The following is a 57,671-nucleotide window of genomic DNA, read 5'->3' as shown; positions in this document are numbered from 1 at the left end:
CCTGTCTGGCTACCGCCGCTGCCGCGTCGTCGGCCTGTCTCGCCGCCAGTGCGGCGGCCTCGTCGGCTTGGGCGAGCACCCGTTGCGCCCACTTCATCTCGTCGAACCAGGAAAGGACCGCTTTGCCAGTCCTTATCATGGCCTCGCCGACCTTCTTCGCCTTCAAGACCTTGCCCCACGGGATGGCGCTGACCACCGCCATCGCGCAGGCGCCGATGTCGCCCTTCATTACGCAGTCGCGGATGTCGTCGAGTCCAAAGAACGCCAGCAGGATCTCTCCACTGGCCTCGATCACGATGTCAAGGAGCTTCTTCTCCTTGATTGACTTCGCCCTGTTGACCTCGTCTTGGCTCGGGCCGCTCGGTGTCTTGTTGCCGCCCGCCGGGGGCTTGGTCTGCGTCGCGCCGGGCGGCGGGCCGGTGCCGGACACGCCGCCACCGTTGCCGCTGCAGGGGTCGTCGGCGCAGTACCGTAGGCCCGAGGCGTCTGAGAAGCTGACCGGTGAGTTGTTGGCGTAGGCGTACCCCTGCATCTGCTGGGGGTCGGTGAAGTCGATGATGGGGTCGACCGAGATGAACCGGCCGGTTGCTGGCTCGTATTCCCGGGCTCCGAGGTGGGTCAGTCCGGTGGATGAGTCGATGGTGCCGCCGACGAAGCCCTTTTGCCCCGGCCACACCGACGGCTGGCTGCCACGCGTCTGGCCGTATGGGGTGTACTTGCGCCGGGTCGAGGCGAGGGTGTTCGCGTCGATGGTCTCCTGGGCGGTGCCGTGGTGGTCGCCGATCAGGAAGTTCACCTTGTTGGAGGGGGTTCGGACCGCGCCGGCCCCTTGGTAGTACCGGGTGCCGCTGACCGAGGTGGTCGCCTTGGTCAGGGTCAGCTCGGTGCCGGCCAGGTAGAGGGTGACGGTGGTCGGGTCCCGTCGGATCATCCGGTTGCCGTCGGCGTCGTAGAGGAACTCGGTGACCTTGGTGCCCTCGGTCACCTTCGCCAGGTGCCCCTCGTTGTCCCAGTCCAGGGTCTGGGCGGTCCCGCCGATCTTCCGGCTGATCATGTTGCCGGCGTTGTCGTACAGGTACTCGTCCAGCCGCTGCCCACCGGGCAGTCCGGGGGTGGGTGAGCCGACGGTGTTCACCGTCCGCAGGGTGTGCGGTTGCGCCGTGCCCGCCGTTGGGTACCCGTAGGTGGCGGTGATGTCGTTGGCCGGGTTGCCCGAGGTGTCGTGCTGGACCTCGGTCTTCCGGTTGCTGGTCCCGTCGTGGAACGTGTACGAGTGCCAGTACGGGTCGGGTCCGCCGACCGTCGCCGCCGACGGGGTCTTCGCTGCGCAGTCGTCGTTGGCGGTCCACGCCTGTGTCATCCGGCGTAGGTGGTCGTAGCCGAAGCACTGGGTGTCGGTGGTCGTGCCCTGCTCGACGCCCTTGATCTTGGTGACGTTGCCGATGGCGTCGTGTTCGTAGCTGATGTCGTCCAGCCGGGTCGGCGCGATGGCCCGGTCGACGATGGTCTGTGCCAGCCGGCGGGTGCCGTCCTGGTACTTGAAGGTCTGGTAGACCTCCTTGCCGACCGCGCCCATGGTGAGCCGCAGTGGCTCGCCGTACTCCGAGTAGGTGGTGGTCTGGAGGTACTTGTTCAGGCCGGTGACGCTGACCGGCATGTCCAGGCCGTTGTAGCCGTAACTGACCCGCTCCTCGGGCAGCCCACCGGCCAGCGGGTAGGTGGTGGACTTCGGCAGGCCGGTGTTGTCGGTGTAGCTCTGCGCGAAGCTGTAACTGCCAGCCAGTGCCCCCTCGCTGGCCGGGATGGTGTACTTCGTCCCGGTCGGCTGGTTACGGACGTTGTATCCGGTCACCTCGCTGACGTAGGCGTTGCTGCCCACCCACCGGGTCGACGAGGTCGGCAGCCCGATCTTCAAGCTGTCGTACGTCCACTGTGCGGCCAGGGTCCCCGTGGACGTGCCGTGCCGCAGCGCGGTCGGACGACCCAACTCGTCGTAACCGTAGGTGAGCGTCTTCTGCCGGGCATCGGTGGTGGAGACCAACCGGTCGCCGTCGTCGAAGGTACTGGTCGTGGTGCCCTTGTCCGGGTCACCCGCGTTGGTCTGCCGACCTCGCAGGTCGTAGCCGTACGTCCACTTGTTGCCGGTCGGGTCCTTGACCTCCTTGACCCGGCCGAACCGGTCGTAGGAGTAGGTGGTCGCCTCGTACGCACCGGTGGGCGTCTCCGCCTGGTACTGGCGCAGTTCGGCGAGGCGTCCCGACCCGTCGGTGATCTTGGTGGTGGCGGTGCCGCCCTGCGGCGGGTCCACGTCGATCCGGTCACCCCGGTAGGTGGTGACCGTCCGCCACTTCTCGACGCCGAAGCTCTCGAAGATCTCGTTGGTCGGCCGGCCCATTCCGTCGAAGCGGTAGACCATCTGGCTCGGCACCAGGTTGTCGCCGATGCCGTCCAGCAGGGTCGCCGAAGGTGCCGAGGAGTTGTAGTACGCCGCCCGCTTCTTCCAGGCCAGTCCCCGGGTGTCGTAGAAGACGTCGGTCAGCACCCGACCGCCGCCGTTGGCCGGTTGCTGGGTCTGCCGCAGCCGCAGCATGCCGTCGTAGATCTCGTACCCGGTCCGGTACGAGCCGTCTTCCTTCAGCGTCTCGGTGGTCACCACCACCGGTGCGGACTGGGTCACCTGGTAGGCGAACCGGCTGTTCGGGGTGTCCGGGTAGGTGGCCTTGTCCCGGCCCGGCAGCCAGACCTTGGTGAGTCGGCCCAACGGGTCGTAGCTCAGGTCGGTCCGCGCGCTGTTCGGGTCCACCTCGGCGACCGGGACCCCCCACGCCGGCTCAAGGTACTGGGTGGTCTTGTGCAGCTTCGGGTTGGTCGTGTCGACCTGGGTGACCAGGGCGTCCGCCGCCGGGATGAAGTCGATCTTCGTCTTCTTGCCGTAGACGTCGTACGACTCGGTGACCCGACCGTAGTCGTCGTAGACCGACCGGCCGGTCACCGCGTAGCGCGGTCCTCCCGCCGGCCACTCCATCAACTCCTCGACCTTGGTGACGTTGCCCTCGGTCGGGGCCGCACCCAGAGTGGTGAGGTCGTCGTAGTACATGCGCGTCTCGGAGACCACGTCGGCCGGGCGGGACGGGGCGGTGGCACAGGACACCGCCACCTTCTCCACCCGCTTGACCTTCGTCATCAGCCAGTCGTCGGTGTTTCGGGCGTACTCGTGCCGGGTGCAACTGTCGTCGTCGGTGCGGGAGAGGTCGCCCAGGTCGCTGGTCTGGGTCGGGATGCCGTAGCCGTCGAAGCTGTGCTGCACCTCGGTACGACGCCAACTGCCGTCCGCCACCTTGGTCCGCGACTTCACGCTCGTCGTCTGCGTGACGTACGACTTCAGTGCGCTGGTGCCGGGCCGGGCCCGGGTCGCGGTGGCGGCGCTGCGCCACGGGGTGTTCAGGGTGGCCGACTCGATCACCCCACCGTCGCCGGAGTAGTAGATCGCCTCACGGATCATGCCCTGGAACTCGGCCACGTCGGGCGTGGTCCCGCCCTCGGAGTCGGTGACCGACGCGGTGCGGGTGCCGGTGGAGGTTTTGTCGCCGTCGAGGCCCTGGAAGTAGCGGGTCTCGGTCAGCGACAGGTTGTCCGGCGCCTTGCCCACCCGGGTCCGGACCCTGCCGTACCCGCGCCACTGGCTCCAGGTGCGGTGCTCGGCCTTGGTGAACTCGCCGTCGTCGTAACCCCAGGCCGGGTTGGAGAACTCGTAGTTCGTCTCCTTCGGTAGCTGACCGCCCTGACGGTCCTGCTCGACCACCTGGTTGACCACGTACTTGTGGAACCAGTCCAGCACCGGCTCGGTCTCACCCTCCGGCTGCCAGTAGGTCGGGTAGCAGCGCATGGTGTTGGTCTCGTTCGGCGCCGGCAGCACCACCGGGGTGAACCGGCTGCACTGCCGGGGCAGGTAGCCGATCCCGATGGTCGACCCGGTCTCGGTGTCGATCCGGACCATCCGCTGCCGGGTGATCGCGGGAACACCTTCCAGGCCGTCGACCCGGTTGGGCATCATCTGGCCGGTGAAGGTCACCGCCGGCATGCTCACGCTGCCACCGACCTTGCCGGTACGGGTGATCGAGGCGAGCCAGAGCGACGGGGTGGTGCCGTCCGCGGTCGTCGGAAAGGCGTGGTTCAACGTCCACAGGTTGACGTCCCGGTACGCCGTTCCCGAACGGACCTGGGTGGTGATCGAGGTCAGCCGTTTCCGGGTCCAGAACGTCGGCGAGAACCGGTCGGTGCACTCCTCGTCCTTGACGCAGTTCTGGTCGACCGGGGTGTCCGGCCACCGGTTGGCGTTCGCCTTGGTGAACTTGCTCGGCGCGCAGTCGAAGTTGGCGTCCGGCAGGCAGCGCTCGTCGACGCCGAAGACCACCCGGGCTGGGGCCGGCTTGGCATACTCCTGGCCGTTACGTTGGCCGTACTCGATGCGGTTGAGGTAGCCGCCGCGCTCGTACTGCACCCCGGAGGTCTTGATGTTACGGCCGTAGTAGTTGCTCTCCGGCGTGTAGTAGTACGCCATCGAATTGCCGTTGGTGTCCACGACGTGATCGAGGTTCCACCGCCAGCCCTGCTGGCACCAGGCGGCGTCGAAGTTGCTGTTGTCACAGGGCTCGTCCGGGTTGTTGCCGAAGACCGGCGCCGTCCACGTCGACTTCGTCTCCGGATTGCCGCTCACGTAGTTGGGCAGCCGGTTGCGGCCGAAGTAGTACTGGGTGCCGTCGGTAGTGGTGACCCGCCAGTACTCGCCGTTGTTGTCGCCGTTGCTCGCGCCGGTCAGCGCCTCCACCCGGGAACCGTCGTCCTCGGCCGTCCGCCACACACCGCTGGTGCCGTCGCGGACCAGCTCAGTGGTCCGGCCGTTGAGCGAGAGGGTGACGTTGTTCGAGGCCCAGCAGAGGTCGCCGGTCTTGACCGTGTTGACCGCGTTGCCGCCCATGTCCTCGGCACACGACTTGTACCGGCGCTCGACGAAACCGGGCCAGTAGTCCCAGCCGTCACCCACCCAGGTAGGCTGGTTGTTGGTGGAGACCATCCGCCCGTCGACACTGCTCGACGAGTAGCCCAGGCCGATCGACGGGGTCGGGCCACCGAGTGACGACGGCATCTCCATGGGGTACGACCAGGAGAAGTCACCGGCCGAACCGCCCGCCGACCAGGAGCCGCTGGGGTTCAGGCTGGTGGCGGAGTAGCTGCCACCGGGCCCGGAAGCGCCAGCGGCGGCGGCGAGCAGGGTCGCCGCCGCCGTCCGCCGTCCACTGCCCACGCCGGCCACATCCACCTCGGCCACCAGGGTCGAGGTGGCGACATCGTTGCGGGTGCGCAGCACCGTGATCTGGGCACACTCGTCCCGTTCCGGGGTGGTCAGCGCACACGCCGGTAGCTGGACCAGGCGCAGCCGGGAGGCGTAGTCCGCGCCGTACGCGGTCCGGAAAGCCCGGTAGTCGACCTCGACGGAGACCCGACCGGCGGTGCCGTCGCCGCTGCCGATCCGGAACAGCACCCCCCGTACGCCGGCCCGGTCGGTGGTCGCGCGGTCCTCGACCTGCACCCGTACCGTCGCCGGGGCGGCGGCCGTGCCGCGGGCAGCGGTGCCGGCAGCTGCCCCGACCTTGATCGGGGCGGACCCGACGGCGACTCGCGCGGTACCGACCAGGTCGACGGTGGTGGTAGAGGCGGCCGGCCAGGTCGGCCGGGCCAGCGGCGTGCCGGCCTGCCTGGCCTCGGGAACCGACGACCGCGCCTCGTGGCTACGGCCGGGAACCGAGCGTTCCTTCTGCAAAGCCGGCAGGTCCACCTCGACCGCCGCGCTGGCCTGCACCGGTGTGAGCGCGCTGGCCACCATAACCAGGCTCAGGACTCCGGCGACCCATCTCAGGTGCTGGTGGGTGGACGACACGCGACGTCGGGACGCGCGCAGCATGAAGTGACCCTTGGCCACGACAGCCTCCCCCGTGAGTGTGACGGCCATCGACGTTAGCCGCGTTGTGACGGCTACCGTAGGTAACTCCACCCTCACGGACAAGTGAGAATTTCTGACAGCCTGCCTTTTGTGGATACTCGCTGTCATACGTCCCGATTGGACTTCATCGTGCTGTCCATGAACTGCTTGTCGCGGCCATTTCCGCCTGGTTGACTCTCGCCTCGCCGCCCGGAACATCGACGACATCAACCGGGCCTACGGGGAGGTACCATGTCGCGCCGACGAATGCTGTCCAGGTTCCTGGCCACCTTCACCACCACCGTCTCGGTGCTGACCGTGGCGGCCGTGGCACCGGCCTCGGCAGCACCCGCACCGAAACCCGCCACCACCGGCCGGTCCGCCAAGGCCCCGGCCGGCAACGCTGCCTGGTACGCCACCGAGGCCGACGCGATGGTCGCCGCCCGGCGCTCCGGCAAGCGCATCGAGGTCGACGCGCTGACCACCGAGACCCGACAGACCTTCGCCAACCCACGCGGCACCTTCACCCTCGAACAGCGGGTCCGGCCCGTCCGGATCAAGCGGAACAACAGGTGGGTGCCGGTCGACCCGACGCTGCGCTTCGATGCCGACGGACGGGTCACGCCGCGCGCCACCAAGGTCGGGTTGAGCTTCTCCAGCGGCGGGGACAGCGCCCTGGCCCGGGTCGTCCGGGACGGCAAGGAACTGGAGTTCAGCTGGGACGGCCCGCTGCCCCGGCCCACCCTGGACGGGGACACCGCCACCTACCCGAACGTGCTGTCCAACGTCGACCTGGTGGTCAAGGCGGACGTGGAGGGCTTCTCCGAGGTTCTCGTGGTCCGCACGCCCGAGGCGGCGGCGAACCCCGCCCTGGCGACCGCCGACTTCGCACTACGCGCCAAAGGACTGAACGTCACCACCGACGCGGCCGGCAACATCAAAGCCCTCGACGCCGACGGCCGGATGGTGTTCACCGCGCCGACCCCCCGAATGTGGGACAGCGGCGGCACGGCGGAGCCCGGACTGTCGGCCGGTGCGCGGGCGTTCCAGAGCAACCAGGGCGCCCGGCAGGCCGCGATGAAGCCGACCATCCGCAACGGAACGCTCTCGATCACCCCCGACCAGGCCATGCTCCGGGCTTCCAGCACCCGCTACCCGGTCTACCTGGACCCGAGCCTGGTCAGCGGCAGCCGGCTGGCCTGGACGTCGGTCTGGAAGTCCTTCCCCAACTCGAAGTACTGGAACTCCAGCGACATCGCCCGGGTCGGCTACTCGCAGACCGACAACGTGACCAACCGCTCCTTCTTCCGGATGGACACCAGCCGGGTCAAGGGCAAGAACATCATCCGGGCCACCTTCCAGGCGTACGAGACCCACTCGTGGTCCTGCAACGCACGCTCGGTGGAGCTGTGGCGCACCGGCGCCATCAGCTCGGCGACCACCTGGAACAGCCAACCAAGCTGGATCGCCAAACTCGACACCGTCAACGTAGCCCGCGGCTACAGCTCCTCCTGCCCGGACGGCGGAGTCGACTTCGACGCCACCGCCGGCGTGCGGACGTCGGCGGCGGCCAAGGCCGGCGACCTCACACTGGGCCTACGGGCCACCAGCGAGACCGACACCTGGGCCTGGAAGAAGTTCCGCAACAACCCGACACTGAGCATCGAGTACAACTCGACGCCGTCCGTGCCGAACGCCCTCAGCACCAGCCCCGGCACCCCCTGCACCGGCGGCAAACTCGGCAACACCGACGTCTACCTGCGCGCCACGCCGAGCGACGCCGACGGCGGCAACGTCGTCGGCGAGTTCAGCCTCTGGCCGACCGGCGGCACCACCACCGTGCGCAACGTGACGGTCTCCAGCGGCGTACAGGCGAGCGCCCTGCTCCTCAAGAGCAGCCTGGCCGACGGCGTCACCTACAACTGGAAGGTCCGCACCAAGGACAGCGACGGCGCAGCGTCCGGCTACAGCGCCACCTGCTCGTTCACCGTCGACAAGACGCTGCCGACCGCCGACGTGGACATCACGTCGACGCAGTACCCGGCTCAGGACCCGGCGGGCACCATCGTCAGCACGGTGCCCGCCGGCATCCCCGGCCAGTTCACCCTCAACGCCAAGGGCAACACGGACGTCATCGGCTTCTACGTAGGGCTCGACACCGACACCCCGAGCCGGTACGTCGCCGCGAACATGCCGGGCGGCACCGCGACCGTCACCATGACCCCAACCCGCAACGGGCCCGGTTTCGTCGCCGTCAAGACCTGGGACGGAGTGAACCCCTCCGCGTCGGTCGACACCGACCACGCCTTCTTCGCCACCGCCCCGGTGGGCCCGCAGGCCGGCCGCAACGACCTCAACACCGACGGCCACGGTGACCTGATCGGCCGCACCGCCAGCGGCGACCTCTGCCTCTACCTGGGCGACGGCACGGGCGGCTTCATCGATGGCAACAGCTGCTCGGTGAAGATCGACAGCAACCGCAGCGGTTGGCTGCACGTGGTCCGCCCCGGCGACTGGGACGGTGACGGGTGGACCGACCTGGTGGCCGTGGAGGCCGACGGTGACCTGGTCTACTTCACCGGCAACGGCGCGGGCGGGTTCCTGCTCGACGCCAACGACGTGATCATCGACTGGGACGCCAACGACAACCCGATCCGGACCACCGGCTGGAACCAGTACAACCTGGTCGTCGCCCCCGGAGACTGGGACGGCGACGGATATCCCGACCTGATCGCCCGCAAGTCCACCGGGGAGATCGTCCTGCACCGGGGCAACGGCTTCGGTGGTTGGGCCGACGACGCCGCGCCGGTACGCCTCGGCTGGGGAATCTGGCAAAGCTTCGACACCATCGTCGCCCCCGGCGACGTCGACGGTGACGGTAAGGCGGACCTGTTCGCCCGCAAGCCCAACGGCGAACTGACCCTGTTCCGGGGCAACGGCAAGGCGGGATTCCGCAGCCCGGGTGGGGTCAAGTACGGCGTATGGCAGACCGGGGTGAACGTACGGGGGGCGAGCACCACCTGCGACGCGTCCCCCTCGGTTGCCAACTGCCCCACGGTCATCGACACCCTCAACCCCGGCGACCTCGTCCTACCGATCTGCCAGAAGCGCGGCGAGTCCGTCGGCGCCAACCCGTACTGGGTATACGGGACCACGCCGCGCGGCAAAGCCGGGTGGCTCAACGGCTACCACCTCGACTACGCCGAGAACCAACTGCCCGACGTACCGAACTGCGCGCGACCGGCACAGACCACCTACACCGTCTGGACCGACGGAGTGATCGTCACCGCCACCAACACCACCTGCGAGGGAGCACCCAGCACCACCAACTGCACCACCGTGATCGACACGCTGTTCACCGGGTCGATGTTCACACCGATCTGCCAACGCACCGGGCAGACCATCAGCGGCAACCCGTACTGGGTCTACGGAATCAGCTCCAACGGACAGACCGGCTGGATGCCCGCCTGGTGGATGGACTACCCGGACAACCGCCTGCCGAACCTGGCGCTCTGCGCCAACTACAACGGATCGCTGGTGGGGAACGGGTGGAACACCTACAGCGCCGGGCTGTTCGCCGCCGGCGACCTCAACGACGACGGCCGCAACGACCTGATGGGCGTCAAGTCCACCGGAGACCTGCACGTCTACTACGGCACCGGCAACGGCGCGAACCTCTTTACCAACGGCAACGGCGGCACCAAGATCGGCACCGGCTGGAACACCTTCAACAAGGTGTTCTGAAGGGTCTGTTGCGTTGAGCGAAGGCATGATCGACTCCGGCTTGGCCGGTGTGGTCTGCTTGCCTGGTGAGGTCGTCGTCTCGTGTCCGTTCCTGCTCTCCGCCGGCGTCGGCGTTCGTCGGGTTCCGGTTCCCGCCCGAGGTGGTCGTGCTGGCGGTGCGTTGGTATCTGCGGTTCAACCTCTCGTACCGGGATGTGGAGGAGTTGCTGGTCGAGCGCGGTGTCGAGGTGGATCACGTGACGGTCTTCCGGTGGGTGCAGCGGTTCACCCCGCTGCTGGCCGACGCCGCCCGGTTCTCCCGCTACTGTCCGGGTGACCGTTGGTTCGTGGACGAGACCTACGTCAAGGTCAACGGTATCTGGCGGTACGTCTACCGGGCTGTTGACCAGCATGGTCAGGTCATTGACGTGCTCGTATCGGCGCGTCGGGACGCTGCTGCGGCCCGGCGGTTCTTCCACCGGGCGCTGACCACGCTGAAGGTCACGCCCGGCGAGGTGGTCACCGACGCGAACCCGGTCTATCCGAGGGTGATCGAGGACCTGGTCCCGTCGGCGTGGCACCACGTCGAACGGCACGCCAACAATCCGATCGAGGCCGACCACAGCCAGCTCAAACACCGGCTCACACCAATGCGCGGACTACGTTCCGACCGCACCGCCCAGACGATCATGACCGGGCACGCCTTCGTGCAGAACCTCCGACGCGGACGCTACGAACTCGCCACCGACGCCCCACCCGCGACCCGGGTGGCCGCCGCGTTCACCGAACTCGCACGAGCGATCTGACCAGCGCCCGATGACGCAGCTCGGCGTGCCCACCGATCCGCCAACGCAACAGCGCCCGACGGAGCACCCCGCGTGGTATACCCGCCGTCCGCATTGGAGACGCCCATTTGGGCTTCGCCGAGCGGGGATCGTTGTGGCTGGGCCCGACCGGCTGCGCGAGGCGACCGTGACGGGCGGTCGGCACCCGCCGCCTGAGGGACCTGGCTCAGCGGTCATCGGAGCCCGTGAGCCAGAACTCGTACCGGTCGGCCTCGCGAGCCACCGTCCGCACGAGGGTGTGGAATGCCTCAGGGGTGAGTCCGTCCTTCGGCGTCCACGCCTGGGCGATCAACCTGCCCTCCTCATCGATCCGGAAACCGACCAGGCTGCTGTGTCGGTTCCTTCGCCAAGCGGCGCGGGCGGCATCCTGTCCCGGGTCGAGGTCGTCCGCTTCAGCGACGACGGCCGTCAGAAGGTAGCTGTCGCCCTCGTCCAGGACCTGGACGTCGTGTGAGCGCTCGTTGGCGAAACTAACCGTGATCCGCTTTCCTCTGACCCTCATGTCGTCGGCGGCGCAGAGCGTGCGCCATTCAGCGCGCATGCCGACCAACTCGCTCCAACTCTGGCCTGAAATCTGTGAGTGGCCGGTCGCGTTCGGGCAGGTGCGGACGTTCCACGTCGTCGACGAGGCCGGTGACCCGGCGGATCAGGGCGGCGACTCGGATATGGTCGCTGCGGCGGTCCGTGAGCAGCACGTCCTCCTCCACGGTGATGTCGTAGGTACCTCTGCGGGCCCTGACGGCGCCGATACGGATCTGGCAGGAGGCGCTCCATTCCCGCAGTTCCCGCCACTGTTCGTCCCGCTCGACGCGTCCGATGGGGCTCACGCACCGGACGACGAGGGCGTGGCCCTCGCGTTCGAGTTGGAGACTGAACGGCTGCTTCCGTCCGTCGGCGAGCAGCGTGCTGCCGAGCAGCGAGGCGGGGTCGCGTTGACCCCGTTCCCACTCGATGCTGGCTCCGGGCAGGTCACCGCGGGACAGCGCGGCGAACCGGTCCAACTGCCGCCGAACGCGGGAATCGTCCACGGCGAGCGGCCGGTCCCGGCCGCCGAGGTGCTCGTCGCGTACCGGAAAGGAGGTGGTCAGCAGCTCGGCCGGTACGGGCGGCATTCCGCCGTCGGCGTGCACCTCCCGGGCGACGTCGAGCCGGCTGTCCCCGGGCGCGGGCAGGGCGAGGCCTTGGTGCATCAGGCGCAGGAAGTCGTTCATCCGGTGCAGCACGCGCCGCGCCTGCAGCCGCTCGATGGTGTCGGCGAGGTGGGGGTAGTGCACCTGAAGCAGGTCCTCGCCGTCGACTTGGTCGCGCGGCACGGTGAGCCGCCGCTCGGTCTCGGAGCGAACCCGGTCGATCCGTCCGACCCGCTGCTCGATGGCGGACGGGGTCCAGGCCAAGCCGTAGTGGTAGATGCGGGAGCAGAATGTGTGCAAGTCCTCGCCTTCCTGCAACAGGTCGGTGCAGATCAGCACGAGCGGGTAGCCCGGCAGCCGGAACTGCTGGACAAGGCGGCGGTTGACCCGGCCAGACATCCCGGCGACGGGTTGCTGCGCGGTGAGCAACCGGCCGACGAGCGTGGATGCCTCCCGCAGGTCGGCTCGCCGAAGTTCGGGCAACGTCGTGTCGAGCACCAAGCCGTGGTTGTCGGCCAGGCTTTTGAGCTCGTCGTACGCCGACCAACCCCGCGTCTGCGGCGGCGTGTCCGCCTGCCGCTGCAGCTCATCCAGCCAGGCGGTGACGATCTCATCGCTCGGTTCGGTGCCCTGGGCGGGGTTCAGGGACGGCAGATGATCAGTGACGACCGCATAGAGGTCGAGGAACACGTGCCCGAGCCGTGCGGCGGCGGACAGGAGTTGGGCCCGCACGTGTTGTTCCCGGACCTGCGCCGTGAGATCGGCGGAGGCGGGAGCCGGCCAGAGCGCGGCGCGGAGGCTCGCGCGTCGGCGCAGCTCCGTGAAGAAGGTCGTGGTCTCCAGGAGGTTCGGCTCCGCCTCGGCGGCTACCGCGCCCCCCTGCTTCTTCGGCAGGTACAGCTCCCGCCAGATGACCTCGGCGCGGGGCTGGTGGGTACCGGGTATCTCCGCGAGCAGTTCCAGCGCCGCGGCCTGCGCGGCGTCGAAGCGCGCCCCCCTGGTGGGCTGCTTCGCGCTGCTGAGGTAGTGGCGGGAGTACTCGCGCAGCAGCCGCTCGGACTTGTCGCGCTCCTCGCCGAGCGCGGCGGCCAAGGCGTCCGCGACCTGGCCGGGGGATGCGCCGAGCAACGCCATGACGTGGTTGTCGTCGAAAAACGTTCCGAGTCCGCTGCCGAGGTTGCGGAACCGTTCCTGGATCCTGGCGCCGCTGATGATGCCGTCGGGCCCGCGCCCCCGGAAGTACCAGGCGAAGAAGGTGTCCTCCCCGCCGACGTCTTCCTCACTATCGTGGCCGCCGTCGTTCGCGGCTGCGGGCACGCGCTGCATGCGCTGCTGGTGGAACTCCTCGACGGCGGCGTCGAGGAGGGCATGGTGCCGGCGGTCGATGCGCTCACGCAGGCGCCGGATCAACCAGTCGTTGTACTCGTCGTCGAGCTTGCGTTTCAGCTCGCTGACGGACGCCTTCCGCCGGACGAAGACCAGCGCCTTGCGCCCGTCTCGCCAGGACGAGGCGAGCGTGTTGACGAGGGCGTCCATCTTCGGATGCGGCAGTTCTCGGCCGAACCGCTGCAAGTGGTCCCGGGCGAGTTGATCGAGCATCGGTACGTCGATGCCCTGCCGCTCGGCCGCGTCGCTGACCTGCTCGTCGCCGTCGAAGTGCGAGGTGGTGTCGCCCGTGGTCTCCTCGTCCGCCTCCGGCGTGGCCTTGCTGGTCTGCAGGAAGGACTCGAAGGACGCCAGCATGCCGACCTGGAAGCGGGCACCGAACCGTTCGTGGCCGAGTAGTTCGGTGACCTTCTTCTGGACGAGCGCCATGGTGAGCCGTTGCCGATCGTCGGTGATCTCGATCGGCTCGTCGTGCTTCTCGACGCCGCCCTGGCGCCACTCGCGCCGGTAGAGGTTCTTGGTCAGCCGCCTGCCGTTGACGCGCAGAGAGGTCACCCGCCGGATCAGGATCTGGCCGGCTACCTCCCGCTTCCGCTCCTCTGAGGCGTCGGGGTCGCGGAGGCTGACGAAGGAGCCGGCGCGGCCGAAGAGGTCCAGTTGGTTCCACAGCTGCCGGTAGTCGTCGTCGACGGGGGTCGCGGACAGCAGGAGCACTTTGCCGGCCCGTGACCCGTAGGTGGGGGCCAAGCGGGGATCGACGTCGTCCCTGTCGCGTCCGAGGACGGTGGCCAACACCTGATTACGGGCGGAGGCCTGCCTGCCCCAGCCGTGTTTGAGGTTGTGCGCCTCATCGACGATCACCAGATCGAAGAAGGGCAGGGCGGCGTTGATGGCTTGGGCGAACCGGTCCTTGAGCACGTCGGCGTTGGCGCGCAGATCGACGATGTCGTCGGGAAGCCACGGGATCTGCCGGCGCAGCCGGTCCCGGAAGCGGTGCCGCTGCTGCTCGTCCCTGCGCAGCGGCAGGCTGAAGCTGGGCAGGCGGACGAAGAAGTCCCGGTCCGGGCCGACCGCCGTCTCCTCCAGTAGTTCGACGAGGTCGGCGCAGTGCACCAGCGGTCGGACGGGGACGCCGCCAGGCATCCGGACCCGCAGGTCGTCCAGACGTACATTGTGCTCAGTGAAGACGCCCAGCTCGCGTTGCCACTTGCGTTGAATGTTCTCTCGGGGCGCGACGACGAGCAGCCGCAGGTCCGGTGCGAAGTGGCGCAGTAGCGCGACGACGCCGAGCGCGACGTACGTCTTGCCCATCCCGACCTCGTCGGCGAGGTAGGCGATGCGGTGCCGGTGCAGGATGTTGTGTACGGCGACGGCTCCTTCGAGTTGGTCCGTGGCACGCTGCGGGTTGCCGATCACCCGGTTGAAGTCGAGCAGCTGCTCGGCGGTCCGGACGGTGATCCTCATGCCGGTGCCTCCGCCCGCTCGCCGAGGAAGTGCGGCTCGTACCAGTCGAGGAAGCCGGTCATGGCGGCGTCGTTGCGGGCGGTGATCTGAGCGCGCAGGTCGGCCCGGATGGTGAGTGCGGCCTCGAGCCGGTGCGCACCGCGAGGGTCGGACGCCCAGAACGTAGGCCAGTCCCGGCGGACCTGGTCGGCGAGCTGCTGGGCACAGAGCACCATGACGTAGCGGTCCACCGGATCGCCGCTGGCGTCGTTGACCATCCGTTGCAGGAGCACGGGCAGGGAATCGTACTTGGCGCCGAAGACCAGGAAGCGGGCCTGCTCGGTCCGGCCCTCGGTCAGGGCCTCCCGGACCGCCCGCCCAAAGCAGGCGAAGCCGTGGAATGTGCCGGCGAAGCGGTCAAAGATCGATTCGGTGGTGGCGGTGACCGGTTGGGGCGGCGCGTCGCCGCCGGCAAGGCTCTCCACGTCCTCGCCGCGCACGGCCAGGTAGGCGGCGCGCTGGTCGGCGTTGAGCATCGACCAGTACTTCAGGATCTCTGCGGGGCTGAGGTCGAGCAGCAGGGACGGTCGGTGTGCCATCCCTGTCTCGTGAATCAGCACGAGGCCCCGGCGGGCGCCGGCGACGATCGTGAGGAAGCTCGACGAGCGGAGCCGTTGGGACAGGGACTCGGCGTGCGCCGGAGGCAGCGGGGTCCAGACGGCCGGTGGCAGGGGTGGGATGTCGAACAGGGGCACGCCGTAGTGCGCCTGAAGCGGCGGGCTGATCGTTGTGCCGTCCCACAGGACCTCGGCCTCGCCGGTCCCCCAGTCGTATCGAACCAGAAGGGGAACCACGTCCGGGGCGGTGTCCTCGTCCTCGGTGGCCGGCGTTTCGGGGAACGCTGGCGGTTCCTCGACCGGGTCCAACCAGAAGTGGGGCCGTCGCCGTCCCGGCAGCTCCGCTAGGACACCGGTCTCGACGTTGCCGCCGCCCTGGTGGGCCGGCCTGGTCAGGTTGAACGAGCCCACGAGGGTGATCTCCCAGTCCGGGCCGAGGAACCGGTACACCTTCGCGTGGACGGTGCGGGGCGGCACCGTCGCCCCGCCGCTCTGCCGGCTGCCACGCGTTGTGTGGGCGGTCGGCAGTCTTCCCCACTGGCCGCCACGCGCGTGGACCCAGTGGTAGAGCGCCTCGCGGCAGCGGGCCGTGCCCCGTTCCTCCGGGAGCAGGATGCGCCAGCGAGCCGGCCGGAAACGGTCCAGGAGGTCGGCCAGCGGCCCCGAGGCGTTGGCGTCGTCGAGGTACGGGGAGATGATCTCCAGGTCAGCGCCGCCGAGCCACTCGCCCGCGATCGTCGCGAGCTGATCTACTAGAGGCCTGGCATGGGGGACGCCCGTAACGATGAAGTGTGGGTGCAGGACGCCGTCGGCCTGACGGTGGACGATCGGCTGGACCGTCGTGAGGAAGGCCATCACCTGCTCCAGCGCATCCTGCGGGCCGAAGTGCCGCCCCAGGCGCCGCAGGTGGCTCACGAACCATTGCATCTCCGGGGCGGTGCGAGAGCGGCCGTGCTCCGCGATCTCCTCGACGTGGAAGCACTCGACGTTCTCCCACCAGCCCGCCCTCGTGAGGTTCGCCGACGCGGTGAGCACGACCAATGCCCGTTCGCCGGTGACGTCGTCGACGACGAGCACGAATGCGTTCTTGGGGTGGAAGTAGCCGGCCGACGGGCTGACCGCCACGCGCCGCACATCCAGCGCGGCGGTGCCGTCGCCGACGGCTAGGCCGCGGAGGTCGTAGTAGACGGCTACCTGCCCGGCCAGGTCCCGCAGGGCGTCCTCGAGCTGGAGGCGGCGAATGCCGGCGGACTGGTGCAGCGGCAGGTCGAACAGGACTGGCAGGATCTCCTGCTCAAAGAAGCCCGGCTCCAAGCGGAAGGTGCAGAACACGGCGGCGAGCACCCGTCGCCGCTTGATGCGATCCCGCAGCGCCTCGGTGAGCACGGCCTTCGGAATACGGTCACTCATGCGCGCCTTCCTCGACCGAGGCGACGACATCCATCAACGACGGCAGAAAGTACGGGTACCACCACAGGTCCCGGGTCTCGTCGGCAGCCGGGAGATCGGTTGGCTCATCTCGGAAGCGCACCCGCAACCGATCCTGGTCGGTGACCTCAAGCCAGGGCAGCCCGCCCCCACGTTCCCGCATGACGGTCGCATTGCGCTGCGCCAGAGCCCGGACCAAAGCCGGATAGTCGCCCTCTACCAGCGCGGCGGCGATGTCCCGCCACTGCTGCTCCGGCAGCAGCACCGCAGCCTCGGGCCGGACCGAGCCGAGCCGCTCACCCCACTGACTGCGTAGGTCCGTCACCACCTCATCGAGATGCGCGTCATCTCGGCTCAGCAGGTGGCTGAACAGCACGGCCGCCGGGGCCAACACTGATTCGCAGATCGCCACGCGATGCAACCGCTCCGCCAAGTCGGGCCACCCGTGTTGCTCGGCGTCGGCGATGAGCTGGGCCACGTACGCCCCGAACAGCTGCCCGTCCTGACGGCGGCGAAGTCTGATGAGGGTAGCGAGCCGGCGTTGCCGGCTCTCCGTCTGGTCGTGCGGCCCGCCGTTGACGAGGTGACGGCGGTAGAAGTCCCGCTCGTCGTCGGTGAGCGGCGCGCCGAATACCGCCGCCACAGCGTCCCGCCGGCTGTTAGGCCGGAGGTTGAAGGAAACCGTCTCCGCAGCGAGGGCCTTCGTCAGGTCCTTGGCCGCACGACCCCACGCCGTGGCGAGACGGGGAAGGTAGGTGGCGTCCACGAAGGCTGCAGCCACGGGGGTCAGCCGCGCCGGTGCGCCGGGAGCGACCAAGGCCGAGGCCCGCGCCGGGGCGGTGTAGTTGCCGAGCAGCCCGTCGGTCTTCTGGTTGCTCAGGATCTGCCGATCCGGTGCGGCCGAGAGTGTCACCTTGCCGCCAGTGCCGCTGGCGCCTGCGGCGCGTGCCGCCACCCGCTGCCGCCCGAAGAAGCCCCGGTGGCTGTGGACCTCATGCCGGACGTACCCGGCCATCTGTTCCCACACCAGGAACGCGGCCTGCCGCCCGGCATCATCCTGAGCGGGACCCAACTCCGCCAGCCGGAGCCCGACTAGCAAGGTAATGAACCCGGCGAGATCCCTGGTGACGGTGGTCAGGTTACCGATCAGCGGCCGGCCCATCGCCGACCATATCGGCTGCGCCCCGAGCCCGTCCCGCGACCCCTTGACCCGCGCGCGGGGGTCCAACTCTGTGAGAAAGACAACCACCGTTCGATCCTCGCCAGCCGCTGTGGGTCGGGGACATCCCCCTTCAGGACAAAGGATGAAGAAGCTCACCGACCGCTGTGACATACCGACAGGACGACCCGCGCAGGTGCGATCTTCTATCCGCCCACCGACCCACGGACAGCTGATTGCGGCTCGACCGATCAGGGTGAGACGGAAAGCTCCCGAAGCGGGTCACCACCGTCCACGAAGAGCATGGCGTTTGGCGTCGTGAACATGGCGATGCGCCGCAGCACGCGCTGGCCAGCCTCGGGATTCGTCCGGCGATGCCTACCCAGCAGTGCCGCGACCTCCGGGTGGTGTGGAGCTTCGCCTACCAGCAGGCGACGGCTTTACCATGCACAGGCGTCCCGACCGGCTGCATGGCGCATGGCGTCGAAGACCCCCAAGACGAGCGACGGCAGTCATAGCCCCCTCACACCGACAGCGAGCGCGGAGATGGTGAGATGGCATCTCGGTTTGGCAGGCGGCGGAGGCGTTTGATGGCGGACGTAGACACCCTGGTCAATCAGGCATGGAGCCCGGAAACCCGGCGCCTGGCAGGGGAGGCGTTGCGTTGCTACAACGCGGGCGCGTTCAGGGCCAGCATCGCCGCGACGTGGACCGCCGTTACCGCCGACATCATCATGAAGCTGATCGGGCTCGCCGACGACGGCGACTCGACCGCGATCCCGTTCCGCACGGCCGTCACCAACGCCCGGGCGCACGGGCTCAACCGAGAAGGCGTCAAAGCCATGCAGACCATCGAGGCCGACCTGCTCGCCAACGCGGAGAAGTTCGAGCTGATCGACGCGATCGACGCCCACGAACTCAGCCGCATCCAGGAGGATCGCAACCTCTGCGTGCACCCCTCCCTGCGGCTACACGGCGGCACCTACGAGCCCCACGCGGAAGTGGCCCGTGGACATCTCGTCGTCGCACTCACCGCCCTGCTCACCCATCCACCGACGCAGGGCGGCCGGGCACTCGAAGAGTTCAGGAGCTACATCTGTGATTCGAGCTTCTCTCCGACACCGGCGCACCTGCAGGCAGCATTCTTCGACCGCGTCCGCTCCGCCGCCCAACGTCGCATCATCCAGCTGGCCGCCAAGAGCGCCCTGCTGGAACTGGAGCCGGGTGGTCTGCTGCCAGCGATCCAGCACGCCGACCGGATGGCCGTCGCGCTGGAGGCGTTCGCTGCCCGCAATCGAGCGCTCGTTCGAGAGGCCATGGTTGGCCAGCGTGACAGGTTTCGCACCATCGACGGCCCGGCCCAAACGCGGGCGCTCATCCGGTTCGTCGACGCGGACTACTTCTGGGACCTCGTCGACGAAGGGCTGGCCGACCGGCTGCAGGACTTGGTCGTGCATGCCTCCGCAAGTTCACCCGGACAGATGACCGTGGTGCAGGCGATCACCCCCTTAGCGCTCGTGCGCAGCCCGTTTGTTCGGAAACGGCTGCCCAAGCTGGAGGCCCACTTCCTCGCTCAGAGGTGGTGGGACCAGATGAAGGTCGCCGCAGCGCACCCGGATCGGTACTTCGCCGAGCTGATTCCGGGCTATTTGGCGCAAGCCAGTGCCTGGCGGGTGGGAGAAGAGGTGGGACAACTTCTCGTCAAGCACGCCCCTTTCCTGACCCTCGACATCCTCAGCGCGGCACTCACCGCCTGGGTCGAGAACTACCAGTGCCGGACCGCGAACCTGATGGAGACCATCGCCGTCGACCTGTGGAGCCAGACTGCCCACTTAGGGCCGGCGCGCACCAAGGCATTCCAGAATTTCCTGGCCCGGGCTCGGGAACACGAGGGCGTCATCGGCACGTCGGGGTACTACACCTACCAGGCGTTGGAACTCGCTATCGAAGCCAACCCATAAATGAACCACCAGAACGCGAACAGCGAGTTGTGGATCACGCCACCAAGGAGCTCGACACCTGAATCCTCACGATCGTCGATACCCGGCCTTGCCGCAGTCACCCTAAAATGCAATATCAAGTCAAAAATGATCAGGATCTAAGCTACTTCTCCGCAGGGAGCGCGCTATTGCAGGAAGGCGCCGAGCGGTGAGAGCAACAGCTTTCCGAGAGCAGCAGAGTTTTGGTCGAGCCGATCCCTTTCGCGCTGTAAACGTATGGCGTCGTAGCGGATACCCCACAGCCTTTGGGCATTGCGCCAGGCGACGTCGCGGCTGTATTGCACCAGCTCGCCCTGATACCAGTCATCTAAGTCGCCGTTAAGCATATCGAGCATAAGCTGCCACCTTTCCAAATAGCCTCGGCGCAAGGCAGGGATCTTTCTGGCGAAAATCTCATTGAGTTGGAGGTAATCCGAGTGCTGTTCTGTGCCGTCGATGGGTTCGGATTTTAATAGCATGAGCGTGTCCACCAGCGCGAACGGCAGGTCGAAGTTTATTAGCGCGTTGATGCCTGCTGCCGCTTCGGCCCTAATGGCAGTTCTGGGTTGACTGACCCCCGCGAATAGGGCGGACCAAGCCCGTGGACACTGGTCAGGATCCTCACGCCAAGTTCGTAGTGCGTCGAAATAGTGGCGTCCTTGCTCGATAGTCAGCAGGGAGATGAACGCGGGACTGTGGAAGCGGCCTGCATGCAGCCCATTAAGTACGTTCTCAGCGATTTGAAGATATAATTCATTGAAAGTGGAGATCGCATTTACTTGCGATAGTGGTGACGCCTGCTCGAGGTGGTCCTGTAGTCGCCTGAGTATGGTCACTAGGGTTCGCACGTCATCGAACTCATGCCGCAATACCGCGTCCACAGCCAGCCAAGCTGGAGAAGACAGAATAGGATCTTCGTCCGCTCTGGCCATCGCCCGGTCTGACAGCGGATCTTGGACGATCAACGCTTCGTCGGTCTCGAACCTCAGCGAGGCACCGAGCGACGAACCGAGCAGCCTACCGAGCGCCGCAGTAGTGCGGTCCAGCGACACTAACTCAGCCTGTCGCCGGACTACGTCCGAGTGCGCCATCTGCCGAATGCTTCGCCACACGACGTCCTGGGTGTATGCGGCGAGCTCGCCTCCGTGCCAGGCGTCTAGGTCGCCGTTCAGCGTAGCGATCAGCAGCTGCCAGCGCTGGAGATAGTTCCAGTCGACCCCTGGAAGGGCACCGGAGAACACCTCGACGAGCCGTCGGTGATCCAGATGCTCGGGGCCGCCATTCCGGAGCGTGTGCTGGTGGCGTGCCGCCGCAACCGAAGTCGACCGCGGCAATTCGAAGTTGAGAACCACATTGAGAGCCACGGCGGCCCGTCGGACCGCAGACGCTGTGACCACGCGCGGCGGCTGGAACAATGCAGCCCAGCAGAGCGGAAGATCAGAATCTTCGAAGACCCACTGCCTCAACGCCTTCCAGAATCCTTCGAAAAGGGCCTCGACGATGAGCTCGACAAAATCTGGATTCCGGAATTGTTCCAGAGTTGCGGTCTCGACGGAGATTGCTTCCAGGAGGATCGCGACCTCGGCTGCTGCCAGGTCGGCTTGGGCAAGAATTTTCCTGCACCGACTGATCTGTCGGAGATCGGCATTCGCTTCATTGGGAACCAGACCGCGCAGCCTCTCGCGGACGGAACCCAGCAGTTCTGCCTGCCCGGAACGCGGACTGAATTCCGCACCGGCCACCGGCTGGGCCGGGATTCCCAAAACCTGCAGCGCATCTGCGGACGCGATCGCAAAAGGTACTGCGTCTAGCGGCAATGGTACGTCACCACCTGACTCGGGGAAGACGACCGGGAACCGGTTCGGCGCGCCGCTTCGCTCGCCGACATGCTGGCTCAGCAGTTCGTATAGCCGCCATACGTCGTCTACGCGCAAGTTCTCCTGAAGTTGCTTGCGGACACCGGGCTGGAAGAAGAAGAACGGGGGCTGCTGTGCCGCATCCACTGCCAGCAGGCCGCCAGCGATCACCTCTCCGATGTCACTGATACCGGCCTCTGGCACAGCCGTCTCAGCGATCAGCCGTAGCATTGGCAGCGTGAGCCGCTCGCAGGTAGCAGCCAAGACGGCGAGCCGGTTCGCCGCCGGTGAGGCCAAACGGCGGAACGACGTAACGAGCGCCCTAGCCTGTGGCTCGTCGGCCTGGCCATTATGGGATGCTGAATATTCGGCGGTCCAACGGCCCTTAGCTGTGGTAAGCACCGCCTCGCAACCGGCCGGGTCACACCGCATCAGAGCGGCAGCGAACCGGCTCAGGGAGTGCGGCGTCAGAGCGAGTACCGGCACCGGGAGCCACGACTCGTCCTTGGCCGGGCCGAACCGAAGCATCGGCGGTAGCCGGAAGCTCAACGCCTGGTTTCGACTGCCCGGAGCCGGTGCGCGGACGCGGGTGGCGGGTAGATTAAGGCCCGCGTGGTCCCAGAGCTTGGCAGAGATTGGGTTGATTAGTGCCGTCGGCGTCGACTCCGACCATGCCCGCAGCGTCTTCCAGACCTCACGCCGCTGCCAGCCCGCAGCGGAGCAGTCGGTAAAGACAAAGATCATCTGGCGCGCATCGGTGGCCCGTAGCCGTCGCGGCGGAGTTGGCAGCCCTGCGGTATCCGACAACACCTGACGGTCGCTGCTGGGATCCAGATAGAACGTTTGAATCGTTCGGAAGGCACCCAACTGCGCGAGGATTCGACGAAACTCGAGCACTATGTCGGCCCACGCGGCCATGCCGGGAGACCGATCCACCACCAGCGCGGCTTCGAACCACCGCTCCGGGGCTGGTCTGAACGCGGGAACGAGCTGACCCGTTTCGGCATATCCCCGTACGGTCGCGTCGATGTCCAGCTGCCCGTGCCGCCCAGCCCGCCAGGGGGTCTTGAAGGGACGTAGCGCCCGGGCAAGTTCGAGCGCACGCGGCAGAGGCCGCGCCGCGTTGATGCCGACTCGGAGCCCTAGGCCGCTGCTATGGGATCCGGGCAACATGTCGTAAAGCGGCCTGCCAATCCTGCCGGGTTGGGAGCGCGGTCGCACCGGAGAGCCGTCACCGTCCGTATCGATCTGCCGGTATTGACTGTCTGCGGCAGGGTCTGCTGCTGACGAGGCAACAGGCTCGGCAGTACGGTGTCCCTGGGCGCACAGCCACAGCGCCTCGGCAATGGCGATGGCGTCCGCTTTAGGGTCGATCGATCGGAGCGTAGCGATGACCGGTACCAGTTCTTCAGACACGTGAGAGTTCCCGCAGCAGGAGCTCGCGCAGTTGCTTGCGGGTTGCGTCCTTTGGGGTGTCGGTTCCCCGCAGCAGGAAGACTGTGTTAAGAAGTTGGTCCACGGCGAGACTCTCGCCCGACCGGACCCGATCAACGAAGGACTGGATTAGCTGCATGGCCTCCGCATCTGGCGGTGAGGTGAGGTGAGCATGAACTACCCGACTTAACATCTCCACTGTCGGCTGAGGCATCACGAACCGGATGCAACGACGTAGGAACGGCCCTGGAAAGTCGCGCTCGCCATTGCTCGTCATCACGATGAAAGGGAATTCAGTGCATTGAATACGGCCACGGACAACGGTCGGTCGGGCATCGCTGCCCCATTCCCGGACGGCCACTTCTGCCCGATCGTGGCGGGCTAGCTCGGGGATCTCGAACTCGCCGCGCTCAAGAACGTCCAGTAGGTCGCTTGGTAGATCGAGATCGCTTTTGTCGATCTCATCAATCAGCATCGGTCGTGGCCGCTTCGACGGCAGTAGCGCGGTGCCGAGCGGGCCGAGCTGTAGGAACGGCCCGATGTCCTCGGCCGGTTGGGTGCCGGTCGTGGCGGCGAGCTGTTGCGCATGAATGCGGCCCAACGCGTCGTAGCGATAGAGCGCTTCGGTCAGTGTGCTGCGGGAGGTAATGTGCCAGCGCAGCACCCGACCAAGCCGCAGTTCGGCTGCGACGGATTCGATTACAGCCGACTTTCCGGAGCCGGGAGCACCGGTGATCAGCAGCGGGCGGCGCAGGCAGACGGCAGCGTTGACGGCTTCAACTAAGCCGTCCGGCGGCTGGAAGATCTCGCCGAGTGGCTGACGAGGGAACTCTCGCCACGGAGGAGCGGGCGGGATTTTCGTCTCTCGCGCCTTGCCATCACCGTGGTAAACGGCGCGCCATGTCATTGTTTGTCCTCCTGCACGTCTCGCCACTGCATTCGGTGACAGAAATCGAGCCAACGCTCGTCGTCCCACACAGCCCGCAGATCGGCGAGCACGTCTTGGGTCGGCTCGTTGCGCCAGCGCTTACGGTATGCGGTGAGAAACCCTCTTGGTAGCTCTCGCCAGGCGGCGATCAGGTCGGCGCGAGGGTCGCCGGTCGGAGTAGGGTCGCCTAGCCAGATGACGATCGGTGTAAAGGTCAGCAGTAAGGTTAGAACCTCCTCCGGTTCCCGCAGCTGGCACCCGACCGCCACTGCGGTGCCAAACGACTGCTGTTTCAGCTGATCCCGCAGCTGGCCGATTTCAAGCATCCGGTGGTCGTCGAGCCAGTCGAATGGGTGGCCTGGGGTGGGGCGCTCGGCGCGCAGGCGGTCTCGTAGCCACCGGTTTATCCGCCTCGTTTCCGGTGACTGCTTGAACCGGTCACTCCAGTGCAGCACCACGTCGTGGGTCAGCCCGAGTCGGATCCCCAGCTCGATCTCCTCTGGACGCCACTGAAGCAGTAGACCGGCCGGGGCAGCCACCTCGACGTGACGTAGCGGCAGTCCGCGGGCATCAGCGAGTCGCTCGGCTTCGTCTACGGCAGAGAAGACGGCGATCGCGACGCCATCAGGGGTTGGCTCACAGGGGTGGTCGGCGTGATCGACGTCCTCGTCGCCGTGCATCACCCAGGCTTGGACCACCTCGGGCCAGTCTCCGGTCAGCGATGCGTGCAGGCTCACGATGAGACGTAGCTCCCGGGGCGCCTGGCGATCGCTGAGTTCCGCGATCACCTCGTTGGCGTATGCCAGTAGTCCCAACTCATCGACCCAGCGCCGCAGCTCCGGTGCCTGTAGGTCGCGGCCAGCTTGCTCAGCAAGGGTAAGAATGAAGCGCACTAGCTGCGCCGGTCCGCTCTGCCCGACCTGTGGGTTCAGCGCCAAGTAAGCGGCAACCTCCGCCTCGGTGAACGCTCCAGGTGCAAAGAACTCCGGCGGAAGAATGACCGGGGAGGCACGGCGTAGGGCCTCGTGCGTCACCGCATCCCGTAGCAGCGAACTGCGGAGCAGTTCGCAGGTCCGAAGAACGCTGTAGAGGTCGCGCACCACGCTTTCGGCCCGCGATCGCTGCGGCGACTCCGGGGCATCGAGTAGCAGGTCCAGTGCCTCAGCGACCGGGGGCAGTGCATGTAGCTGCGGCAGCGCGGCGCGCATGGCCCTTTGGTACTGCCCGAATCCGAATGAGCCGTATCGGCTAGACACCGGCGCGACCCGCGGGTTGCGGCTCAGCCACAGGTCCTCAGCCTGGCCGTCGTAGCGGTGGAAAACAATGCTCTGCCATCGAGCGCGAATACGCAGCTCGGGCAGGATCGCGTCCACGCCGAGCGTGAGCGTGTCGCCGGTACCGGAACGTACTAGGTCGACAAGGGCGGTGGTCATGTTGAAGTCGATCGCCGACTGCTGCACCGCCGAGGCCATTAGGAGATCCAGGCGGGTTCTACCCTGACGCGCTCCGATAGTCAAGGATGGCACTGGTGGCACGGCGGCGGCTGCACTGCATGTGTCGATCAAGGCCAGCACACCGGCCACGCCCATCCGATCCACCGCTGCCTGGAGCAAGGCGGGAACGTTTACGGCGGTATTCGGTAGCCCTTGGGTCGAGTCGCGCGCCATGAGGTAGAGCGTCGGGTTGTCGCCAGGAACGAACCCGTGACCGAGTAGCGCGAGAACCAGGGTCGCGGAGTGCTCGGCAGCATACTCAACGGCTTCCCGGACGTTTCTCTCGATCTCAGCTTGGTCCAGGTAGCCGACAAGCAGGCCACTCTGACCGGGCAGCCCGGGAAGGCAGGCGCCCAGGCAATCGTCAGTGAGCGCGTCATGCAGTGCCCGGGCTGCTTCCTCAAGTCGAACTAGCGGTGGCCCCATGGTGTGGCATTGCGTCGCCACTACTAGGAGGTGTCTCCGTACGCTCATGCCATAACTGCTTCCGCGACCGGCCCCGCCAAGTCGGGTTTGCGAAGATATTTTGTTGCAGTGTGTACCCACAGTCCGTCAGAGTCAATGCGACTGCTTTCCGGGATAACTCCGAGATGGTTAGGCCGCATGTCGTTTTCTAGCTTCGCCCGAGCGACGATAATATCGTCTCGGTCCCACAAATTGATCCACTTGTGCACCGAAGGCGGCGTCGCCGGCGGTTGCGGTGCCAGACGCGGCAAGACCACTGAACGCATGGCTAGCGGCGAGCCGAGCGTGACCAGAAGCGGAACCTCACCTTGGTGTTCGTGCAAGGTTTCCCATCCCACCACGGAGCCGAGCGAGTGCGCAATCACGATAGACCGCTCGCTCAGGTGGTCATGTACTCGCTGTCTGACGCGTACATCAAGGGTTTGGCCCCGCTCGTCCTGCTCCCCTCGAGCAAGGTATCGGACAACTTGGGCCAGCGCTCCTACCAGTAGTTTTCCGCCGAGCCATTGTCCAGACCGACTCAACGGTCTGTAGGCGAGTAGCGTGGTAACCGCGTTGATCGCTCGTCGGATCGGGGCAAGGATGCCTTGCTCGGCACCGACTGCGACAAGTTGACTCCGGGCGTTCTCCAGCACTTGCCGGCGCTCTAGGTCGTCAGTCACGGCCAAATGCTCGTCGATCAGTTCGGTTAGCAGCGCTGTGAGCAGGTTCGCCTCGTCCTCATCGAGTTCAAAGCCGCTGCCCTGGGCCTGCGCTGGAAGGAAGAGGTCGCCATAGTGGGCGAACGAAGTCCGTACCTTGCCCCGCAGAAGGTCGTCGGAGAAGGCGGAGTGCCCGGCGGACCGGGCTCCGTCGGCCAGTGCCGTAAGCCACTGTCTCAGCTCATCGTCGACCCGGCGCGGTGGTCCGACGCCGTGCACGAAGAGCACATTGGTCCGGGCGGCTCTCATCCCCGATATTCTGGCGTATCAGCTCGGCCCCAGGAAGATGCCGACGCAAATCCGACGAGAGGCCACTTCGACAGCCAGGCTCGGCGTACCGTGCCGGTGGCCGAGGCAAGACAGGCGACCCCGTCCGGCGACCATGGAACGGATACAGCAACGGTTCAGCCAGCACCTCGGCACCTCCAACGTGACCTGCCAGTGGCGGGCCCGGGTTCGTGCGCAGCCCGAGCCGGGGCGCGGTGGGTGCTGGTTGTGGACGACCATCGAGGCGCAGGCTCTGGCCACTACCTACGCGATGCCAAAGCGGTCCGGAACCGGCTCGCGTACGGCGACGACCCACGGACCGCACCGAACGCGTCCGGGACGCTGCATGACCGCAAGGACGGCAAGACGTCGATCACCCTGATGTGGGTCGAGGGCTTCGTGCAGGCGGTGCAGGACCTTGCCACGATCACCGCGTTCGAAGTCACCGGCGAGAACGTTCTGATCCCAGAGCGGCAGGTCCCACCACGTACTGGGATGAGTGCGAATCCTCCCGCACCCCCGTACGGGCTGACGTCGTAGGGGCGACGCCGCGTATGGCGACGTAGCGAAGACAGGCTGGGAAGTCAGGACAACTACCGGAATCCGGCTTTGCTGGCCAGCCGTGTCGCGGCACGCATGGTGTCGTGGAGCGCGATGTTGACCAGCCGGCCTGACCTTCCTGGGTGCTCCATGGGTGCTCGGACGTCGGGGAACTGGCATGGACCCCCTCGGACCGCTGCGGAAGCTGGGCCCTTGCCCCGATCGCGGGAGGTAGTGCTGCGCGGCTCATGGTCTGGCAGGGGGCGTGGAACTGCGGTTATCCGGCTGGACTCACCAGGATCTAGGGTTAGACAATTGGACCAACTTTGATAGAGTGCTATACGGATGACTCTACCCACATGGCTGCCTACGGATCAGAAGGTTAGGGGTTCGAGTCCCTTCGGGCGCACAAGTTCTACCAGGCAATATTCATGGTTGCCGTTGGCTTTCGGGTCGTTGTGGGTCGCATGTGGGTCACGTCTGTGACCCACATGCCGGGCCTGGTGGGGCCGCGTTGATCTGGGCTTTCGGGTTGATGTGCAGCGGATTCGCGGACGGATGATGCGGATCCGCCTCTTCGTCTGAGCGCCATGATCCACTCGGTTGATGATCATGGCGTGCCTGCTGTCTAGCCTGTCCGGGTGTCGTGGGGGATGAGTGGCTAGGGCTAACGAGGCGGGCCTGGTGTACCGGCGGTGCGGCTGTCGGTGCGAGCAGACCGGTCGCCAGTTGGGTGTGCGCTGCGATCGTCTGGCCGAGGTCGACCACGGCCGTTGGTACTTCGCGGTGCAGTTGACCGGTGCTGACGACCGGCGTGTCCGGGTGCGTCGCGGCGGTTTCGCCAGCCGGGCAGAGGCCGAGCGGGCCTGCTGGTCGCTGCGGCAGGTGCCGGGGCGCGAGGCGGCGGGGATGTGGACGCTGAGGCGTTGGCTGGAGTTCTGGTTGTCGGAGAACGAGGGGCGGCTGCGTCCCTCGACCATGGTCAACTACCGCGGCCTGGTGAACGACTACCTCATCCCGCAGTTGGGTCACGTCCGGATGCGGGGGTTGCGTACCCGGGATGCCCAGCGGGCGATGGACCGGATCTCGCACCGCCATGTCCGAGGTGGACGGCTGATTTCTCCGGGCACGCTGAACGGTATTCGTGCGGTGCTGCGCAGCGCGTTGTCGGCGGCGCGGCGGCAGGGGGTGATCGACCGGAATCCCGGCCGGGGGCTGCGGCTGCCGAACGGGGCACGCCCCCGGGCGGTGGTGTGGGACGCGGAGCGGGAGAAGGCGTGGAACGACACGGGGGTGCGGCCTCGGGTGGCGGTGTGGGGGCTGCATCAGGTCGGCCGGTTCCTGGAGTCTGTGCAGGGTGATCCGTTGTTCGTGTTGTGGTGGCTGGTGGCGTTGCGGGGGCCGCGTCGGGGTGAGATCGCCGGGTTGCGGTGGGAGGACATCAACCTGACCGATGGTGAGTTGGCCATCCGGGAGCAGGTGGTCGTGGTGCGTGGGGTGGAGCGGTTGGGTCCGCCGAAGTCGGCGGCCGGGGTGCGGACCTTGGCGTTGGACGAGTTCAGTGTGCGGCTGCTGACGGATCTGTGGCATCGGCAACGTCGGCGGTTCGGTCGGGTCGATCCGAAACAGCGGGTGTTCGTGCACGATGATGGGCGGCCGGTGCGTCCGGACTGGCTGACCCGCCGTTTCGCGAAGCTGGTCAAGGATGTGGATCTGCCGCCGGTGCGGCTGCACGACTTGCGGCACGGCGCTGCGGGGATCGCCTCGGCGGCCGGGGTGGACCTGAAGCAGATCCAGGAGGACATGGGCCACCACACTCCGTTGACGACCATCGAGACCTACATCTGCGTGTTCCAGCAGATGGCCAAGAAGGCGGTACGGGCGTCGGCCGAGTTGCTCCTGCAGCATGTGCGGGTCAGGGCGTCCCTGGCGGGGGCCTACCAAGCCTGATCTTCGAGGCGGGGCGCTTCGGATAGCGGCCTGCCTGGGAGCAGGAGAAGCGTTCCTGTCCCAGGGCAGGCCGTCCGGCGAGCGAGGGGTGATCAGCGAGTTCCGGGTGTTCGGCGGCCGTCGGGCTCCGGCTGCATGGTGGCGTTGTCTTCGGCTCTTGGCGGCATCTGCTGGTTTCGCTCGGAGATCGGCTCCGTCGTCGCGGTTGTTGGCGGGCGTCGCTTCCCGTGATCGCTATGCCGGGCGGGTGGTCGCATCTCGGCGCCGGGTGTGCCGGCGTTGAGGAGGAGGCGGGCGGTTGCTTCGGCGGCTTTGTGTTGGGTGGCGGGGAGGCTGGTGGTGTAGGTGTCGGCGGTGATCCGGATCGTGGCGTGGCCGAGTTGGTGTTGGATGGTCTTGAGGTCGGCGCCGGCGGTGTGGGCGAGGGTGGCGGCGCCGTGGCGGAGGTCGTGCAGCCGGATCGGGGGTAGTCCGGCCCGGTCGACCAGGAGGCGCAGGCGTTGGGTGAGGTAGCCGGGGTGCACGGGTAGTCCGTCGGGGCTGGTGAAGACGTAGCCGCTGTCGTGGCAGACCTTCCCGCAGCCGGTTCGGCGGGTGCGGTGGTGGCGTTGCCGTTCGGCGTGCCGGCGCAGTATCCGTGCGGTGTGCCGGTCGAGGGCGATCGTGCGGCGGCTGGTCGCGGACTTGGGTGGGCCTTCGTGGACGTCGTAGCCGGCGGTGGTGCGTTGCCGTACGACGGACAGTTGGCGGGCTTGGAGGTCGATTTCGGTCCAGCGCAGGCCGGCGGCTTCGCCGCGGCGTAGGCCGCGTAGGGCGATCAGCCACCACAGGGCGAACAGGTTGTCGTCGCGGACGTAGTCGAGGAACGCGGCGAGCTGGACTGGTGTCCAGACAGCGACGGACGGCCGCTCGCCGGTGGCTTCCCACTCGGCGACCCTGTTCTCGGTCCACAGCCGCGCCAGGGGACGCTCCTGGACGGGTAGCTCCACCCGCCGGGCGGGGTTGTCGACGATGAGGCCCTCCCGGATGGCGGCGTTGAGCGCGGCGCGCAGCGTGGTGTGGATGTGCTGCAGCGTGCAGGGCGTCTGTGGCTGGCCGGACCGGTTGCGGGTGGCGGCGATCTGCGTGAACGCCGCATTGAGCTGCCGGGAGGTCAGCTCACCGAGGATCAGGTGCCCGATGTGGGGGACGAGGAAACGCTCCACGTCGCGCGTGTAGTGCATCCTGGTCGTCGGCCGGATCCGGGTCCTGGCCGACAGCCAGTACCGCAACCACCGCGTGACCGTCCACGACCGGCCGGCCTGCTGCTCGCGAGACAGGATCAGGAGCTCATCGCGGGCCTTCCGCGCGGCCGCCTCCGACGTATACCCGCCCCGGCGTACCCGCTCGGCCTGTCCGAGCAGGTTCCTGGTGGAGCAGTGGAAGTACCAACTTCCATGATCGAACTCCGGCAAGCTCGGGCAGCTCTTGCCCAACGTCCGCCTGGTGACCGGGTCCAGGCAGCCGCACCGCTTCACGACAGCACCGTGGCTCTTCATCGCTTTCTCCTTTTGTCGGTGGTGGTCACACCCTCACCCAGGGAGATTGGGTGAAAATCGGTTTTCGTACTGGTTCACGATTTCCATCGACTACGAGCCGGTCGACGCTCGCAAGAGCCTTCAATTCAGTTCGTGAGTCGGGATTCGACCTTGGGTCCCAAGACCGGCCAGGGGACGCACCGGCAAGCTGCGCACGAGGACCGTTCAGCGAGCCCATGGACGCGATCTGCAACCAGGCACGTGGCGGCGCGGCTCTGGCATTGGCTGCGGGGGTGGACCTGATAGTGATTCAGCTCGGTATGGGCGACGCCAGCCCGGTCACCACCGCCGAGACCTCCATCCACGTGTTCAGGAAGATGGCCAGGGAGGCGGTGCGAGCCAGCGCCGCGTTGTTGCTGTCGCACGCGAAGATCCGCACGTCGTTGGAGGGTGCTCTCAGGCGCGGCTCTGGCGAGCATCGTTGCCACGGTCGATCCCGGCTGCCGGGTAGCACAGTCTCGTCTGAGAAAGCCGTGGCGTCGTGGTGAGCGCCGTCGACGGGCTTTGCTGGAGATCGATATCCTGCGGCACGATCCGCGTCTGGACGGCCCCGGCCGGTCAGACCCGGCGGGCGAGGTGTTGATGCGGGCCGCTTCCGCCTACTACCGGGTGCTGGTCGGCGGAGCCCGGGTGCGGCTGGAGTCCGCTGTCGGCCTGCTGCGCAACCTTGCGGTCACCGGTGCTGGTGGGCTGGAGGTGGCTCAAGAGCAGCGGGCCGTGGCGGTCACCGCCGCCGAGCAGTTCGGCGACCTGGAGCTGACCGCGCGGGTGATCGGTGCCTACGACGTACCGGCGCTCTGGCCCCGCGCCGACAACCCCGAGCAGGCGGCCGGCATCGTCGCCGCTGCGGAACGCGCCCTGGCGGTCCTCACTCCGGACGGCCCCGGTCCGGCCCGGGCCCGGCTGCTGGCCACCATCGCGCTCGAGTCGCGCGGCACCCGGGACCCCCGGCCGCGCGAGTGCGCCCGGCCGCATCCGGATCCGCTCCGCTTTGTGACGCTCGCCGACTTCGTCGCCGAGGCCGGGCAGGGCGGCAAACCCGTGCCGACGGCACCAACCCGGGGGCGGTGCCGAATCGCGTCCGCTTGCTCTCTGTCAAGCTGCCACGTTGATGCGGCTGTGGCACCGGCGAGGAGTGCTCGGTAGACGATGTCGAGGGCCCCGAGTTACCCGTTCGGCCGGAAAGGCGGCACCTTGAACCAGATGTAGCAGATATTCGTGGTCTGGTCGGTGTAACCGTTCTGCGTGTGCGAGTCATGCTCGAAACTGCCTACCGGGGCGAAGCCCCAGGCCCGTCGCGCGTTGCTGTACATGCCGTTCAGCAGGGCCGTGCCCGGTACCGGGCTGCCGAAGCACCGGAAGATCCGGCCCATGCTCTCGTACCGCGAGGTGGGCGGGTTAGGGTCCTGGGAGTAGTAGTAGCTGATGTCCCGGGTACCGCCGCCGCAGTTGTTCCGGCAGACGAAGCCGTAGACGTCAACGAGGCCGGGCGCCTGGGCGTCCGGCGGGTAGGCCCCACCGATCGCCGGCTGCTGCTCGAAACCGGCCTGCGGGTTCGGGTCGAGCGACAGCATCCGGGCGTCCTGGCCGCTGACCTTGAACCGCTGCAGGTGCACGGCGGCGGTGTCCTGATAGTTGATCTTCACCTGGGTTCCGGGGACGGCCGCGGCCGTACCGGCGGGTGGATCCTGGCTCTTCACCACGTCCACGTCCCAGGTTACCTCCTCCGGGTTGGGCGCACAGCCGAAGCCGAGCGACGTCAACCGCTCGCACGCCGCCGCCGACGCCAGCCCGTTCACGTCCGGCACGGTGACCCGGTCCTTGCCGAGATAGGTCACCGTGACCTGCGTCCGGTTGGCGACCTGGCTGGACGCCTCGGGACTCTGTCCGATCACCTTGCCCATCTCCGCCGGCGTCGCGGCGATCCCGCCCTCGACCGGCGTACAGGTCAGCCCGGCATTCTGGATCGCCTGACACGCCTGGTCGACGAAGCTGCCGAGGACGGGCGGCACCACCGTCGGGCCGCAGACGAAGACGGTCACCTGGGTCCTGGGGTGCACCCGGGAACCGGACTCGGGCACCGAGGCCAGCGCCCGACCGGTTTCACATCCGGGGTCGCTGCGGGTGGTCGGCACGCACCGCAGGTCCGCCGCGGTCAGGTCGGCGCAGGCGGTGGCCTGATCCTTGCCGGCCACCTGCGGTACCTCGACCAGCTGCGGCGTGCGCGCCGGCCGGGGACGAGGACTGGTCGACCGGGTCGGCCGAGGGCTCGTGGTCCGCGGGGGCGGCGCGGTTGACGTGCTCGGGCGGACAGTCGGCTGGGTGGTCCGCGGCGCGGTGGTGCGCGGCATGGTCGGTACCGGGTCGTCGGTCACACCGTCACCCCGTCCCTTATCCACTTCGCGTAGTTCGTCCCGGTCGAAGACCAGCATCCGTCGGGCGTACGGGTCGTTGACCCAGACCCGCCCGTCGCGGTAGGTCACCTCGAACCGACCGGTGCCGGGGACCTGCACCGCACGCCGCTGCCGCAGCGTGCCCAACTCCAGGACGATTACCTGGCGCTGACGGTGGTCCGGTACGTAAATCCGGTCCCCGGTCACCACGGGCCGACCGTAGTCCCGGATGCCCTGCCGTCCGGAGAGTCTGGCCTCGTGCTGCGTCCCGGTCCTGAAGTCGATCACCGACACGGTGTCATCGGGTTGGTGCAGGGTCACCAGCACCGGGACCGGGGCACCCGGCTCGGCGACCCGGACCGCACCGGCGTCGACGCTCCTGTCTAGGTCCACCGTGCGATCGCCCCGCGAGCCGTCACCGATGATCCGGGCCGAGCCGCCGGTGCCCCGGACGGCCTGGTAGACGACCGGCCGGTCACCGGCGAGGGTGAGCCGGACGGCACCCTCCGGCGTCGACACGACCGACTCGTCCCGTATCCCGGCACCGTCGATCCGGTAGAGCCTGCCGGCGATCCGGGAAAGCGCCCAGGCCGTCCCGTGGCTGTCGACGACGGCGTCGTCGACCCGGGCCGGCAGCCTCACTGGCCGGGAGTTGTCGCCGTCGAGCAGGGCCAGCGTGCCGTCGACCGGGTTCAGCAGATAGGCCCGCCCGCCACCGGTGACGAGCTGGCGGGTGCCCTCCCGGCCGTCCGCCGCCGTCCGCCTGCCCGGGGCGGGTGACGGCGGGCTGGACGGCTGGTCGCCGGTGCCCGTGGCGGGCCGGCCGGAGGTGCCGGCCGACGGAGTCGTGCCGGCACCGGGCGCTTGGTCGACCCGGGTCGGCCGCATGTCGTCGGTCGGCATCCGCCAGGTTTCACCGGTTTCGTTGTTGACCACGTACACCCGCTCCGGACCGACCTGGACCACCTCCAGCCGCTGCCGGCCGGTGGCCAGGGCGCGGGCGGACCGGGCATCGGCCTCGCCGCTCTCGGCGTTGACCCGAACGACGGTCTGGCCCTTCTGGACGTAGGTGCTGGCGTCGCCGAGCACCGCCTCCGAGGACCGGTAGCCGATTCCGAACGTGGTCACCAGCACCGTCGTCAGCACGCCGACCACGAGTCCGACCTGGGTGAGCCGCTCACGGTGCCGCTTGAGCATAACTACCTCCGTTGCGCGCTGTTACGGTAGAGTCACCGCGCCCGGCTCCTCCGCTGGACGAGCGTAGGACATCCGGGAGACCATCGGCAGCGCCGAGGATTGGGAAGGACTACCCGGCATCTTGACCAATCTGACCGTCACCTTCGACAACACCGTGCACATCGGCCAGCCGACCGACATCGTCACGTTCGGGCGAGCCGCCGACTGCACGGTCTGTCTCGACCCGGAGGACATCGCGGTGTCCCGGCGGGCTGGCGTGTTCGAGTTTGTCCACGATGGTTGGCGGTTGACCAACCGTTCCACCAGCCGACCGTTGTCGGTGATCGACGAGCGCGGGCTACGGAAGGTTCTCGGGCCGGGGCAGCGGTTGCCGGTCGAAGAGCCGATCTGGGTGCTCGTCGAGGGTGCCCGCAGCCACCGGATCCGGGTGGACGTGCCGATCAGTCATCCGCGGCCGGAGCAGACGCTCTCCCCCGGCCTGCCGACCGTCGTCGGGGAGAAGGTGCTGGTCACCGCAGCCGAGCGGCGGACCATGGCGGCCCTATTCGTCGAGTACCTGCGGGACCCGCCGGAGGCGGTGCCCAAACCGAGGAGCTACCAGGCCGCCGCCGCCCGGCTCGGTGAGAAGAGGTCGACCGTCCTGAGGCGGATCGAGTACCTCCGTGCCCGGCTCACCGCCGCTGGCGCACCGAGCCTCACCGGCCACAACGCCCTGGAGAACCTCGCTGAGTACGCGCTGTCCCGCCGGCTGGTGACCAAGGACGACCTGCGGCAGTAGCGCCGTCGTGAGGGACGACAGCCACGATCCCGCAACGGTGAGGGCTTCCGGTTTCGGGGCGTACCGGGCCTGACCTAGGGTCTGATCCGTGAATCCACATCGGACCGTCGGGACCGAACCGGGATCGACGGACAGGCGGCGGTGCAGATGGCGAACGACGGCGGTGCCGGACCCCGGGCGGTCTCCTGGCGGGGCGCGGCTCCGCTGCCCCGGGCCGCCGCCCGAGGCTACCTGCGTCACCTCGACCTGCTCCGGTCCCTGCCCGACGAGGGTGGGATCGCCCCGGTGCAGGACGGCGGCGTCGACCCGGACGGTCACCCGTGGCTGCGGTTCCCCGACCATCCGACGACGGTGGCCGACCTGTTGCGCAGTGGAGCACTGTCCGCCCCGACCGCAGGTGTCGCCGTCGGGGCCGCCGCACGAGCGCTGACCACCCTGCACGGCGTCGGGCTGGTCGCCGGCGTGGTCAGTCCCGCCCGGCTGCTCTCCGATCCCACCGGCGTCGTCCGGCTGGCACCGCCACCACCGGTGCACCTGGTGGAGCCGGATCCCGCCTACAGCGCACCCGAGGTCCTGCTCGGCGAGGACCCGACCGAGGCGAGCGACAGGTACGCCCTGGCGGCGACCGCGTACGCGCTGCTGGCCGGGGAGCCGCCGTTCGGCACCGGCCAGCCGGCGGCGCTGCGGGCGCTCACCACGGCCCCGCCCCGGCTGCACCGGCCGGACGTGCCGCCGGAGGTGACCGACGTGCTGGTGCGGGGGCTCGCCCGGGATCCGGCGTGCCGGCCGACGGTCGAGGAGATCGGTGACCGGGTGGCCGGCACGGGCCCGCCGCGCAGCCGGCCGACCCCGCCGGGGGGCGTGGACACGAAGGAGTCGTCGACGGCCGGCGCGCAGCCGTCGGTGGGGACGCCGGTGGTCGATCCCCGGGAACTGGCCACCCTGCACCCGGATCCCACCGGCGCCCCGCTCGGCAGCAACTACCGGTACGACGAGGAGATCGGCAGCGGCGCCTCCGGTGTGGTCTGGCGCGGCCGGCGGATCAGCGACGGTCAGCCGGTCGCGATCAAGATCCTGCGCCGCGAGCTGGTCGGCCACCCGGACGCGTTGGTCCGGTTCCTGCGCCAGCGCACCGTGCTGCCCGCGCTGATGCACCCGCACCTGGTGCGGGTGCACGACCTGGTCGCCGAGGGTGACGTGGTCGCGATCGTGATGGACCTGGTGACCGGCGAGCACCTCCGGCAGGCGGCGGCGTACGCCGGGCTGACCCGGTCGGAGACTTTGACCGTGCTGGCCCAGGTCGCCGGTGCGCTCGCCGCGGTGCACGCGGTCGGGGTGGTGCACCGCGACGTGAAGCCGGAGAACGTGGTGCTCCGGCACGACGGCGACCGGTTGCACGCCTACCTCACCGATCTCGGGTTGGCGAAGCTGCTGGACGGCCCGCAGCTCACCAGCGAGAGCGTCGTGGTCGGTACGCCGAGCTACCTCGCGCCGGAGATCCATACCGGGCACCCCGCGCTGCCGGCCAGTGACGTCTACGCCCTCGGGGTGACCCTCTACGAGCTGCTGGCCGGCCAGCGGCCGATCCGGGGCTCGGGTGCCGCGGCGTTGCAGCTCGCCCACCTGGAACAGGAGCCGGCCCGGCCGGCCGGGCTGCCCGACCCGCTCTGGGACCTGCTACGGGCCTGCCTCGCCAAGGATCCGGCGGCCCGACCGGCCGCCGCCACGGTGGCGGATCGGCTCACCTGCCTCGCTGCGGGGGACGCCGCGGCCGGCCGGCCCGGCGGCGGCGCGACGCTTCCGCCTGCGGTCGCCCCCGTCCCGGCCGCAGGCGACCGCTCACCTGCGGACGGCGGCCCGAGCGGTGACGGCCGGTCCGGCGCGGGCGGCGGGGTGGCCGGGTCGTCGGGGTACGGCACCGGAGCACGGGACGCCGCCGGGACCGGTGAGGCGACCCGCAGCACGGTGCGCCCGCTGGCGGATCCGTCGACGCCGACGCCGCCTGCCCGGCGTCGCCGCTGGATACCGCTGACCGTCGCGGCGGTCGTCTGCGCGCTGGTCGCCGGGGGCGTCGGGCTGGCGCTCGGCGACCGCGGCGGCCCGCCGTCGACGCCGACCCCGACGGCCACCGAGCAGGCGCAGCCGGTGCTGTACCGGCTGCCGGTGACCGCCACCAGCGCCCGCGCCGGCACGGTGCGGCTGACCTTCCCCGACGGCACCGCGCTGCCGGGCTTCCAGTACTACCTCGTCTACCGCGACGGCACGCCGATCGAGGACTTCACCCCGGACGCCTCGCCGTTCCTGGTCGCCACCGCCGACCACCGCACCCGGCACTGCTACGAGATCGCCGCCCTGCTGGACACGGCAGAGCCCCCACCTCCCCTGAAGACCACGCCCGCCTGCCAGGCCGCGAACGGAAGGCCCGACCAGTGAACCCTCGTACCGATCCGACGACCAACCCGTCCCGCCCCAGCGCCGACCCGGCCGACTACTTCGCGGCCACCTTTCGGGCGTTGCAGCAGAACATGGAGTACGCCCTGCAGGGCAAGTCGGCGGTGGTCCGGCTCGCCCTGACCTGTCTCTTCGCCGGGGGCCACCTGCTCGTCGAGGACGTCCCCGGGGTGGGCAAGACCACCCTGGCCAAGGGCATCGCCAACTCCCTGGAGGCGAGCTGGCACCGGATCCAGTTCACCCCGGACCTGCTGCCCAGCGACATCACCGGCACCTCGGTCTACGACCAGAGCGACGGCCGGTTCACCTTCCGGCCCGGCCCGGTCTTCGCCCACCTCGTCCTCGCCGACGAGATCAACCGGGCCTCGCCGAAGACCCAGTCGGCCCTGCTGGAGGTGATGGAGGAGCACCAGGTGACCGAGAACGGCACCACCCACCCGGTGCCCCGGCCGTTCCTGGTGATCGCCACCCAGAACCCGATCGACCTGGAAGGCACGTACCGCCTGCCGGAGGCGCAGCTCGACCGGTTCCTGCTGCGCATCGCTGTCGGCTATCCGGACCTGGACGCCGAGACCGCGATCCTCACCGGCCGGGCCACCCGGGCGCTGCCGGAGCTGGCCCGGGTGTCCACCGTGGAGCAGGTGTCCTGGATGATCCAGTACGCCGGCACGATCCACGTCGCACCCACGATCGCCCGGTACGTCGCCGAGCTGGTGCACGCCACCCGGTCCCGCGAGGAGTTGCGGCTCGGGGCTAGCCCGCGTGGCAGCCTGGCGTTGATGCGGGCCGCCCAGGCGTGGGCGGCCTGCGAGGGGCGCGGGTACGTGACCCCGGACGACGTCAAGGCGCTCGCCGAGCCGGTGCTGGCCCACCGGCTGCTGCTCGACCCCGACGCCGAGCTGCGCGGCGTACGCCCGCAGCAGGTGCTCGCCGAGGTGCTGCGCGCGGTTCCGGTGCCGGCCGCCGCCGGAGTGTCGTGAGGGTGCTCACCGGGTCGGGCTGGGCGGTGCTCCTGGGCGCCGTCGCGCTGACCGTCGCCGGCTTGGCGCTCGGCTACCCCACCCTGACCGGGGTGGGGGTGGCCGCGGCGGTCGCGGTCGCCTGCGCGCTGGCGGCGATCCTGATCCGACCCCGGATCAGCGTCACCCGGACCATCACCCCGCACCGGGTGACCGTCGGCGAGCCGGCGCTGATCCGCCTCGACGTGCACAACCTGAACCGCTTCCCGGCCCCCCGCTTCGACGCCGTCGAGCAGTTCGACGGGACGCCGCTGCGGGTCCGGGTCGCCCCGCTCGCCGGCCGGCAACGCCGCGCGCTGCACCTGCCCGTCCCCACCGCCCGCCGCGGGCTGGTCCGGCTCGGCCCGGTGGTGGTCGAACGGTACGACCTGCTCGGCCTGGCCCGGCGAGCCCAGCCGATCTCCGGGCAGGCGTGGTTGTGGATCCGCCCCCGGGTGCATCCGGTGCCGGCGGTCCCGCGCGGGGTCGTCCTCGACTTCGAGGGCCGGCTCACCGACCAGTCGGCGCGGGGTTCCACGGCATTCGCGGCGCTGCGCGAGTACCAGCCCGGCGACGACCCCCGGCACATCCACTGGCGGTCCTCCGCCCGACGCGGCACGCTCCTGGTCCGGGAACACGTGGACACCACCGAGCCCACCACCACCGTCCTGCTCGACACCCGGGGCAACGTCCTGACACCGGCGGGTTTCGAGGTCGCCGTGGAGGTCGCCGCCTCGGTCGCCGCCGCCTCGACCCGGGGTGGGCACGAGGTCAGCCTGGTCGCCGTCGGCGAGGATCGCCAGGCGGTGCGGGAGGCGGGCGGGTACGACGTCCTCGACCGGCTCGCCGCCCTCGAACGCAGCCGCGCCGACGGCAACGACGTGCTGGTCCGGCTGGCCGAGCGGGCCCGGCCGGGCGGCACCCTGGTCGTGGTCTCCGGCGCGGAGCAGGGCCTGGTGGCCCGGTTGGCGCCGCTGCGCCGCCGGTTCAGCCAGGTCGTCGTGGTGCAGCTCGACGCCGACCGGGCGGACCCGGGTGACGTCGGGCCGGACCGGGCCCGGCCGGCCGGTGGCGACGGGTCCACCCCGGTGCCCACGGTCACCCGCCGGGCGGGTCTGGCCGTCGTGCGCGCCACCCACGTCGACGGTGCCGTCCGGGCCTGGTCCCGGGTGGTCGGTGGAGGAACGGCATGTTGAACCGGCCCGACGAAGCACGCCACCCACGCGACGACGCCGGCCCGGCGGCACGCGGCAGCCGGCCGGACCGGTGGCAGCTCGGCCGGGCGCTGGTGGGGGCCGGGTTGGCGGCCACCGCCGTCCCGGCCTTCGCACCGGCCTTCGGCGTCGGCCCCGGCGGCGCGCTCACCGACTGGCGGTACGGGCCCGTCCTGCTCGGCGCGATCGGCCTGGTCACCGCCTCCACCCTGCTCTTCGCTGCGGGTACCCGACTCGCTCCGGTGAACCGGCTGGCCGTGACGCTCGGCGTGCTGGTGGGTTTCGTGCTGCTGGTCGTCGCCCCCGGATGGGCGATCGTGCGGGCCACCCGGCAACTGCTCAGCGCGGCGCTGCCGCTGGAGCCGGCCGGGCCGGAGTTCGCCGTCGTCGCGCTGGTCGTCGGGGCGGCCACCCTCGGTGCCGTGGAACCGGCGCTACGCCGGCGGGCCGCCCTGCTGCCCCTGGTCGCCCCGTTGCTCGCGGTGACGGCCGGCCTGTCCGTCTCCGCGCCGGCCGGCCCGCCACCGGGCTGGCTCGCCCCGGCCGTCGCGGTCGGTGCCGCCGGGCTGCTCGTCCTCGGTCGGCTCGGCGCGGGACCGCCCGCCGGGTCGCACCCCGGCCCACCGCCGGCGGGGGGTGCCGGCGGGGAGCAGCCGGCCGCCCCGGCGAGCCGTGCGCCGTACCAGCGGCTGGTCGGTGTACTGACCACTGTCGGCCTGACCGGGCTGGTCGTCGTCGCCGGCGGCGTCGGTGCGGAACTGCTCGCCCCGGCGGGCCGAACCGCACCGGCCGAGGCCCGGCAGTTCGTCACCGAGCCGGTCGAGCCCCGGATGTCGACCAGCCCGTTGGCCCTGTTTCCCGCCCTGTTCAGCGGCAAGCGTCCGTTCTCGGTCACCGTCACGTCGAGCCAGCCGCCGCAGCGGCTGCGGTACGTGACCCTGGAGAGTTTCGACGGCACCCTCTGGAGCACCGGGGCCCGGTACCGGCACGCCGGGACGCGGTTCCCGCCGGGGCCCGCCGCCGGCCCGGCGGAACACCGCACCGAGCTGATCCGCGTCAACCGGCCCGAGGTGGTCGGCTGGCTGCTGTCCAGCGGTCGCCCCACCGGGGTCTCGGTCGCCGGCCTCGCCGTCGACGAGGCCAGCGGCGACGTGGTGGTGCCCGCCGGCCAGCCGGTGCCGGCGCAGTACCGGATCGACAGCGTCGTCGGCGTCGTCGACGAGGAGCGCAGGCGGGTCTCCGTCCCGGCCGACGGACCGGCCGAGTCGGCCTTCGCCGCCCCGGAGGATCTGCGCACCTGGGCCCGCCAGGTGGCCGGGGGAGAGCGCAGCTACGCGGCGCTGGAGCGGCTGGCGGGGCACTTCGCGGACTACCGGCTGGAGACCGCCGAGCCCCCCGGTGGGCACGGTCTCTACCAGATCCGCGAGCTGCGTCGCACCAGGGTCGGCACCGCCGAGCAGTACGCCAGCGCCTTCGCCGTGCTGGCCCGGATCCTGGGCTACGACGTACGGGTGGTGGTCGGGTTCCGCCCCCGGCCCACCGGCGAGGCGGGCCGTTACCGGGCGGAGGGCCGCGACGTCCACGCCTGGGCGGAGGTCCGCTTCGACGGGGTGGGCTGGCTGGACTTCGATCCCACCCCGACCCGCACGGTCGAGACCGAGGGCGCCGACGAACCCGCCCCCGAGCAGCCCGAGCGTCGCCCGTCCGCCGAGCCCACCCCCGGTGCCGGCGCGGCGCGGACCGCTGATCCCCCCGCCGCCGCCGGGGCCACCGACGCGCGCCCCGGCGGGGGTGACACGCCCTGGCCGGTCGGGGTCGCCGTCCTGGTCGGTGTGGTGCTGCTGGTCGGCGCGGCGGTACCCGTCGCCAAGAGCATCCGTCGACGCCGTCGACGCGGCGCCGTCGACCCGGGCCGGCGGGCGCTGGGTGCCTGGCGGGAGACGGTGGAACGGCTGCTCGACGGCGGTGTCGCGGTCACCCGGTCGCAGACCGTCGGTGAGGTGGTCGGTACGGTCCAGGGCCGGTTCGACGAGTCGGTGGCCCACGCCGTACGGCGGCTCGGCGGGCTGCACGAGGAGGCGGCCTTCGCGCCCGGTGGGATCAACCCGTCCGCCGCCGACCTGGCCTGGACCCAGGCGGACCTGATCCGGGCCGCGGTGCTGCGGCAGCTACCGCCACTGGCCCGGCTGCGCGCGCTGCTGAACCCGCGCAGCCTCGGCTCGACCCCGCGCTGAACAGGCCGCCGGCCACCCGTGGGCAACGGGTGGCCGGCGGCGGCGCGAACTGCGAAGCGCGGAACTCAGGGGCCGGGTTCGGCGTGCATCGCGAGGGCGTGCAGCGCGGCGGTGACCTCGGCGGCGGTGGCCGGCTCGGCGACCACTGCCGGGCCACCCTCGTCCAGCTCCGGGCCGTCGTACTCGCGGACCAGCCACAGCCGGTCCGGACCGGCGTCGAGGACGGCGAGCAGGCCGTCCACCCTGGACCGTCCGTCGGTGCCGTCGGCCCGCAGCAGGACGCTGCACCGCCGCCAACCGCCCGTCGGCTCGGGCACCAGATCGGCGAGGGCCCCGAACCGCCCCCGGAACCGCCGGGTCCCGGGACGGCCGTCCCCCGGCGCGGGCTCGACCAGCGCGACGAGGGTGTCCGCGAGGCGGTCGGCCGACCCCGCGTCGAGCGCGAACGTGTGCACCGGCTCGCCGAGCCGGTGCCGGACCAGGCCGGTGCCGCCGGCCAGCACCGCGTGGACCGTGCGCGGCCCGGGGCCGGCGGTCGTCGCGGTCTGCTCGACGAGCACGCACACCCGGTGGGTGGCAACCGCCTCGACCAGCGCGCCGAGGTCGACCGACGGCCACAGGGCACCGCCGTCGTCCGGTTCGAGCAGTCCCCGGGTCACCAGCCCGGCGAGCGGGTCGGTGCCCGGGGTCGGCTCCGGGGCGTCCGGCGGGACGGGGACGCCCCACAGCCCCGGGGCATCCAGCGTGTCCGCGAGCGCGTGGAGTTCGTGCGTGGTCAGGTGCAGCGTGGTCGTGGTCGACATCCGCGTCACCTGCCGAGGATCTTCTTCTTGAAGAAGCCCCCGAGGTCCTCGGCCATGTCGGCCATCTCGCCTGCGGCGTCGCTGGCCCGGTCGCCCACCCACCGGCCAGGGCCGGAGCAGGCGGCGCCGCCGATCACTCCGCCGGCCACGATCGCCCCGCCCTTGACCAGCGGGTGCGGTATCGGCGCGGCGATGCCGATCCGGGCACCCGCGGTCGCGCACGCCTCGATGGTGGCCGTCTCCGCGGCGGCGCCGGTGGCCGCCTCCGGCACGCTCGCGCCCTCCTTGAGGCGGCGGCTACCGGACTCCGCCACTCCGGTGACCCGGCCGCCGGCCTTGGCGATCTTCGCCGTCCGGTCGATCGCCTGGCGGATCTGCGGGTGGGCGCGCGGGCCGGAGCCGTTGATCGGCCACTTCGGCCCGTCCTTCACCCAGTGGCGGTAGCCGTAGTGGCTGCGCAGCATGGTCGCGGCCGTGCCACCGAAGAAGGCGGCCTGACCGCCCAGCCACGGGTACGGGCCGAGCGGTCCGTACCCGCCCGGCGGCACCACCTTGCCCTTCAGCGAGGCGAGCATCGGGGTGAACGGGTCGAGCAGGTCGGCCCGGCTCGCGTCGGCGCCGGTCTGCCCGAAGGCCGTGGCGGCGGCGAGCAGGGTGTCGGCGGCCCGGTCGAGCAGGCCGGCCAGCCCCTTCAGCCCGGCCACCACGGCCTGCGCCTCGGGCGGCAGTGAACCGGTGTCGAGGTGCAGGTCGCCCGCCACCTCGCCGAGCGCTCGGGCCTGTCCGCGCAGGCGCTGGTCGAGGTCGAACAACTCGCCGAAGACGAAGACCCGTACGCCGCTGAAACCTGACATCTCGTCACCCCACTCCGCTGGCCATCGCGGCGGCGAGCTGCTTTCTCGCCGCCCTGAGCTCGGCTCGGGCCGTGTCGGCCCGCCGCTCGTACCGGCCGGCGATCCGGCCGAGATCACCAGCCGCGTCGGCCAGCCTCGACCGCGCGGTCCCCACCACCTCCCGGGCCGACTCGGCCCGGCTCCGTGCCCGGTCGACCTTCGCCGACCTCGACCGAAGGCCACCGACGTCGACGGAGACGGCGGACAGCGTGCCGAGCGGGCCCCGGAGCCGGACCAGTGCGGCCCGGCAGGCCCGGGCGTACCCGTCGGCCTCGTCGACCTTCTCTTCGAGGGCGCGTACCCGCGCCGCGAGGGCATCCACATTGCTCACCTCGCCAGTCTCGGGGCGCACCGGCCCCCGGCGGTATCGGAAGGGCTTCCGATACCGCCGGGGTGGCCCCGGCCCCTAGCGTCGAAAGCGCCGATCCGGACGGATCGGCCGCTCGCCCTGCGACCGCAGGAGGGCACGACCAGCACCGACAGGAGACCACGATGTACCAGCTCGATCCCGGGCAGGCCCACGAGTTGGGGCGCAAGTTCGGACAGCAGGCGGACGTGGAGACCACCGCGCTGATCCGCGACATGAATGCCAGCGTGCACCGGATGCAGGCGATGATCAGCACGCTCAGCGCCGGCGTGAAGAGCATGGACTGGAAGGGACGCCGGGCCACCTCGTTCGACAATCTCTGGGAGGGCGAGTTCAAGCCGAGCATGCAGCGGATGCAGCACTCGATGGACGAGTTCACGCCGGTGCTGGAGCGGATGCGGCTCGCGTTGAAGGACGCCGAGCGCGCCATGCACGCGCACGCCCGCGACACCGAAGCGATCGACTTCGCCCACTGAGATGGAGTACGAGGTCACGGTCGTCGACCGGCGGGGTCGTCCGAGCCCGATGCTCATCCAGGCCGGGCCGGCGGCCACCGTCGGCGCGCTGCGTGACGCCCTCGGCGAGGAGCCGCGCGGGGCGGCGCTGTTCCTGGGCGCCGAGCGGTTGTCCGACGACCGGCGGTTGGCCGACACCGGGCTGGTCATCGGCGGGCGACTGACCCTCGGTCAGCCGGCGGTGGGGCGGGGCGGCGACGGGCCGGCTCCGTCGCCGGTCCGTGAGGTCGCGGTGGTGGGTGGGCCGGCCGCCGGGGCGAGCGCCCTGGTGGCCGCCGACGGTTCGCCGCGCACGCTGGTCCTCGGCCGGGCCGTCGGCTGTGACCTGGTTCTGGGCGACCCGGAGGTCAGCCGGCGGCACGCCGCGATCCGGTGGGACGGGGCAGGGGAGGTCACCGTCGCCGACCGTGGCTCCCGAAACGGCACCGGCTCGCGCGGCCGGCGGATCACCGAGGAGACCCGGCTGGACGACGGTGACCTGGCGCAGTTGGGTGAGTCCCTGGTGGTGGTGCGGCGGTATCCGGTGGCCGACACGCAGTTGGAAACCGATCCGGCGCTGGGCGTGCGGCGGTTCAACCGCCCGCCCCGGATAGTGCACCCGCAGCGGCAGGTTGAGGTGTCCGTGCCGGCCGCGCCGGAGCAGCCGAAGGGGATCCGCTTCCCGCTCGCCACAGTGCTCCTGCCGCTGCTGCTGGCCGGGGTGATCTTCCTGGTGCTGCCCAACTCCGGGTACTACCTGATCTTTCTCGCCTTCGCGCCGCTCATGGCGGTCGCCCACGTCGTCACCGAGCGGCGGGGCGGACGCCGGGAATACCGGGAGAAGCTCCGGGACTACCGGGCCGGGCTCGCGCAGGCTCGGGAACGGCTGGCCGCCCTGACCGTCAGCGAGGAGCACACGAGTCGGGAGCTGCTTCCCGACCCGGCGGCGGTGCTCCGGATCGCTACCGGCCCGACCGGCCGCCTCTTCGAACGTCGTCCCGCCGACCCCGACTTCGGCCTGCTCCGGATCGGGCTGACCGAGCGGCCGGCCGCCGTACGACTGACCGGGCCGGGTGCGGCCGCCGAGACCGTGCCGACCGCCCACGACGTGCCCGTGACGGTGCCACTCGGCACGGCCGGGGTCCTCGGGCTGGCCGGCCCGCGCGGGTCGACCATGCCGATCCTCCGGGCCCTGCTCACCCAGGTGGCGACCCTGCACGCCCCGCACGACCTCGGTCTCGTCCTGCTCACCGGGCACGACGAGGCAACCGAGTGGGAGTGGCTGAGCTGGCTGCCACACACCGTGCCGCACCGGGCCGACCTGGCCTGCCGGCGGATGGTGGCCACCGACCGGCAGCAGGCCGAGCACCGGATCGCCGAGTTGCGGCGGATCATGGAGGAACGGCTGGCCGATCGGCAGGCCGGGCTCCGTGACCAGGCGCCGCCGGGGCGACGGCTGCTGGTGATCGTCGACGGGGCCCGCCGGCTGCGCACCCTGCCCGGCCTGGCCGATCTGCTCACCAGCGGCCCGGCCGCCGGTCTGTACGCGCTCTGCCTGGACACCGTGGAGTCCAGCCTGCCGGACGAGTGCCGCGCGACGGTGGTGGTGACCGGAGCGGCCGGCACCCGGGTCAGAGTGCTCAACGAAGGTCGGGAACCCCAGCCGGACGTGCTCGCCGACGGACTCTCCGGCAGCCGGGCCGCCCGGGTCAGCCGGGCGCTCGCTCCGGTCCGGGTGCTCGGCGCCCGGTTCGGCGACGACGGCGACCTCCCCGACCAGATCCGCTTTCTCGACCTGGTCGGCCTCGGCCCCGACCCGACGGCGCAGGACGTCGTCGAGCGCTGGGCGGCGCAGCCCTCCGGTCGTACCACGACGGTGCTGATCGGTGCGGACGCCACCGGACCGGTCACCGTCGACCTGCGACGGGACGGACCGCACGCGCTGATCGCGGGCACCAGCGGCGCCGGAAAGTCGGAGCTGCTGCAGACCCTGGTCGCCTCGCTCGCCCTCGGGAACGCCCCGGACGCGCTCAACCTGGTGCTGGTGGACTACAAGGGCGGCAGTGCCTTCGCGGACTGTCGGGACCTGCCGCACTGCGTCGGGATGATCACCGACCTGGACGGGCACCTGGCGGATCGGGCACTGGCCTCGCTCACGGCCGAGCTGCGCCGTCGAGAGGGCATCCTGGCCGAAGCCGGCGCCAAGGACATCGAGGACTACTGGGCCGGCACCGGTGGCCGGCTGCCCCGGCTGGTGATCGTGGTCGACGAGTTCGCCACCCTGGTCGAGGAGGTGCCGGAGTTCGTCACCGGCGTGGTCGGCATCGGCATGCGGGGGCGCAGCCTGGGGGTGCACGTGGTGCTGGCGACCCAGCGCCCCGGTGGGGTGGTCAACGCGGAGATGCGGGCCAACGTCAACCTCCGGCTCTGCCTGCGGGTCACCCGCGCGGAGGAGAGCGCGGACGTGGTCGACGTACCCGATGCCGCCCGGATCTCCCGGCTGCATCCCGGGCGGGCCTACCTGCGTACCGGTCACGCCGACCTGACCATGGTGCAGGCTGCCCGGATCGGTTGGCCCCGGGCAGCAGGCGGCTCGGACCTCTGTGCCGACCAGCGGGTCACCGCCACCCCACGCCGGGTGGCAGACCTCGGCCGGCCGAGGGCGGGTGACCGGCCCGAGCCCGACCCGGCAGCCGGGATCGACGGCCATGCCGGTGAGACCGATCTGACCGTGTTGGTCGCGGCGATCCGGGCGGCGGCGCAACTGATCGAGGTGGCCGCACCGAGCGGCCCGTGGCTCCCACCTCTGCCGGACCGGATCACCCTCGCCGAGCTGGGGCCGACCGTGCCTCACCCGGCCGTCCACCACACACTTGGCGGCGACCCGACGTCCCGCGAGTCGCCGGTGGCGGTGCCGCTCGGTCTGGGCGACCACCCGAGCGCCCAGACCCAGTCCCCCTTCCTCCTCGACCTGGACCGGACCGGCCCGGTGGTGATCGCCGGCATGGCCCGCAGCGGACGGTCGACCGCGCTGCGCGCCCTGGCTGTCGGGCTGACCACCCGGAACGGGCCGGCCGACGTCCATCTCTACGCGCTCGACCACGGCGGTCGGGCCCTCGCCCCGCTGGCGGCGCTGCCACACTGCGGTGCCTGGGTGGAAGGGGAGGAGCACGACCGGACCGGTCGCCTGCTCGATCTGCTCGACGCCGAGGTCGCCCGGCGCACCCGGCTACTCGCCGCCGGCGGGTACACCGCGCTGCGGGAGCAGCGGGCCGCTGCACCGACGGCGGAACGCCTGCCCTACCTGGTGCTCCTGGTCGACCGGTACGAGGCGTTCCTGGCCCAGCACGGCGAGACCGACGGCGGACGGCTGGTCGAATCCCTCGACCGCCTGCTCCGACGCGGCTCGGCGGTCGGCGTCCTACCGGTGCTGACCACCGACCGCTCCGGCTTCGGGCACCGGCTCGGTAGCGCGGTCGCCACCCGGCTGGTGCTGCGCCAGGCCGATCCCGAGGATGTCGCCGTCTTCGGCGCCGACCCCCGCGGTATGCCACGGACCATGCCGGACGGCCGGGCAGTGGCCGTACCGTCCGGGACGGAGGTGCAGATCGCGCTCCTGGCCCCCGACCCGGACGGCGCGGCCCAGGCAGCGGCGGTCGAGCGGCTCGCCGCAGCGGCGTGGGACCGCTGCCAGGGCCTGGACCCGGCCACCATGCCGCGCCGGATCGACCCGCTGCCCGCGTCGGTGACCCTGGCGGAGCTCGCCGAGCTGCGTGCCGGTGCGGCGCCGGTCGGGGTCGCCACCTGCACCGTCGGTGTCGGCGGGGATCATCTTCGGCCCATCGACTTGGATCTCGCCGAGACCGGGGCGACCTTCCTCGTCGCCGGGCCACCGATGTCCGGGCGCAGCACGGCGCTTCTCGCGCTGGTCACCTCGCTCGGTGGCCGGCGGTCCGGTGACCTGCCGGTGCTGGTCTGCTGCCCCCGCCGGTCACCGTTGATGACCGGCCTCGCCGAACTGCCGGGGGTGGTCCGGGTGCTGCGTGGCGCGGAGATCGACACCGACTTGGCGGACGCGGTCGCGGAACTGGCCGGGCCGGTCGCCGTGGTCGTCGACGACGCGGAGTTGCTCGGCGAGGGGCATGCCGCCGACGTACTCGAACAGCTCGCCCGTTCGGCCCGCGACCATGGCAATCTGGTGCTCGCCGCCGGCACCACCGAGGAGCTGGCGGCGCACCGCTATCGCGGCTGGCTCTCGGCGTTGCGGCGTGGTCGGCATGGACTGCTGCTCAACCCGTCGTCGTACGTCGACGGGGAGGTCTTCGACCTGAAGCTGCCCCGCTCGACCCGGGGCGGCTGGCCGGCCGGCCGGGCCCTGCTGGTCTCCCGTGGGACCACCCTCCCGGTGCAGGTCCCGGTGAGCGGGTCGGATGTGCAGGTGGTCGGCGAGTCCTCCAGGACAGGTTCGCGCCCCTGGCCGCCGCACGAGCATTCATGACCGACTTCGTGACCTGGTACAACAACTGCCTGCGGCACTCCGGGATCGGCCTGCACGCTCCCGCCGAGGTCCACCCCGGCCGCCACCAGGCTGGAAACAACATCGGACGGCCCACGACGGCCGTCTCCCACACCACGGGCGCGGACGAAGCAGCCGCCGCAATCGCCAGCCAACCCGGATCGGGACCTACCCGTCGCGACTACTCCAGTAAAGCTCAGGGGGGATGACGGCTTGCTGAGCAGCGAAGTCCGTGGCCAGACCGGAGCCGCAGCAGTTCGCGTGATCCAGCAGATCGAACTCGTCGATCAGAGCCTGCGAGATGCCTTCGACCTCGAAGAACCGACCGCCCGGCCCGGTACCGCCGCGGACCCCGAAGCCGATCTCCCGCACCGGCGCTGCTGCGTTGGCGGATCGGTGGGCACGCCGAGCCGCGTCAGTCGGCACTGGTCAGATCGCTCGTGCGAGTTCGGTGAACGCGGCGGCCACTCGGGTCGCGGGTGGGGCGTCGGTGGCGAGTTCGTAGCGTCCGCGTCGGAGGTTCTGTACGAAGGCATGGCCGGTGACGATCGTCTGCGCGGTGCGGTCCGAACGTAGTCCGCGCATCGGTCTGAGCCGGTGCTTGAGCTGGCTGTGATCAGCCTCGATCGGATTGTTGGCGTGCCGCCCGACGTGGTGCCACGCCGACGGGACCAGGTCATCGAGCACCCTCGGGTAGACAGGGTTCGCGTCGGTGACCACCTCGCCGGGTGTGACCTTCAGCGTGGTCAGCGCCCGGTGGAAGAATCGTCGGGCCGCGGCAGCGTCCCGACGCGGTGAGACGAGCACGTCAATGACCTGCCCGTACTGGTCCACCGCCCGGTACACGCACCGCCAGACACCGTTGACCCTGACGTAGGTCTCGTCCACGAACCAACGGTCACCCGGACAGTGGCGGGAGAACCGGGCGGCGTCTGCCAGCAGCGGGGTGAACCGCTGCACCCACCGGTAGACCGTAACGTGATCGACCTCGACACCGCGCTCGACCAGCAACTCCTCCACATCCCGGTACGAGAGGTTGAACCGCAGATACCAACGCACCGCCAGCACGACCACCTCGGGCGGGAATCGGAACCCGACGAACGCCGACGCCGGCGGAGACCAGGACCGGACACGAGACAGCGACCTCACCGGCCCAGCAGACCACACCGGACAAGCCGAAGTCGATCATGCTTTCGCCCAACGCAACAGACCCAGCGGCCGCTGCCGGCGGCGGCGCGGCAGTCGGGGCGGGCGCCGGGGTGCAGGGGCAGTATGGTCTTGCAGGCTGATCGTTGACCGGGTCGACCGAGACGGAAGTGCACGGGTGAAGAAGCGGTGTGGTGTCTCGCTCACGATTCCGGTTGAGCCGAATCGTGAGCGGGCCGGTCGGGCGACCCGGCGATGGTTTGAGGTGTGCTCGGACCGTCTGGTGGGGGAGTTCGGTGAGGTGGTGCGGTCCACGCCGCAGGACCGGCTAGTGCCGTGACCACGAACGTTCGCGGTGTTGGATGACACGCCGTCTGGCCTGTCGGCCGGGCGGCGTTGTGGCGGTCAGGCTGTGGCGGTGGCAGAACTCGTTCGCGTTCGGCGGCTCAGTGACCAGGAAGGTCAGCAGCTGCTGAGGATCACTCGTAGAGGTACCGGCTCGCCGATCCGGTTACGGCGGGCGATGGTCGTGCTCGCCTCGGCCGGCGGGAACACGGTGCCAGCGATCGCCCGCCTCGTCCAAGCCGACGAGGACACGATCCGACAGCTCATCCACCGGTTCAACGAGATGGGGATGGCCTGCCTTGAGTTCCCCCCGCTTTGATGGAGCGGTGGTTACCTGCTGCCGGCTGGTGCAGGGGTGGCGATAGGTGGTTCGGCTGGTGCGGTCTGGCGGCTATGCCAGGCGGCCTCGTACTCGTTCGGGCTGAGGTAGCCCAGTTCGCGTTGGATGCGGCGGGTGTTGTACCAGCCGTCGATGTAGGTGAAGATCGCGTTCTCGGCCTCGTCGCGGGTCCGCCATGAGGTGCGGTAGACGAGTTCGATCTTCAGGGTTGACCAGAAGTTCTCCATCAGCGCGTTGTCGTACGAGTCGCCGACGGAGCCCATCGACGGCAGGATCCCGTTGTCCTGCAAGCGTTCCGCGAAGCGGAAGGACGTATAGTTCGACCCCCTGTCCGAGTGGTGGATCAACTGGCCGTCGCGGACGTCGCGGGACCAGATGCCGTATTCGAGGGCGGCGAGGATCAGGTCGGTGTCGCAGCGGTCGGAGGTCTTCCATCCGACGATCCGGCGGGAGAACACGTCGCGGACCGCGGCGAGCCAGAACACGCCTTCACCGCAGGGGATGCGGGTGGCGTCGGCGACCCAGAGCCGGTTCGGCCCGTCGGCGGTGAACTGCCGCCCGACCAGGTCCGGCGCCGGCGTGTGCCGAGGATCCTGCTTCGTGGAGCCGGCGCGCCAGCCTCGACGCAGGAACGCCCCCTGCCAACCCTGGCCGGTCATCAGCCGCTCGACGCGTTTGCGGCCCACGTAGATGCCGTCGCGGCGCAGCTGCCGGTGGACCCGGTCCGCGCCGTAGGTGCGCCCGGAGGTCTCCCAGATCTCGTGGATGTTGGAGATCAGACCCAGGTCGACCACGTCCCGGTCGCAGGGCTGCTCGGCCTGCTTCATCCACGCGTAGTAGGTCGACGCGCCGATGTTCAGGACCCGTAGCAGGAGCGCGACCGCGAACTGGTCACGATGTTCATGGATGAACCTCATGACCGTCGCCGGGTCGGGTCGAGCTCCGCCGCGAAATACGCGCTCGCGGCCTTCAGGATCTCGTTCGCCCGCCGCAGCTCGGTGACTTCCCTACGTAGCCGGCGGTTCTCTTCCGCCATCTCGCTGGTCGGCCGGTCGTGACGCTCACCCGTGTCAGCCTCGGCCTGACGGATCCAGTTCCGCAACGCCTCGTGATGCACGCCGAGCTGCTCGGCCAGGCGCCGGATCACCGGCTTCGGATCCGACTCGCGGTACAAGCGCACAGCGCGCTGACGCAGTTCGTCGGGGTACTTCTCCGGTGCTGCCACGGACAACTTCCTCCCCCACGGCCATCAGACCATGGTCAAGAAGCTCCATGAAAGCGGGGGTGGCTCACCTGGACGATCAACGTCGACGGTGTAGCCATCATCCGTTTCGAGTTCGACGACCGGACGACGCCCTACACGCCGTCTTCGCCACCGGTGACGCCCTGGTCAAGGCGTCCTTCGCCTCCTGCAGCCGAGAGCACCGTGCCGCTCGATCCCGCAAGCGAGTGACTACTTGGCTGCGGGATCGGTTCAGGCTGCAACTCCTCTGCTGTGACATGTTGGCCGACTGGCCGGTTGATCCATCGTTCGCCTTGGCCGGGCCGCCGGTGTGTTGGCTTGTCGTCCTGCGACGTCCATAAGACGATGTCGATCAACTGAAGGTCGGGTAGGTTGTGGAGTTCGGGAACGGTCGGTGTCACCGCATCCCGCAGGGCCGCGATTTCGGCGCGGTGGATGCGAATCCAGATCGCCAAGGCCCGAACGACCTTGTCGATGCGTTCGTAGCGGTCCAGGCCGTGCTGGCGCGCCTTGTTCGAGAAGCCCTCGCGGTTGAATCCGAACACTTCCGCGACGTGTCCGTCGAGCACTGGGACTGCGTGGGGTCGGTACAGGGCGGCCATCTTGGTTGTCTTGGGTCCCCAGACACCGTGGTACCCGAAGTAGCACAGGTTGACGACCGTGGCTATGCCGTCGTCGTCCACGGTGTGCAGGTCGGTGTCTTCCGGTACGGCGGCGAGTCGGGCGGCGAAGTCGCGTCGGCGTTCCCGGGAGAATCCGGCCACGTCTTCGATGTCCACTCGGCCGGCGAGCGCGTTGGCGTAGAGCAGCGACCAGGTGGTGACCTGATCGAACAGGCCGGAGGCACGGGTGCTGCGGGCGGCGAGATGGTAGGTGACCCATCCGCTGCGTGGCTCAGTGCAGAAGGCGAGCACTCGTCGGGCCGCATCCGTCACGGGCACCGGAGCCAGTACGTCACCGTCGAATCCTGCCGCTGCCGGGTTGATGACCATCTCGGGAAGGTCAGTATTCACAGCGACACCGTACGGGCTGGTCCCCTAAAGATCGACGGGCGAGCTTGCCGCAAAGAGCTGTCGAGGGTAGACACAGTTGGCCGGTCGTCACTCCAGCCCCAGATCTACTGCGCCGAAGAGTGATGTCTGAACGGGCATTCCCTGGTGGCAGCTACAGGGTGGGTGCCGACCCGAGGCCGTCGGAGTCGGGTCTTGTTCAAGGGGTTGGTCAGCTTCGGTGGTCGGTCAGTACCCTCACGTTCGTGGTGAATGTTGCAGCGGTTGAGGAAGCGTTGGGCGTCTTGGCGGTGCGGTTGGTTACGCCGGTGGATTTGATCACCATCCATCGCGACAACATGGACGAGGCGAGGCGAAACTCCCGGTACCGGAGCATGAGGTACGGGGCGTTCCTTCTGACGTACGGGCCGTTCGAGATGTTCTTCAACCAGTTGATCGGCGCGCACGGTGGCCCCCGGCAGAACACGCCGGCGACGATGGAACGGATACGGCAGCGGTTTGGCCAGCACCTCGGCATCCCGGACGTCACTGGTCAGTGGCGGGCCCGGGTTCGCGCGCAGCCCGAGCCGGGTCGCGGTGGGCGCTGGCTCTGGACCACCATCGAGGCGCAGCGCCTCGACAACTACCTACGGGATGCCAAGGCGGTCCGGAACCGGCTCGCGCACGGCGACGACCCGCAGACCGCGCCGAACGATTCCGGGACGTTGTATGACCGCAAGGACGGCAAGACGTCGATCACGTTGATGTGGGTCGAGGGCTTCGTGCAGGCGGTACAGGACTTGGCCACGATCACCGCCCTTGAACTCACCGGCGAAACCACCGTGATCCCAGACTGGCCGGTCCCACCCCGTACCGAGGTCAGCGCAAACCCGCCCGCGCCGCCGTGGGCGGCGACCCCGTAGCGGCAACTCCTTCGCATGATCGCCGACCATCGCGATCGTCCGGCGATCGACACGTGGGAGGAGCGAGGAGTCATGACGGACTACGAACTCGTGGTGGGCTGCGTCGACCCACTGCGGTCGTTCGAGCGGCTCGTGGATGTGGTCGCTCGGGTGGCGGGTGCGACCGTTCGAGAGATACCGGGTGAGAGTCGGTCGGTGGTGGGCACTCTTGCCGAGGGCAAATTCTGGGTACAGTTCGATCCCGCCGATCTTGAGCCGTTCGCCAGTCACCCGTACGTGATCGAACTGAAGCTGGAGTTTCCTTCGCGGGAACCGAAGCTGGGAGCGGACATCTTTGATGCTCTCGTCGCTGACGGTTACCGGGTGATCCTGCTGGCAGATGGCGGCTCGATCCGTTCCTCGCACTTCAGCGAGGAAGACCGAGGCGATGAAGCCACCGACGGTGGGTCCGTCGAGGCGCCACCAACCTGATGGATCTCCTGCCCGTTCCACCGTTCGAAGGCAAAGCTCGGTGGTCGGCCAGCCCGGAACCCGTGCTGGAACGGGCCCGCCAGATCCTCGCCACCCAGGCCCCCGCGTCCAACATCCAGGGCTTCCTCGGCACCACCCAGGGTCTCGGAGGCGCGGCCGTCATGGTGATCATTGGCGTGCTGATGGCCGTCACCCTCCTGCTGTGCCTCGCCGCACTCGTCGTCATCGCCGTCGACCGGCTGATCGAACGCCGCCGCCTCACTGCGGCCCTACGAATCGTCGGAGTGCCCCGCCGGGCCGAAGCTGCAGCCGACCTGGCAGAAGTGGCCCTCCCGCTGGTCATCTCGGCGGCACTGGCAATGGCAGCGACCGCAGGTGCCGTCCATGCCGCCATCGAGATCACCGGGGTCACCACCGGCCGACTCGGGCAGATCCTGCTCACCCAGGTCGGCCTCACCGCGGCCGCCGTCGTACTGCTCACCGCAGTCGTCTATGCCGGCACCCTGCTCAGAACCAGCAGCGAAGGACGGGCCGATAACCCGACGAACCCTGCGCCGGTCGATCTTGTACAGGTATGCCGCGTCGTCACGAAACGAAACACACGCCTGCGCAGTTCCAGAGCTTCGCTCGATATGGGTCGGCGAATCCGGGGCTTTAGTCGGGCAACGGGTATGAGCCTGGTGGTGTGGTGTGTCACTAGACCGCTGCGTTGCCGCAGGTCCCGCGAATGAGCTGGTTCACCGCAGCTCGCCACGGAGATCGACACTCGCAACGCTTCCGTGGTTACAGGAGCTATGTGGCGGCCTGCCTTGGAACGGCACGCACGGAGGAACAGTTTTAGTCTATGATGGCCCTGTCCAGGCACCAGTGTGTCCGGATGACGCCCTCAGCGACAGACAGCTGAGGGCTTTTTGCTGCCCTGACCCCCCGGTCGCCATGTGGCGACCGGGGGGTTTGCTTCCCCTGAGACAGGAGCCCTGGCATTGTCGTCCATGTGGTTGTTCATCGTGATCTCCCCGCTGTTGCTGGCGGCCATAGTGCTCGCCGCGGTCAGCATCACCGCCCTGTTCCTAGCGCGTCCTGAGGACGTGCCCGCCGTGACCACCACATTCGTCAACGCCTTCACCAAACTGGTGGAGCGGATCCGGATCGCACCGCCGGGACGCCGCACGACACCGCCGACTACCCCCAGTCCCACCCCTGCGGCCGCCGCACCTACTACGGCACAGGCGGACGATGCCACCGCACAGGACGCAACATGACCCGCCGGCGCGTCGGTAGCGGCGGATCCTACAGCCCGACTGAAGCCGCAGCCATCGCCCCCGAACTCCTCGAACATATGCGCGTTCTATTCCAAACGCTGTCCGAGCGGGAAGCCGGCGTCTTGCGGATGCGGTTCGGGTTATACGGTCGCGTCTGCTCCTATGAGGAGATCGCTCCCTACTACGGCATTACAGCCGGCGCGGTCCGCATGATCGAGCTGAGAGCGCTACAGAAAATGCGAGAACCCATACGCTCTCGACTGCTCCGTGACGACGCCGAGATGGGCATCCCCCTGTCGCAGTCGGTGCGGGAGCATATCGTAGGTCCCTACGAGCAACCGGCCCTGATCAGGTGCGACATGCACGGCTGGACTTCGCCCGACGAGTACCAGGCGAGCCGTCCGTGCGCCAACTGTCCCTGCCTCATGCCCGTCTCCCACACCGGCCGCTTCCGGCAGTACTGCTCCGACCGCTGCCGAAAACGAGCCCACCGCGACCGCCAGCGCGGCGCATCGGGAGGTCAAGCAGCGCCGGAACGGCCATGATCAGTACGCTGGGTAGCCTAGGACCCCGTCGTCCTGCGCGCGGTAGGGGTGGCGCCATCGGACGTGAGCCTCGGCTACCCAAACGCTCGGCGCGGGTGATGCCTAGTTCGGATCCACCGCCGAGCCACCCTGGTCACGGATCGAGCGGATCGCCTGCTGATGCTCATGTCCTTCTTGGAATGCGACGTCCACGACTGGCTACGTCGACCGGATCCGAGAGGACGCCAAGGCCCGCGGCTTGGACCCGGCCGTCCGGCCGGACTGGAACGTTGTGGCTGGGCTGCGGGACCTGGCCAACGCGTTGGTCGAGCAGGCCGGGCAGGCGCAGGCCGACGCCGGGGAGGGCTGAGCCGCCGATGATCGACACACCCTGTTATGACCCGATTGTGCCCGGGTGGAGTCTTCCCTGGGCCTATGGCGTTCCCGCGTGGCCGAGCCAGGGGAGAACGGCCTCCCACCTTCCGGCACGGTGTCCCGCAGTATGGTCTTGCAGGCTGATCGTTGACCGCGTCGACCGAGACGGAAGTGCACGGGTGAAGAAGCGGTGTGGTGTCTCGCTCACGATTCCGGTCGAGCCGGATCGTGAGCGGGCCGGTCGGGCGACCCGGCGATGGTTTGAGGTGTGCTCGGACCGTCTGGTGGGGGAGTTCGGTGAGGTGGTGCGGTCCACGCCGCAGGACCGGCTGGTCTTCGTGGCCGAGCGGCCCGAAGAGATCAAGGCGCAGGTCGGTACGGTTGTCGATCCGCCCGACGGCTACCAGGGTGAGTCGTGGGAGTGGGATGTCGTCTATTCCGCCGTCGCGTGGGAGGAATTGCTTGGCCGGGTGGAGAGCCTGCCTGACCAGGGTTCGTGGGAAGCGTCCACATACTGGGCGGCGGGTCCGGTTCTCAGTGTGGCGATGACGCGGTACGGGGGTTTCGTAGAGCTGGCCAGTTCGATCGGTGATGCGGAGGCCGCCGATTCGCGGCGGCTGCTGGCCGCGGTCCGGGAGGTGGCGGAGGTCTCGGCGCCGGTGGCTGTCGCGTTCGCCGAGCAGTGGAACCCGATGGTGACGCCGCTCGAGCAGGCTCTCAGCCGTTACGCGGTCGGTGTCGAGGAGGCGGGCGTCGTGCTGCGGAACTACGGCTGGCTGACCATCCTCAGCGATGAGATGGCCGACCGGGTGGG

At 69.3% G+C, this 57,671-nt stretch carries 40 protein-coding genes (1 of these 40 running past the window's edge); 20 read left to right on the top strand and 20 right to left on the bottom strand.

Going from position 1 to position 57,671, the window contains the following annotated elements; all coding sequences use genetic code 11:
* On the bottom strand, positions 1–5,980 hold the 5' portion of the coding sequence (locus GA0070216_RS24515) for an RHS repeat-associated core domain-containing protein (RefSeq protein ID WP_141723185.1). It extends 932 nt beyond the left edge of the window; 5,980 of the gene's 6,912 nt are visible here — the first part of the coding sequence; it begins with the start codon at positions 5,978–5,980; the stop codon falls past the left edge of the window.
* Positions 5,981–6,247: 267 nt separating this feature from the next.
* On the opposite strand from GA0070216_RS24515, the gene GA0070216_RS24510 reads away from it, so the two are divergent.
* Both GA0070216_RS24510 and GA0070216_RS24505 read left to right on the top strand, forming a co-directional pair.
* Positions 6,248–9,724 carry an FG-GAP-like repeat-containing protein gene (locus GA0070216_RS24510; protein WP_141723184.1) on the top strand — a complete coding sequence of 1,159 codons (3,477 nt, stop codon included), beginning with the start codon at positions 6,248–6,250 and terminating at the stop codon, positions 9,722–9,724.
* 65 nt (positions 9,725–9,789) lie between these two features.
* Positions 9,790–10,509, top strand: a complete 720-nt coding sequence (locus GA0070216_RS24505) for an IS6 family transposase (protein WP_091250871.1) — start codon at positions 9,790–9,792, stop codon at positions 10,507–10,509.
* 205 nt (positions 10,510–10,714) lie between these two features.
* Here GA0070216_RS24505 and GA0070216_RS24500 read toward each other — a convergent pair whose 3' ends face one another.
* Genes GA0070216_RS24500 through GA0070216_RS24485 form a run of 4 tightly spaced genes read right to left on the bottom strand, consistent with a single transcriptional unit; the run spans position 10,715 to position 17,801 of the window.
* Positions 10,715–11,089 carry a YbjN domain-containing protein gene (locus tag GA0070216_RS24500; protein ID WP_091250870.1) on the bottom strand — a complete coding sequence of 125 codons (375 nt, stop codon included), beginning with the start codon at positions 11,087–11,089 and terminating at the stop codon, positions 10,715–10,717.
* Positions 11,079–14,528 carry a DEAD/DEAH box helicase family protein gene (locus GA0070216_RS24495; RefSeq protein ID WP_091250869.1) on the bottom strand — a complete coding sequence of 1,150 codons (3,450 nt, stop codon included), beginning with the start codon at positions 14,526–14,528 and terminating at the stop codon, positions 11,079–11,081. Before GA0070216_RS24495 ends, GA0070216_RS24500 begins: the two co-directional genes overlap by 11 nt.
* Positions 14,525–16,534 carry a phospholipase D-like domain-containing protein gene (locus tag GA0070216_RS24490; RefSeq protein ID WP_141723183.1) on the bottom strand — a complete coding sequence of 670 codons (2,010 nt, stop codon included), beginning with the start codon at positions 16,532–16,534 and terminating at the stop codon, positions 14,525–14,527. The genes GA0070216_RS24495 and GA0070216_RS24490 overlap by 4 nt, the downstream gene beginning before the upstream one ends.
* Positions 16,527–17,801, bottom strand: a complete 1,275-nt coding sequence (locus GA0070216_RS24485) for a hypothetical protein (protein WP_091250867.1) — start codon at positions 17,799–17,801, stop codon at positions 16,527–16,529. Before GA0070216_RS24485 ends, GA0070216_RS24490 begins: the two co-directional genes overlap by 8 nt.
* A gap of 500 nt (positions 17,802–18,301) precedes the next feature.
* On the opposite strand from GA0070216_RS24485, the gene GA0070216_RS24475 reads away from it, so the two are divergent.
* A complete protein-coding gene (locus tag GA0070216_RS24475) occupies positions 18,302–19,672 on the top strand; it encodes a hypothetical protein (protein ID WP_218108279.1) in 1,371 nt (456 codons plus the stop codon).
* A gap of 164 nt (positions 19,673–19,836) precedes the next feature.
* Here the strand turns inward: GA0070216_RS24475 and GA0070216_RS35725 are convergent, their stop codons facing one another.
* The 4 genes from GA0070216_RS35725 to GA0070216_RS24455 are packed head-to-tail and all read right to left on the bottom strand — an operon-like array spanning position 19,837 to position 26,816.
* Positions 19,837–22,962, bottom strand: coding sequence for a DUF5995 family protein (locus tag GA0070216_RS35725; protein ID WP_245722688.1), 3,126 nt, complete (start codon positions 22,960–22,962; stop codon positions 19,837–19,839).
* The gene (locus GA0070216_RS24465) at positions 22,955–23,887 is read right to left on the bottom strand and encodes an AAA family ATPase (RefSeq protein ID WP_091250862.1); all 933 of its coding nucleotides are present in this window, start codon (positions 23,885–23,887) and stop codon (positions 22,955–22,957) included. Before GA0070216_RS24465 ends, GA0070216_RS35725 begins: the two co-directional genes overlap by 8 nt.
* Positions 23,884–25,875, bottom strand: coding sequence for a vWA-MoxR associated conflict system protein (locus GA0070216_RS24460; protein ID WP_141723182.1), 1,992 nt, complete (start codon positions 25,873–25,875; stop codon positions 23,884–23,886). The genes GA0070216_RS24465 and GA0070216_RS24460 overlap by 4 nt, the downstream gene beginning before the upstream one ends.
* Positions 25,872–26,816, bottom strand: coding sequence for a hypothetical protein (locus GA0070216_RS24455; protein ID WP_091250859.1), 945 nt, complete (start codon positions 26,814–26,816; stop codon positions 25,872–25,874). Before GA0070216_RS24455 ends, GA0070216_RS24460 begins: the two co-directional genes overlap by 4 nt.
* Before the next feature lie 237 nt (positions 26,817–27,053).
* On the opposite strand from GA0070216_RS24455, the gene GA0070216_RS24450 reads away from it, so the two are divergent.
* Together GA0070216_RS24450 and GA0070216_RS24445 are read left to right on the top strand one after the other, a co-directional pair.
* Positions 27,054–27,374 carry a hypothetical protein gene (locus GA0070216_RS24450; RefSeq protein WP_141723181.1) on the top strand — a complete coding sequence of 107 codons (321 nt, stop codon included), beginning with the start codon at positions 27,054–27,056 and terminating at the stop codon, positions 27,372–27,374.
* A 735-nt stretch (positions 27,375–28,109) separates the two neighbouring features.
* Positions 28,110–29,324 carry a tyrosine-type recombinase/integrase gene (locus tag GA0070216_RS24445; protein ID WP_245722687.1) on the top strand — a complete coding sequence of 405 codons (1,215 nt, stop codon included), beginning with the start codon at positions 28,110–28,112 and terminating at the stop codon, positions 29,322–29,324.
* 92 nt (positions 29,325–29,416) lie between these two features.
* Here GA0070216_RS24445 and GA0070216_RS24440 read toward each other — a convergent pair whose 3' ends face one another.
* Positions 29,417–30,862, bottom strand: coding sequence for a tyrosine-type recombinase/integrase (locus tag GA0070216_RS24440; RefSeq protein WP_091250853.1), 1,446 nt, complete (start codon positions 30,860–30,862; stop codon positions 29,417–29,419).
* 289 nt (positions 30,863–31,151) lie between these two features.
* Complete coding sequence (locus GA0070216_RS36210; protein WP_281190461.1) at positions 31,152–31,280, bottom strand: hypothetical protein; 129 nt, start codon at positions 31,278–31,280, stop codon at positions 31,152–31,154.
* 203 nt (positions 31,281–31,483) lie between these two features.
* On the opposite strand from GA0070216_RS36210, the gene GA0070216_RS34715 reads away from it, so the two are divergent.
* Positions 31,484–32,047: a hypothetical protein gene (locus GA0070216_RS34715; protein ID WP_176739120.1), complete on the top strand. Its 564-nt coding sequence runs from the start codon at positions 31,484–31,486 to the stop codon at positions 32,045–32,047.
* 20 nt (positions 32,048–32,067) lie between these two features.
* Here GA0070216_RS34715 and GA0070216_RS24430 read toward each other — a convergent pair whose 3' ends face one another.
* Positions 32,068–34,491, bottom strand: a complete 2,424-nt coding sequence (locus tag GA0070216_RS24430; protein ID WP_091250851.1) for a PASTA domain-containing protein — start codon at positions 34,489–34,491, stop codon at positions 32,068–32,070.
* 121 nt (positions 34,492–34,612) lie between these two features.
* Here GA0070216_RS24430 and GA0070216_RS24425 point away from each other — a divergent pair, with 121 nt between their 5' ends.
* From GA0070216_RS24425 to GA0070216_RS36205, 5 genes are all read left to right on the top strand, one after another.
* The gene (locus GA0070216_RS24425) at positions 34,613–35,269 is read left to right on the top strand and encodes an FHA domain-containing protein (protein WP_091250849.1); all 657 of its coding nucleotides are present in this window, start codon (positions 34,613–34,615) and stop codon (positions 35,267–35,269) included.
* A 147-nt stretch (positions 35,270–35,416) separates the two neighbouring features.
* Positions 35,417–37,702, top strand: coding sequence for a protein kinase domain-containing protein (locus tag GA0070216_RS24420; protein ID WP_245722704.1), 2,286 nt, complete (start codon positions 35,417–35,419; stop codon positions 37,700–37,702).
* Entirely contained in the window at positions 37,699–38,700 is a 1,002-nt protein-coding gene (locus tag GA0070216_RS24415; RefSeq protein ID WP_218108278.1) for an AAA family ATPase, read from the top strand. Before GA0070216_RS24420 ends, GA0070216_RS24415 begins: the two co-directional genes overlap by 4 nt.
* Entirely contained in the window at positions 38,697–39,914 is a 1,218-nt protein-coding gene (locus tag GA0070216_RS24410; protein WP_091250845.1) for a DUF58 domain-containing protein, read from the top strand. Before GA0070216_RS24415 ends, GA0070216_RS24410 begins: the two co-directional genes overlap by 4 nt.
* A complete protein-coding gene (locus tag GA0070216_RS36205; RefSeq protein WP_091250843.1) occupies positions 39,908–42,166 on the top strand; it encodes a transglutaminase-like domain-containing protein in 2,259 nt (752 codons plus the stop codon). The genes GA0070216_RS24410 and GA0070216_RS36205 overlap by 7 nt, the downstream gene beginning before the upstream one ends.
* A gap of 65 nt (positions 42,167–42,231) precedes the next feature.
* Here the strand turns inward: GA0070216_RS36205 and GA0070216_RS24400 are convergent, their stop codons facing one another.
* From GA0070216_RS24400 to GA0070216_RS24390, 3 genes are read right to left on the bottom strand one after another with little or no spacing between them, the layout of a single operon-like run.
* Positions 42,232–42,969: a hypothetical protein gene (locus GA0070216_RS24400; RefSeq protein WP_091250840.1), complete on the bottom strand. Its 738-nt coding sequence runs from the start codon at positions 42,967–42,969 to the stop codon at positions 42,232–42,234.
* Positions 42,970–42,974: 5 nt separating this feature from the next.
* On the bottom strand, positions 42,975–43,823 hold the full coding sequence (locus GA0070216_RS24395; protein WP_091250838.1) for a hypothetical protein: 849 nt from the start codon (positions 43,821–43,823) through the stop codon (positions 42,975–42,977).
* A gap of 4 nt (positions 43,824–43,827) precedes the next feature.
* Positions 43,828–44,193 (bottom strand): hypothetical protein, encoded by a 366-nt coding sequence (locus GA0070216_RS24390; protein ID WP_141723180.1) that lies wholly within the window; start codon positions 44,191–44,193, stop codon positions 43,828–43,830.
* A gap of 161 nt (positions 44,194–44,354) precedes the next feature.
* On the opposite strand from GA0070216_RS24390, the gene GA0070216_RS24385 reads away from it, so the two are divergent.
* Positions 44,355–44,705: a WXG100 family type VII secretion target gene (locus tag GA0070216_RS24385; protein WP_091250833.1), complete on the top strand. Its 351-nt coding sequence runs from the start codon at positions 44,355–44,357 to the stop codon at positions 44,703–44,705.
* 1 nt (position 44,706) lies between these two features.
* Positions 44,707–49,221: a type VII secretion EssC family protein gene (locus GA0070216_RS24380; protein WP_091250830.1), complete on the top strand. Its 4,515-nt coding sequence runs from the start codon at positions 44,707–44,709 to the stop codon at positions 49,219–49,221.
* 186 nt (positions 49,222–49,407) lie between these two features.
* Here GA0070216_RS24380 and GA0070216_RS24375 read toward each other — a convergent pair whose 3' ends face one another.
* Together GA0070216_RS24375 and GA0070216_RS24370 are read right to left on the bottom strand one after the other, a co-directional pair.
* Positions 49,408–49,611: a hypothetical protein gene (locus GA0070216_RS24375; protein WP_091250823.1), complete on the bottom strand. Its 204-nt coding sequence runs from the start codon at positions 49,609–49,611 to the stop codon at positions 49,408–49,410.
* 57 nt (positions 49,612–49,668) lie between these two features.
* Positions 49,669–50,379 carry an IS6 family transposase gene (locus GA0070216_RS24370; RefSeq protein ID WP_091251048.1) on the bottom strand — a complete coding sequence of 237 codons (711 nt, stop codon included), beginning with the start codon at positions 50,377–50,379 and terminating at the stop codon, positions 49,669–49,671.
* A 361-nt stretch (positions 50,380–50,740) separates the two neighbouring features.
* Here GA0070216_RS24370 and GA0070216_RS24365 point away from each other — a divergent pair, with 361 nt between their 5' ends.
* Positions 50,741–51,049, top strand: coding sequence for a helix-turn-helix domain-containing protein (locus GA0070216_RS24365; RefSeq protein WP_245722686.1), 309 nt, complete (start codon positions 50,741–50,743; stop codon positions 51,047–51,049).
* Between the two features lie 11 nt (positions 51,050–51,060).
* Here GA0070216_RS24365 and GA0070216_RS24360 read toward each other — a convergent pair whose 3' ends face one another.
* From GA0070216_RS24360 to GA0070216_RS24350, 3 genes are all read right to left on the bottom strand, one after another.
* Complete coding sequence (locus GA0070216_RS24360) at positions 51,061–51,987, bottom strand: IS3 family transposase (RefSeq protein WP_091250816.1); 927 nt, start codon at positions 51,985–51,987, stop codon at positions 51,061–51,063.
* Positions 51,984–52,295 (bottom strand): transposase, encoded by a 312-nt coding sequence (locus GA0070216_RS24355; protein WP_176739119.1) that lies wholly within the window; start codon positions 52,293–52,295, stop codon positions 51,984–51,986. Before GA0070216_RS24355 ends, GA0070216_RS24360 begins: the two co-directional genes overlap by 4 nt.
* 131 nt (positions 52,296–52,426) lie before the next feature.
* Entirely contained in the window at positions 52,427–53,326 is a 900-nt protein-coding gene (locus GA0070216_RS24350; protein WP_141723179.1) for a DUF6308 family protein, read from the bottom strand.
* A gap of 242 nt (positions 53,327–53,568) precedes the next feature.
* On the opposite strand from GA0070216_RS24350, the gene GA0070216_RS24345 reads away from it, so the two are divergent.
* The 6 genes from GA0070216_RS24345 to GA0070216_RS24320 all read left to right on the top strand — a co-directional run.
* Positions 53,569–54,225 carry a hypothetical protein gene (locus GA0070216_RS24345; protein ID WP_141723178.1) on the top strand — a complete coding sequence of 219 codons (657 nt, stop codon included), beginning with the start codon at positions 53,569–53,571 and terminating at the stop codon, positions 54,223–54,225.
* A 72-nt stretch (positions 54,226–54,297) separates the two neighbouring features.
* The gene (locus tag GA0070216_RS24340) at positions 54,298–54,696 is read left to right on the top strand and encodes a hypothetical protein (RefSeq protein ID WP_141723177.1); all 399 of its coding nucleotides are present in this window, start codon (positions 54,298–54,300) and stop codon (positions 54,694–54,696) included.
* Entirely contained in the window at positions 54,696–55,427 is a 732-nt protein-coding gene (locus GA0070216_RS24335; RefSeq protein WP_141723176.1) for a hypothetical protein, read from the top strand. The genes GA0070216_RS24340 and GA0070216_RS24335 overlap by 1 nt, the downstream gene beginning before the upstream one ends.
* 261 nt (positions 55,428–55,688) lie before the next feature.
* Positions 55,689–55,958, top strand: coding sequence for a hypothetical protein (locus tag GA0070216_RS24330; protein WP_091250798.1), 270 nt, complete (start codon positions 55,689–55,691; stop codon positions 55,956–55,958).
* Entirely contained in the window at positions 55,955–56,503 is a 549-nt protein-coding gene (locus GA0070216_RS36655) for a sigma factor-like helix-turn-helix DNA-binding protein (protein ID WP_091250795.1), read from the top strand. Before GA0070216_RS24330 ends, GA0070216_RS36655 begins: the two co-directional genes overlap by 4 nt.
* 533 nt (positions 56,504–57,036) lie before the next feature.
* Positions 57,037–57,671 (top strand): hypothetical protein (locus GA0070216_RS24320; RefSeq protein ID WP_141723175.1); only part of this gene is annotated, 635 nt, incomplete at its 3' end.

Source organism: Micromonospora matsumotoense, from assembly GCF_900091525.1.
GTDB lineage: Bacteria > Actinomycetota > Actinomycetes > Mycobacteriales > Micromonosporaceae > Micromonospora > Micromonospora matsumotoensis.
This window is presented reverse-complemented; position numbering and strand designations above follow the sequence as displayed.

Coding starts and splice junctions, on each gene's coding strand:
- GA0070216_RS24510 (WP_141723184.1), top strand. CDS start 6,248: ATGCTGTCCAGGTTCCTGGCCACCTTCACCACCACCGTCTCGGTGCTG.
- GA0070216_RS24500 (WP_091250870.1), bottom strand. CDS start 11,089: ATGCGCGCTGAATGGCGCACGCTCTGCGCCGCCGACGACATGAGGGTC.
- GA0070216_RS24495 (WP_091250869.1), bottom strand. CDS start 14,528: ATGAGGATCACCGTCCGGACCGCCGAGCAGCTGCTCGACTTCAACCGG.
- GA0070216_RS24490 (WP_141723183.1), bottom strand. CDS start 16,534: ATGAGTGACCGTATTCCGAAGGCCGTGCTCACCGAGGCGCTGCGGGAT.
- GA0070216_RS24475 (WP_218108279.1), top strand. CDS start 18,302: ATGGCGGACGTAGACACCCTGGTCAATCAGGCATGGAGCCCGGAAACC.
- GA0070216_RS24465 (WP_091250862.1), bottom strand. CDS start 23,887: ATGACATGGCGCGCCGTTTACCACGGTGATGGCAAGGCGCGAGAGACG.
- GA0070216_RS24460 (WP_141723182.1), bottom strand. CDS start 25,875: ATGAGCGTACGGAGACACCTCCTAGTAGTGGCGACGCAATGCCACACC.
- GA0070216_RS24455 (WP_091250859.1), bottom strand. CDS start 26,816: ATGAGAGCCGCCCGGACCAATGTGCTCTTCGTGCACGGCGTCGGACCA.
- GA0070216_RS24440 (WP_091250853.1), bottom strand. CDS start 30,862: ATGAAGAGCCACGGTGCTGTCGTGAAGCGGTGCGGCTGCCTGGACCCG.
- GA0070216_RS34715 (WP_176739120.1), top strand. CDS start 31,484: ATGCGGGCCGCTTCCGCCTACTACCGGGTGCTGGTCGGCGGAGCCCGG.
- GA0070216_RS24430 (WP_091250851.1), bottom strand. CDS start 34,491: ATGCTCAAGCGGCACCGTGAGCGGCTCACCCAGGTCGGACTCGTGGTC.
- GA0070216_RS24420 (WP_245722704.1), top strand. CDS start 35,417: ATGGCGAACGACGGCGGTGCCGGACCCCGGGCGGTCTCCTGGCGGGGC.
- GA0070216_RS36205 (WP_091250843.1), top strand. CDS start 39,908: ATGTTGAACCGGCCCGACGAAGCACGCCACCCACGCGACGACGCCGGC.
- GA0070216_RS24400 (WP_091250840.1), bottom strand. CDS start 42,969: ATGTCGACCACGACCACGCTGCACCTGACCACGCACGAACTCCACGCG.
- GA0070216_RS24395 (WP_091250838.1), bottom strand. CDS start 43,823: ATGTCAGGTTTCAGCGGCGTACGGGTCTTCGTCTTCGGCGAGTTGTTC.
- GA0070216_RS24385 (WP_091250833.1), top strand. CDS start 44,355: ATGTACCAGCTCGATCCCGGGCAGGCCCACGAGTTGGGGCGCAAGTTC.
- GA0070216_RS24380 (WP_091250830.1), top strand. CDS start 44,707: ATGGAGTACGAGGTCACGGTCGTCGACCGGCGGGGTCGTCCGAGCCCG.
- GA0070216_RS24360 (WP_091250816.1), bottom strand. CDS start 51,987: ATGAGGTTCATCCATGAACATCGTGACCAGTTCGCGGTCGCGCTCCTG.
- GA0070216_RS24340 (WP_141723177.1), top strand. CDS start 54,298: ATGACGGACTACGAACTCGTGGTGGGCTGCGTCGACCCACTGCGGTCG.
- GA0070216_RS24335 (WP_141723176.1), top strand. CDS start 54,696: ATGGATCTCCTGCCCGTTCCACCGTTCGAAGGCAAAGCTCGGTGGTCG.
- GA0070216_RS24330 (WP_091250798.1), top strand. CDS start 55,689: ATGTGGTTGTTCATCGTGATCTCCCCGCTGTTGCTGGCGGCCATAGTG.
- GA0070216_RS36655 (WP_091250795.1), top strand. CDS start 55,955: ATGACCCGCCGGCGCGTCGGTAGCGGCGGATCCTACAGCCCGACTGAA.